Annotated in this window: 45 protein-coding genes (1 of these 45 running past the window's edge); 11 read left to right on the forward strand and 34 right to left on the reverse strand. The window is 47.6% G+C overall.

Translation table 11 applies throughout. The annotated features are described in order from the left end of the window. Nucleotides 1–115: 115 nt before the first annotated feature. From AC0J5I_RS03480 to AC0J5I_RS03490, 3 genes are all read right to left on the reverse strand, one after another. The gene (locus AC0J5I_RS03480; RefSeq protein WP_475303695.1) at nucleotides 116–1048 is read right to left on the reverse strand and encodes an alpha/beta hydrolase; all 933 of its coding nucleotides are present in this window, start codon (nucleotides 1046–1048) and stop codon (nucleotides 116–118) included. A 246-nt stretch (nucleotides 1049–1294) separates the two neighbouring features. Then, nucleotides 1295–3004, reverse strand: coding sequence for a glycoside hydrolase family 3 protein (locus tag AC0J5I_RS03485; RefSeq protein ID WP_475303698.1), 1710 nt, complete (start codon nucleotides 3002–3004; stop codon nucleotides 1295–1297). Between the two features lie 133 nt (nucleotides 3005–3137). Then, nucleotides 3138–6014, reverse strand: coding sequence for an alpha-L-rhamnosidase (locus AC0J5I_RS03490; protein ID WP_475303702.1), 2877 nt, complete (start codon nucleotides 6012–6014; stop codon nucleotides 3138–3140). A gap of 146 nt (nucleotides 6015–6160) precedes the next feature. Between AC0J5I_RS03490 and AC0J5I_RS03495 the strand changes: the two genes are divergently transcribed. Beyond that, nucleotides 6161–7276, forward strand: coding sequence for an AraC family transcriptional regulator (locus AC0J5I_RS03495; RefSeq protein ID WP_475303707.1), 1116 nt, complete (start codon nucleotides 6161–6163; stop codon nucleotides 7274–7276). 325 nt (nucleotides 7277–7601) lie between these two features. Here the strand turns inward: AC0J5I_RS03495 and AC0J5I_RS03500 are convergent, their stop codons facing one another. The 6 genes from AC0J5I_RS03500 to AC0J5I_RS03525 all read right to left on the reverse strand — a co-directional run bounded on the left by AC0J5I_RS03500 (nucleotide 7602) and on the right by AC0J5I_RS03525 (nucleotide 17515). Next, complete coding sequence (locus tag AC0J5I_RS03500; protein ID WP_475303711.1) at nucleotides 7602–9026, reverse strand: MFS transporter; 1425 nt, start codon at nucleotides 9024–9026, stop codon at nucleotides 7602–7604. Between the two features lie 227 nt (nucleotides 9027–9253). Beyond that, nucleotides 9254–11446: a glycoside hydrolase family 3 N-terminal domain-containing protein gene (locus tag AC0J5I_RS03505; RefSeq protein ID WP_475303714.1), complete on the reverse strand. Its 2193-nt coding sequence runs from the start codon at nucleotides 11444–11446 to the stop codon at nucleotides 9254–9256. Further along, complete coding sequence (locus AC0J5I_RS03510) at nucleotides 11443–13113, reverse strand: glycoside hydrolase family 43 protein (RefSeq protein WP_475303717.1); 1671 nt, start codon at nucleotides 13111–13113, stop codon at nucleotides 11443–11445. The genes AC0J5I_RS03505 and AC0J5I_RS03510 overlap by 4 nt, the downstream gene beginning before the upstream one ends. Continuing rightward, nucleotides 13110–15596: a glycoside hydrolase family 2 TIM barrel-domain containing protein gene (locus AC0J5I_RS03515; protein ID WP_475303720.1), complete on the reverse strand. Its 2487-nt coding sequence runs from the start codon at nucleotides 15594–15596 to the stop codon at nucleotides 13110–13112. The genes AC0J5I_RS03510 and AC0J5I_RS03515 overlap by 4 nt, the downstream gene beginning before the upstream one ends. Nucleotides 15597–16047: 451 nt before the next feature. Next, the gene (gene pgmB / locus AC0J5I_RS03520; RefSeq protein WP_475303724.1) at nucleotides 16048–16713 is read right to left on the reverse strand and encodes a beta-phosphoglucomutase; all 666 of its coding nucleotides are present in this window, start codon (nucleotides 16711–16713) and stop codon (nucleotides 16048–16050) included. 457 nt (nucleotides 16714–17170) lie between these two features. Beyond that, nucleotides 17171–17515, reverse strand: coding sequence for a winged helix-turn-helix transcriptional regulator (locus tag AC0J5I_RS03525; RefSeq protein ID WP_475303728.1), 345 nt, complete (start codon nucleotides 17513–17515; stop codon nucleotides 17171–17173). Nucleotides 17516–17651: 136 nt separating this feature from the next. Here AC0J5I_RS03525 and AC0J5I_RS03530 point away from each other — a divergent pair, with 136 nt between their 5' ends. Continuing rightward, nucleotides 17652–18521, forward strand: coding sequence for an SDR family oxidoreductase (locus AC0J5I_RS03530; protein ID WP_475303733.1), 870 nt, complete (start codon nucleotides 17652–17654; stop codon nucleotides 18519–18521). 186 nt (nucleotides 18522–18707) lie between these two features. Here AC0J5I_RS03530 and AC0J5I_RS03535 read toward each other — a convergent pair whose 3' ends face one another. The 14 genes from AC0J5I_RS03535 to AC0J5I_RS03600 all read right to left on the reverse strand — a co-directional run bounded on the left by AC0J5I_RS03535 (nucleotide 18708) and on the right by AC0J5I_RS03600 (nucleotide 33356). Then, entirely contained in the window at nucleotides 18708–19076 is a 369-nt protein-coding gene (locus tag AC0J5I_RS03535) for a YccF domain-containing protein (RefSeq protein ID WP_475303738.1), read from the reverse strand. A 341-nt stretch (nucleotides 19077–19417) separates the two neighbouring features. Beyond that, nucleotides 19418–20251, reverse strand: a complete 834-nt coding sequence (locus AC0J5I_RS03540) for a PTS system mannose/fructose/sorbose family transporter subunit IID (protein ID WP_107996095.1) — start codon at nucleotides 20249–20251, stop codon at nucleotides 19418–19420. 1 nt (nucleotide 20252) lies between these two features. Beyond that, on the reverse strand, nucleotides 20253–21086 hold the full coding sequence (locus AC0J5I_RS03545; protein ID WP_475303746.1) for a PTS mannose/fructose/sorbose/N-acetylgalactosamine transporter subunit IIC: 834 nt from the start codon (nucleotides 21084–21086) through the stop codon (nucleotides 20253–20255). A gap of 24 nt (nucleotides 21087–21110) precedes the next feature. After that, nucleotides 21111–21605, reverse strand: coding sequence for a PTS sugar transporter subunit IIB (locus tag AC0J5I_RS03550; protein WP_086986159.1), 495 nt, complete (start codon nucleotides 21603–21605; stop codon nucleotides 21111–21113). Nucleotides 21606–21619: 14 nt separating this feature from the next. Then, nucleotides 21620–22045 carry a PTS sugar transporter subunit IIA gene (locus AC0J5I_RS03555; RefSeq protein WP_475303750.1) on the reverse strand — a complete coding sequence of 142 codons (426 nt, stop codon included), beginning with the start codon at nucleotides 22043–22045 and terminating at the stop codon, nucleotides 21620–21622. Nucleotides 22046–22308: 263 nt separating this feature from the next. Beyond that, a complete protein-coding gene (locus AC0J5I_RS03560; RefSeq protein WP_475303752.1) occupies nucleotides 22309–23592 on the reverse strand; it encodes an ABC transporter substrate-binding protein in 1284 nt (427 codons plus the stop codon). Nucleotide 23593: 1 nt separating this feature from the next. Further along, complete coding sequence (locus AC0J5I_RS03565; protein ID WP_107996093.1) at nucleotides 23594–24274, reverse strand: response regulator transcription factor; 681 nt, start codon at nucleotides 24272–24274, stop codon at nucleotides 23594–23596. Further along, complete coding sequence (locus AC0J5I_RS03570; protein WP_475303754.1) at nucleotides 24267–25565, reverse strand: sensor histidine kinase; 1299 nt, start codon at nucleotides 25563–25565, stop codon at nucleotides 24267–24269. The genes AC0J5I_RS03565 and AC0J5I_RS03570 overlap by 8 nt, the downstream gene beginning before the upstream one ends. After that, nucleotides 25565–26503: a substrate-binding domain-containing protein gene (locus AC0J5I_RS03575; RefSeq protein ID WP_475303756.1), complete on the reverse strand. Its 939-nt coding sequence runs from the start codon at nucleotides 26501–26503 to the stop codon at nucleotides 25565–25567. The genes AC0J5I_RS03570 and AC0J5I_RS03575 overlap by 1 nt, the downstream gene beginning before the upstream one ends. 292 nt (nucleotides 26504–26795) lie before the next feature. Beyond that, complete coding sequence (gene yghU, locus AC0J5I_RS03580) at nucleotides 26796–27584, reverse strand: glutathione-dependent disulfide-bond oxidoreductase (protein ID WP_475303758.1); 789 nt, start codon at nucleotides 27582–27584, stop codon at nucleotides 26796–26798. Between the two features lie 732 nt (nucleotides 27585–28316). Then, nucleotides 28317–29333, reverse strand: a complete 1017-nt coding sequence (locus AC0J5I_RS03585; protein WP_107996088.1) for a LacI family DNA-binding transcriptional regulator — start codon at nucleotides 29331–29333, stop codon at nucleotides 28317–28319. A 36-nt stretch (nucleotides 29334–29369) separates the two neighbouring features. Then, on the reverse strand, nucleotides 29370–30389 hold the full coding sequence (locus tag AC0J5I_RS03590; protein ID WP_475303766.1) for an aldose epimerase family protein: 1020 nt from the start codon (nucleotides 30387–30389) through the stop codon (nucleotides 29370–29372). A gap of 1 nt (nucleotide 30390) precedes the next feature. After that, nucleotides 30391–31056: a beta-phosphoglucomutase gene (gene pgmB, locus AC0J5I_RS03595; protein ID WP_475303769.1), complete on the reverse strand. Its 666-nt coding sequence runs from the start codon at nucleotides 31054–31056 to the stop codon at nucleotides 30391–30393. 23 nt (nucleotides 31057–31079) lie between these two features. After that, entirely contained in the window at nucleotides 31080–33356 is a 2277-nt protein-coding gene (locus tag AC0J5I_RS03600; protein WP_475303771.1) for a glycoside hydrolase family 65 protein, read from the reverse strand. A 256-nt stretch (nucleotides 33357–33612) separates the two neighbouring features. Between AC0J5I_RS03600 and AC0J5I_RS03605 the strand changes: the two genes are divergently transcribed. Next, the gene (locus AC0J5I_RS03605) at nucleotides 33613–35283 is read left to right on the forward strand and encodes a PTS transporter subunit IIBC (RefSeq protein WP_475303774.1); all 1671 of its coding nucleotides are present in this window, start codon (nucleotides 33613–33615) and stop codon (nucleotides 35281–35283) included. 15 nt (nucleotides 35284–35298) lie between these two features. Next, nucleotides 35299–36117, forward strand: coding sequence for an endonuclease/exonuclease/phosphatase family protein (locus AC0J5I_RS03610; RefSeq protein WP_475303779.1), 819 nt, complete (start codon nucleotides 35299–35301; stop codon nucleotides 36115–36117). A gap of 163 nt (nucleotides 36118–36280) precedes the next feature. Here AC0J5I_RS03610 and AC0J5I_RS03615 read toward each other — a convergent pair whose 3' ends face one another. The 5 genes from AC0J5I_RS03615 to AC0J5I_RS03635 all read right to left on the reverse strand — a co-directional run bounded on the left by AC0J5I_RS03615 (nucleotide 36281) and on the right by AC0J5I_RS03635 (nucleotide 42694). Beyond that, nucleotides 36281–37048 carry a MurR/RpiR family transcriptional regulator gene (locus AC0J5I_RS03615; RefSeq protein WP_475303783.1) on the reverse strand — a complete coding sequence of 256 codons (768 nt, stop codon included), beginning with the start codon at nucleotides 37046–37048 and terminating at the stop codon, nucleotides 36281–36283. Nucleotides 37049–37148: 100 nt separating this feature from the next. After that, entirely contained in the window at nucleotides 37149–38492 is a 1344-nt protein-coding gene (locus AC0J5I_RS03620) for a 6-phospho-alpha-glucosidase (RefSeq protein ID WP_475303787.1), read from the reverse strand. 61 nt (nucleotides 38493–38553) lie between these two features. Further along, a complete protein-coding gene (locus AC0J5I_RS03625) occupies nucleotides 38554–40143 on the reverse strand; it encodes an alpha-glucoside-specific PTS transporter subunit IIBC (protein ID WP_475305489.1) in 1590 nt (529 codons plus the stop codon). 309 nt (nucleotides 40144–40452) lie between these two features. Then, nucleotides 40453–41763, reverse strand: a complete 1311-nt coding sequence (gene melA, locus AC0J5I_RS03630; RefSeq protein WP_475303792.1) for an alpha-galactosidase — start codon at nucleotides 41761–41763, stop codon at nucleotides 40453–40455. A gap of 97 nt (nucleotides 41764–41860) precedes the next feature. Continuing rightward, nucleotides 41861–42694, reverse strand: coding sequence for an AraC family transcriptional regulator (locus tag AC0J5I_RS03635; protein ID WP_475303796.1), 834 nt, complete (start codon nucleotides 42692–42694; stop codon nucleotides 41861–41863). Between the two features lie 213 nt (nucleotides 42695–42907). Here AC0J5I_RS03635 and AC0J5I_RS03640 point away from each other — a divergent pair, with 213 nt between their 5' ends. Beyond that, complete coding sequence (locus tag AC0J5I_RS03640; RefSeq protein ID WP_475303800.1) at nucleotides 42908–43636, forward strand: MurR/RpiR family transcriptional regulator; 729 nt, start codon at nucleotides 42908–42910, stop codon at nucleotides 43634–43636. A gap of 115 nt (nucleotides 43637–43751) precedes the next feature. Further along, nucleotides 43752–45197, forward strand: a complete 1446-nt coding sequence (locus AC0J5I_RS03645) for a glycoside hydrolase family 1 protein (RefSeq protein WP_475303804.1) — start codon at nucleotides 43752–43754, stop codon at nucleotides 45195–45197. A 119-nt stretch (nucleotides 45198–45316) separates the two neighbouring features. Here the strand turns inward: AC0J5I_RS03645 and AC0J5I_RS03650 are convergent, their stop codons facing one another. After that, nucleotides 45317–45682, reverse strand: a complete 366-nt coding sequence (locus tag AC0J5I_RS03650; RefSeq protein WP_475305493.1) for a recombinase family protein — start codon at nucleotides 45680–45682, stop codon at nucleotides 45317–45319. A 63-nt stretch (nucleotides 45683–45745) separates the two neighbouring features. Further along, nucleotides 45746–45949 (reverse strand): hypothetical protein, encoded by a 204-nt coding sequence (locus tag AC0J5I_RS03655; RefSeq protein WP_475303807.1) that lies wholly within the window; start codon nucleotides 45947–45949, stop codon nucleotides 45746–45748. A 247-nt stretch (nucleotides 45950–46196) separates the two neighbouring features. On the opposite strand from AC0J5I_RS03655, the gene AC0J5I_RS03660 reads away from it, so the two are divergent. Further along, nucleotides 46197–46340: a family 1 glycosylhydrolase gene (locus tag AC0J5I_RS03660; protein WP_407701487.1), complete on the forward strand. Its 144-nt coding sequence runs from the start codon at nucleotides 46197–46199 to the stop codon at nucleotides 46338–46340. Between the two features lie 211 nt (nucleotides 46341–46551). Further along, on the forward strand, nucleotides 46552–47424 hold the full coding sequence (locus AC0J5I_RS03665; protein ID WP_475303812.1) for an SDR family oxidoreductase: 873 nt from the start codon (nucleotides 46552–46554) through the stop codon (nucleotides 47422–47424). Nucleotides 47425–47680: 256 nt separating this feature from the next. Here AC0J5I_RS03665 and AC0J5I_RS03670 read toward each other — a convergent pair whose 3' ends face one another. From AC0J5I_RS03670 to AC0J5I_RS03680, 3 genes are all read right to left on the reverse strand, one after another. Continuing rightward, complete coding sequence (locus AC0J5I_RS03670) at nucleotides 47681–48553, reverse strand: sugar ABC transporter permease (protein ID WP_475303817.1); 873 nt, start codon at nucleotides 48551–48553, stop codon at nucleotides 47681–47683. 4 nt (nucleotides 48554–48557) lie between these two features. Continuing rightward, on the reverse strand, nucleotides 48558–49907 hold the full coding sequence (locus AC0J5I_RS03675; RefSeq protein ID WP_107996452.1) for a carbohydrate ABC transporter permease: 1350 nt from the start codon (nucleotides 49905–49907) through the stop codon (nucleotides 48558–48560). A gap of 79 nt (nucleotides 49908–49986) precedes the next feature. After that, the gene (locus AC0J5I_RS03680) at nucleotides 49987–51261 is read right to left on the reverse strand and encodes an extracellular solute-binding protein (protein WP_475303822.1); all 1275 of its coding nucleotides are present in this window, start codon (nucleotides 51259–51261) and stop codon (nucleotides 49987–49989) included. A 297-nt stretch (nucleotides 51262–51558) separates the two neighbouring features. Here AC0J5I_RS03680 and AC0J5I_RS03685 point away from each other — a divergent pair, with 297 nt between their 5' ends. The 3 genes from AC0J5I_RS03685 (at nucleotide 51559) to AC0J5I_RS03695 (ending at nucleotide 56661) form a co-directional block, all read left to right on the forward strand. After that, a complete protein-coding gene (locus AC0J5I_RS03685) occupies nucleotides 51559–53322 on the forward strand; it encodes a glycoside hydrolase family 13 protein (protein WP_475303825.1) in 1764 nt (587 codons plus the stop codon). 73 nt (nucleotides 53323–53395) lie between these two features. After that, complete coding sequence (locus AC0J5I_RS03690) at nucleotides 53396–55021, forward strand: glycoside hydrolase family 13 protein (protein ID WP_475303829.1); 1626 nt, start codon at nucleotides 53396–53398, stop codon at nucleotides 55019–55021. After that, nucleotides 55018–56661 (forward strand): glycoside hydrolase family 13 protein, encoded by a 1644-nt coding sequence (locus AC0J5I_RS03695; protein WP_475303834.1) that lies wholly within the window; start codon nucleotides 55018–55020, stop codon nucleotides 56659–56661. The genes AC0J5I_RS03690 and AC0J5I_RS03695 overlap by 4 nt, the downstream gene beginning before the upstream one ends. 279 nt (nucleotides 56662–56940) lie before the next feature. Here AC0J5I_RS03695 and chvE read toward each other — a convergent pair whose 3' ends face one another. Further along, nucleotides 56941–57671 carry the 3' portion of a multiple monosaccharide ABC transporter substrate-binding protein gene (chvE, locus tag AC0J5I_RS03700; RefSeq protein ID WP_475303839.1) on the reverse strand. Its footprint extends 358 nt past the window's final position, so the window shows 731 of its 1089 coding nt (coding positions 359–1089); its start codon lies beyond the right edge, outside the window; its stop codon occupies nucleotides 56941–56943.

Below are 57671 nucleotides of genomic sequence, written 5' to 3' on the forward strand. Positions count from 1 at the left end.
GTCCCGAAATATGAATAACTTTTTATTATTCATCTTTTTCGGCCTCCGGTGATCTGAAACCATGGATATCTCACTGTTATCCATCTTTTTTCATCGCAACCTTCATCCCCGGTTACTAATCCCATCTGGTTTGATCCTGCAAATCGAAACTGAAGCGTTTCAACAGCCAGGCGTCCGCTAAATCGATCCACTTGGCTGCATTCTGATCGACCAATGTTTTTGCGTTAGCAGTGGCTTGCGTGGCAAGACTCAATCCGTGCGGACCATCCTCGAATACATGGAGTTCAAAAGGAATTTTGTGCTCCGACAAGGCCATACCCATCCGCAGCGTATGCCCAACCGGCACAAGTGCGTCTGATGCTGTGGCCCACAAGAACATTGGCGGTGTTTTTTCTGTGACCAACAACGCCGGGCTCACTTCTTTCAACGTTTTGTCGCTAGGGGATGCTTCCCCCAGCAACGACATAGCGGATGCATCGAACAGCAAGGTGGCCATTTCATCCTTTTCTGTCTCCTTCATGAACAGGTAGTCGCTTAACGTATAGCCTAAAATAGTAGCGGCTGGGCGAAGTGTTTCTTCCGACACCTGGTAATGATCGGTCAGGATCGGTTTATCCCAATAGACCGAATACGTCGCGGCATTGTGCGCGCCTGCCGAAAATCCGCACAGTGCGATCCGATCTGTATCAACCAGCCACGTTTCGCTGTATTCGTGGATCGTCAGCATGGCTTTGCCGATGTCCCGGATCGCGGCCGGAAAGACCGTATGCTCGCGCCTTTCGACTCCGCCAAAAATGGATTCAAAAGGTTCGTGCTTATCCAGATAAACGGAATAGCGCAGCACAAAGGCATGATAACCCATCGCCGCAAACCGCATCGCCACGGGCTCGGCTTCCCGATCGGAACAGGAAAGATAGGCGCCGCCCGGACAGATCAGCACGGCCGGGCGGGTTGCGCCGTCCAACAATTCCGGTGAATCCTGAAGGACATAGGTCGTCAACGTGACGTCTTCCCGCTCCGGATATAATTTTATCGTTTCAACAATCATTTTTTTCCTCCTTAATACGTTCTGATGCATACCCCGCGTTGAATCGGTTGTCGGCGTGGGGGCCGAAAAGATGAATATCTTTCTGTTATTCATCTTTTTCAGTCCGTGTTGGCCCAGAAAGATGAATAACTTTTTATTATTCATCTTTTTCGGGCCCCGGTGCTCTGAAACCATGGATATTTCACTGTTATTCATCTTTTCGGGGCCGACCTTAGCACTTAACCTTATATTTTTCTCTGGACTCCCTTATAAGTTCGTGCCCCAGACCCCGCAGAACGGATCGACCGGGCTCTTGCCTTGGAATTTGGACTTGCCAATCAATTTTTCCACGAGGATTTCGTTGACTGTATCGTTCGCGCTGTAGCAATTGATGTAGGTCTTGATCATCGGGGCATCGAACAGATGATACGGGTTCGCCAAGGACACGAAAAGCGTCGGGACATCCTGGACAAACCAAGGCGCATCGGCCGCCATCAAGCGGATCCAATCGATCCGGCGCGTCGTCTGGTTGCTCGCGGTATCGTAATTCGCGACGTAGATGACCAGATCCACTTTCGCCTTCAGATCTTCCACGCCCTCCTCAAAGATTTCGTGGAAGTTCAGTTGTTCATAATTGAATGTTTCTACCGAAAAGCCGGCTTCACTCAGTTTTTCGATGAAGGAACCTTCGGAAGCCCCGCCGTCCTTAAAGCCGCCGCCCAATCGGTCTTCCAGCATATAGACCCGGACACGCGGCGTTTTCTCCGGTGAGATCGGCAACAGATTTTGCGTGTCTTTCACCAAGGTGATGGCTTTGTCCGCGCTCTTTCTTGCCAATTCCAGATGTTCCGGACAGCCCACGATGTCCAACGCTTCCGGGGCAGAAATCAGGCTGTTGGCTTTCTGTTTATCCACCAAGCCCATGCTTGCTTTCATCGCCAGAATGCGCGTGACCGCTTCATCCAGCCGCTCCATCGATACGTCGCCGCAGCTTACCGCATCGCGCATCGCTTGGTAATCTTCGTCGATGTTTTTGTTGAACAGGATCATGTCGCAGCCGGCGTTGATCGTTGTCGGAATCGCCTTCTTGCGGGACATCGCCGCATTGTAGCCGATCATCGGCGTCGCGTCCGTCACCGCCACTCCGTTGAAGCCTAAGCGGTCGCGCAGCAAGCCGTTCACCAATTCCGCCGACAAGGAAGCCGGTAAAATATCTCTGTCCTCCAAAGCGGGATTGAGCGCTTTGCTGTAGGCAGGCTGCAGGATATGTCCGATCATGACGGACAATGCGCCCTCTTCGATCATGGCTTTGTACACTTTGCCGTAGCTTTCATCCCATTCCGGAACGGACAGGCTGTTCACAGTACTCACCAGATGCTGATCGCGCTCGTCCACGCCGTCACCGGGGAAGTGCTTGACTGCCGTGGCGATACCGTTCTCGTGCAGGCCTTTCATTTGCTGCAGGGAAAAATCGATCACCAGATCGACGTCCGAGCCGAACGTCCGGATGTTCGTGATCGGATTTTTGAAGTTCATGTCGATGTCCACAATCGGGGAAAACGCCCAGTTGCAGCCGACAGCTTGCGCTTCACGTCCGGAAACAAAGCCCAACTGATAGGCTTCCTTCTCGTCGGCTGTCGCCGCGACACCCATCGGACGGCCATAATAGGTTCCGTCTGAGCAGATCCCGTTTCCGCCGGCTTCAAGATTGGCCGCCAACAACAGCGGGATCTTGCTTTCGTTTTGCAGAACATCGTGCGCCTGTCTGATCGCTTTTGCCGGCATCGGGCGGAACATCATCCCGCCCGGTTGGTATTTCTGCACAAATTCCGTCAATGCCTGATCTTCCGGATTCCCGGCGATTGGGCAGAAAATTTGTCCGATTTTTTCTTGCGTTGTCATCTCGCTAACTGTATTTTCTACCCAAGTAGTTTGGTCTTCCGATAAAAAAAACGGCTTTTCTGTTAAACGTACCATCAAATCACACCTTTACTGTTATTCCTTCTTGACGTCTATTATACAGCAGTTCCCGCCGCATTAACGCACGCGCATAGGGTCCGTTCTTTTCACATTCCCGACATTTTTTAAGGTGTTTGTTCAACACAATGCTTTACAGTTTTGCCAACGCTTCGTTGATTTCCCCAAGTACGCGGTCATTCACAAAATGCTGCACGATCGGAACCGAGGAAAACGTTTCGAACGGGCTGTCCAACTGGTTCAGTGCCAGATCATTCCCCTTCAGCATCGGCAGATGTTCAAAAATCACCGTGCGGGTCGCTTTGATTGCCAAGAGCTCTTTGTACGTCATCGCAATGGAATAGTTGACCTTGTAAGATTTCAGCGGCTTGTAGGTAAACTCATATGCCCCGCCGGCAACCGTAAAGGCTATGCCCTCGCCCTTTTGGATGATTTCCGTTTGGGTAATGCCAAAGCTTTGCAATTGATCGGCGATTTCAGTCGCTTGGCAGTGCGGAAGCTCGATCGTGGCCATGCTTTGGGTCGGCACCTCGAAAGCGAAATGCAGTTGTCCGTCTTCCAGGATGCGCCACGCACTCTTGATTTTGCCTGATGAGGACTCGTATTCCCCGCTTGCGGCACCCAGTTGTGCGCTTGGGACAGGTTTCAGATAAAAATGACGGTAGCCGGCATGCAGCGGATCGGCTTGAATGCCCAGCACCGAACGGTAAAGCCATTCGACGATCGATCCGTACGCGTAATGGTTCAATGAATTCATGTCGGTGCCGCTGATTTTCCCATCCGGCAAGACGGAATTCCATCGTTCCCAGATCGTGGTTGCGCCGAGATTGACCGCGTACAGCCAGCTGGGATAATCCTCGTTCAGCAAGATGCTGTAGGCCAGCTCCGTCAAGCCGCTCTTCGTCAGCGCCTCGCACAGATAAGGCGTGCCGACAAATCCGGTTTTCAGATGCACATCATCCTCCAACAGCTTCGCTTCAAAATCGGCAATGACCCGGCTCAGGCTTGCTTGCGGGACCAGATCGAAGTAGAGGAACAGGACATACGCGGTCTGCGTGTTCACTGCCAAGCGGCCTTTCGCAGTCAAAAATTCAGCCTGAAGGGCGGCCTTGATGCTTTCCGCCAACGCCGTGTACTTTTCGGCATCCGCCTGCTTGCCTAGCGCTGCGGCAGCCTTGGCCGTAAGGGTTGCCGAGTAATAATAGTAGACAGAAGCGACCAGTTTCGGATCGGTCCCGCCGATCGGTGCTTTCGGGTTTTTCCCGTCCAATGCCAGCCAATCGCCGAACTGGAAACCCGTCGTCCAAAGTCTGTTCGAACCGCTGCGCTCATCTTCGCGGTAGACATATTCCACCCAATCGACCATCGTGGCGTATTGCTCGTTCAAAAGCGAGAGGTCGCCGTGCTGTTCATACAGCACCCACGGAATCACGGTCGCCGCATCGCTCCAAGCCGCGGCTCCGGCTCCCATAAAGCCGCCTTCCGAACTTTTCGGTTTCAGCATCGGGACGACGAAAGGAATGGATCCGTCCAATTGTTCCTGCTCCAGGCGCAGGTCGTGCATAAACTTCCGGTAAAACGCCGGTGTGTACATGTTATAGCTGGCGGTGCGGGCAAAAATCTGCGCATCGCCTGTCCAGCCCATCCGTTCATCGCGTTGCGGACAATCCGTGGGCACATCCAGGAAATTCCCTTTTTGCCCCCAAAACGCATTTTTGATCAATTGATTCACTTGGGGATTGGCCGTCTCGATTTTCCCGGTCACTTCCAAGGCGCTGTGGATCACGTAGCCGATGAAATCGGCCGGATCGACATCCTGATCGAAACCGCTCAATTTTGCGTAGCGGAAGCCATAGAACGTGAAGTGCGGACGGACGGTTCTTTCGCTTCCGTCGCTGATGTAGGTGAACTTCGCTTCCGCGGTTCGCAGATTGTCGTTGTAGAAATTGCCGCCCTGCAGCTCTTCCCCCACTTCATAGCCGATTTCCGTTCCGGCTGGCGCCTGCGTTTTGAAGGCGATCCAACCGACCATGTTCTGTTTGAAATCCAGAATCGTTTCGCCTGCGGGTGACTGGATCACTTCCGGAATCAAGCTTTCGACGTATTTCAGGGCCGGGCTCAAGCGAGCGGAGAGCTGATCCGTTGCATCCAGCAACACCGCGACCCGCTGCCACCCCGCGAGGTCTTCCGTATAAACGGACCAATCGGCAACCTCTTTGCGCGCATCGTACACTTCGCCGTCGTAGATGCTGCTTTTCAGTACCGGGCCCGTTTGTGCCAGCCAGGAATCATCGCTGCCGACGATTTCCGATGTTCCGTCCGCGTAGGCAATGTGCAATTCGGCAATCAACTTCAGTTGGTCCCCGTACAGGTTGGTGTAGCCGCCGTCAAAGCCGAATCGGCCTTTGTACCAGCCATCCCCGAGCATGATTCCCAGCGCATTGCCGCCGCTTTTGAGACTGTCCGTCACATCGAACGTCTGGTATTGTTGCCAAAAGTCATAGGCATGATATCCCGGCAAGAGGTACTCGTCATGCGTCCGCTGACCGTTCACTTCAAATTCGTACAAGCCCAAGCCGCAGATGTACAAACGCGCAGCCGCGACTTCCTTCTCTATCACAAATTGTTTCTTCACGATCGGCTGTGCCTCTTGATCCTCGCCGGGTGTGATCCATTGCGCTGTCCACAAGCCTTGCTGCTTCGCTGTCTCGAACCAAGCCTGCTCGCTTTCGGCAAGCAACTCACCAGCTGCTGATTGAGCAAGAACTTTCCAGTAGTAGCGCGTTTGGGGAAGCAAGCTGATTTTCGGCTGGAAGTCCAATGCGTTGATTGCTTCTAACCACTCGCTTTCGAACAGGATTTCGGCGAAGGCAGCATCAGCCGCCATCACTACTTTCGTTTCCATTCCCGGCTCATTTTTCCCGGTAACGATCCAGGACAAGCTCAGCATATCCAATAAGTAGCCGAGTGGATTTTCCAAATGGTTGGTGCGTAATTTCTGTATGTTCATGATTTTGCCTCCGTTTTCATTTTTGCTCGTTCTTGCTTTGTTGCGAATGATTGCTGTAATCCAGGCTTCCTTGAATATCGAAAATATGTCTGCTATACTTTTCCAACAACCGCTAATCTAGTTCTGACAGGGAGGATCACATAATTATGCCCTACTATATCACGTACGGTGAATTCCAAAAACAAATGACCGCTTATTACCGTCAAGCCGGCAAACGTATGCAATTTACCGAGATGACGGACTATCTTTACCGAAAAGGTTTGTTGAAACAGACGCTTGAAATGCCCCATGTAACCGGCATTTTCGAGAACATGTCGGACGACGAGTTTGAGGAAATCATCGATTCCTTCGTCCTTTCCCTGACGCCGCAGGTTCCGTCATCGTCCTCCGTCGTCGAGGCGGATATCATTCCTCCCAAACGAGATGTTTTCATCATCCGCCATCCCCAGTTCACCCGGCCGAATCCGCATACGCATAACTTTTTTGAAATCAATTATGTCGTGCAGGGCAGCTGTCGGTTCACTTTTGAGGATGAAACATCTACCCTTGAGGAAGGCGAACTGTGCATCATCGCACCTTCCTCAATGCATGATATCTTGATTGAGGATCAATCAATTGTGTACACGATCATGCTCCGCAAAAGCTCGTTCGACACGATTTTCTTCTCGTTGCTGTCCGGAAAAGATCTGCTTTCTTACTTTTTTCGCAAAATCCTCCAGGATGATACGAGTCCCAATTTTCTTTTGTTCAAAACCGATCAGAACGACCAGCTGAAACCGATTATCCGCAACGCCATGGTCGAATGCCATCGCTACGACAACTACAGCAACAGTTGCTGCATCAATTGGATCAACTTGATGTTCTCCAACTTGCTGCGCAATTACAGCGAGAGCATGCAATTCCATAACTATCACATCGGCACCGATTTCTCCGTCATCCTGCAGTACATCCAGCACCATTACCAGGAGCTGTCGCTGTCCCGTTTGGCCGAGGAATTTCATTACAGCGAGCCGTATCTGTCGACGATGATCCGGGAAAATACTGGCTACAATTTTACCGATTTGGTCCGGCGCTTGCGCTTGGCGCATGCGATCGAATATCTGGAGAACTCCAACCTGAAAATCAGCGAAATCGCCACGCAGGTTGGCTATAAGTCAACCGACCATTTCTCGCGCGTGTTCCGTACCACCTATCAGGTCTCCCCGGTGCAATACCGCAAACAGCACGCGCACTCCGAGGATACTTTCAATCCGTTCATATAAACTTTTAAGATGAGCCGTCCAGCTTCCAAGACGGCTTATTTTTTTGCGCGGAGCTCCCGGAGCTGGTGCTTTCCTCCGGTGAGCGCCCTTCTCAACGGAGGTGCGGTGCCGGTAACTTGCCCTCCTCCGGTGAGCGAATGTTGGCCGGAGCTGGGCGCGGAATCGGAACCTGTCCTCCGACGAACGATGGCTCGTCGGAGGTGAGGGATTTATGCGCACGTCAGCTCCGGCGAGCCCGGCTCCACGCACTCCTCCCCCATCAATAAACCAACATAGGTGCTGCCCCTTTTGGAGACAGCACCCTTTTTCTAACAATTACTGTTGATTATGCATCATGATTGTCTTCGCTGTGGTCGCGGATAAGCTCTTTCATTTCCAGAATATCTGCGCGGTGTTTTTCTACCGGATTGAACTTCAAAGCGATCAACAGGATGCCGCTGATCAAGGCTGGCGCGCCGAAACGCAGGAAGTTGATGGCAAACATCGTGCTCGCTGGTTGGTTGCCGATTTCACCGGCTCTGTAACCTGCCCAAGCAAGCACTGCCAAAATACCTGAGTTTGTCACGGTATTTCCGCATTTTTGCGCAAATCCTTTGATGGATGAAATAACGCCGTTTGCTGTGATGCCGTCTTTGAATTGGACATAGTCGATGGCATCGTTCACCAATACGTTGACCAATGCATTTGACATCGATGCCACGGATGTAGCAATGAAAGTGATTACATAAAGGAGCATCATGCTTCTGCTGCCGACGAAGAACAACGTCACGTAGCAGATGATGGCCGCAATTTGTGTGACCAACAATGTTTTTTGGGCTGTCTTAAAGATGCGCATGCAGATCGGCATCAAGACAACCATCGAAACCAAGGCACCCATGGAAACGACCAGCATGTAGATGGAAATCAAGTCCGGACGGCCCAAGTAATACATAACGTAGAATACGGAACTGGCAAACATCAAGCCGTAACCCATTGAAGCCATGATCCAAACAACCACGAATGGCGACAATTCTTTGTGGCGCAATATTTTTTTCAAATCTTGAGTAAGTGGTGTGTCACTTACAGGAGCGATGTATTTTTCTTTTGCAGTTGCAAACAAGCTCCAGAATGAGATGCAGGAAATCAATCCCAGAACGATCATCAAGGGAATGTAGCCGTTCGATATTCCGAATGCGCCCTCAAAGAACGCTTTCATTTGTGGAGTGAAGGATGCGCCGATCGTGAACATGACCGCTGTCGCGCCTGCTCCCATCATGATGACTTTGTTTCTTTGATCATCTGTTTTTACGTGTGCAGGCAGGATCGCCATTTGCGGCATCGTGTACATCGTAACCGTCATGCCGTAGCCGATATACGTCAACAACACGTAGATGATTTTTCCGTTTGTCGAAAAATCGGGATTCAACCAGATCAGTGTCCCGAAAATAGTCAACAGGATCGGTGCAACCACGAAGTACGGGCGATAACGTCCCCATTTTGATTTGGTACGGTCAGCGATGACGCCCATCATCGGGTCATTGATCGCATCCCATAAAGTTGCAACAAACATGATCATGGATGCTGCCGCTGCCGGAATCATCATTGTGTCTGTCATGTAAACTGAGAAATAACTTCCGATAATAGCTGCTATCAACATAGCGGTTCCACTGACTGACGTAGCGTGCGACCAGGCAAATAAGTTACTGACTTTTTCTTTTGGTGCGTTTGTTGCCGTTTCCACCAACACTGCTGCTTCTGTCTTTTCTGCCATAACATATCACTCCTTTTTTTCTATCAAGCTTGATAATCATATTATATAAAACCGCTTACCAAACGACCATGTTATTATTTACTGATAATCCGACATTTTTTAATATACATCATTTTATTTTAGAAAGGGTTTACTTTGTTGTTTTAAAAACTTTTCCCGATTAGAAAGGTTATATTTGAAATGAAAAAAAATGGCGCAGCCGATATATCTTCAGCGCGCCTTCCACATTAACCAAACGAAAGATAAGTCGTTTCCGAAAGAGTGTCCCTGGAATTGCCGCCCACAAAAAACGCGAATGCGCCAGCCTCCAAAGTATAATCCATTTTCTGATCGTAATAGCTCAATTTTTCGAAAGGTACTGCAAATTCCACCGTAATCGATTCCCCCGGCTGAAGCAAGACCTTCTGATAGGCTTTCAACTGCTTGACCGGACGCGCCCGCTTGGCCACTTTATCCTGCACGTAGCACTGGACAATTTCATCGCCTGCACGCGCACCGCTGTTCGTGACGGTCACCGCGAGACGGACCGCATCATCCGTTGTTCCCACTTGCAGGTTACTGTAGGAAAATGTCGTATAGCTCAAGCCGTAGCCGAACGGATACACGGGTTCAAGCGGCGTGTCCAAATATTTCGATGTGAATTTGGACTTCCCGCCTGGTCGTCCGGTGGAAATGTGATCATAATACAGCGGGCATTGCCCGGTTGCGAACGGAAACGTTGTGGTTAATTTGGCGCTCGGATTCACCGCTCCGTAGAGGATATCCAATACCGCGTTCCCGGCTTCGATTCCCGGATGCCAGGCTTCAAGGATGGCAGGGACCTGTTCCGAAATGGTCGGGATCGCCAGCGGTCTCCCGTTAAACAGCACCGCAACAACGGGTTTCCCAGTCCGCAGCAACGTTTCGACAAGCTCCAACTGAATGGCCGGCAAGGAGATGTCCGCCTTGCTTGCGGCTTCCCCGCTCTCTTCTTTTTGCTCTCCAATGGCCAAAACCAACACATCGGCGGTCTCAGCTGCTTGGTTGATCTCATCCGTTGCCACGCTCCCGTCGACGATGCCGGGATGATACGCGTAGCGGATACCCTGCGCATCCATCGCCTGTACCAGGCTGACGCAATCATTTTCCTGCGCTCCGATTGCCCAAGCGCCCGTCATCTGGCCCGGATCGTTCGCAAGCGCACCGAAGACAGCGATTTTTTGCTGCGGATTAAGCGGCAAGATAGACTCATTTTTCAACAGAACCATCGCCTTGGTTGCTGCTTCGCGGGCAAGCGCCCGGTATTCCGGCCTTACCAATGTCGCCTTTTCCTTTTCTTCACTCGTCCGGTAAGGATTTTCAAACAAGCTCAATTCAGCTTTAAGCTTCAAAATGCGGTAAACGGCTTGGTCCAACAATTCTTCAGCGAGTTCACCGCCTTCGATCAGTCCGGCAAGATTCTCAGCATAGACGTTCGAAGTCATGTCCATATCAATTCCAGCCTGCAGTGCTTCTTTGGCGGCCGCTTGCCGATCCGCGACAACGCCATGGTTGACGCATTCAGCAATGGCATTCGCATCGCTTACGGTGATACCGTCGAAGCCCCATTCGTCCCTCAAAACATCACGCAACAGCCATTCGTTCACGGTGCACGGCATGCCGTTCAGATCATTGAAAGCAGGCATGACCGCACGTGCCCCGGCATCGATGCAGGCTTTGTAGGCAGGCAAATATTCTTCCCACAAACGCTGCTCGGACATGTCCACCCGATTGTAATCTTTGCCTGCTTCGCCGGCACCATACGCCGCAAAGTGCTTCAGGCAGGCTGCCATCGCGTCCGCTTGCGACAGGTCCTCGCCCTGAAAGCCTCTCACTTTGGCTGCACCATAGTCGCCGTTCAACAAGGTGTCCTCGCCGGCGCCTTCACTGACACGTCCCCAGCGGGCATCTTTCGCGACGTCCACCATCGGGGCGAATGTCATGTGAATGCCCGCCGCCGTCGCCTCTTCTGCAGCCATTCTGGCCGTTTTCTGCCACAGTTCAGAATCCCAGGCGCAACTTTCAGCCAACGGGATCGGCGTCACGGTCCGGAAACCATGGATCACATCATAGCCGAACAGCAAGGGAATCCCCAGGCGGCTTTCCTCCACCGCGATTTTTTGGAGCCGGTTCGCTGTCAGGGCATCCCCGATGCCATTGTACGAACCGATCTTTCCGGCACGGAGCTCATCCTCATGGAAATCCTTTTCAGCGGTGCTCATCAATCTGCCGAATTCTTCCTGACTGATCCGGCCATCGAACATCATATCCAACAGTTCCCCGAAGCTGACCTCGAAGGCACCGACTAAAGACGGGCCGCATTGCTGCAGCTGTCCGATTTTTTCTTCCAAAGTCATTTCGCCGATCAAGGCTTCCATTTTTTGCGTCTGCACATCCATCATCGTTGCCATTCTCCTTCCGGTTCGAAACCCTCATAAATGAAGGTATCGAAATCCGCATACTTTTCCTTCGTTTGTCCGTTTCCGGAAGCAAACATGCCGATATAGGCGCCGACAAAGCCGCCCGCTGTTTCCGAACCCAGGAAGGATCCGTCCACCTCATCTGCAACCGACTCCAGGTTGTCTACGGTTGTTCCTGCAGAGAAGCTGAAGCGCGAGCCATTTCCTTTCACTTGCAGAGTAAAGTCCGATTGATTCGGAGCCGCAACGACTTCGCCCAGCTGCGCTTCGGTGAAGTGCTGGATGCCGGCTTGATCATAATGCGAAATAACCAGGATACAACGCACGACCGGATTGCCCTCTTGACCTTTCGCGATTTCCAGACGCAATTGGTTCGCGTCGTTCTGCAGGACGACGATGCCCGCCGTTTCGTTTTCCTGCGGCGAAAAACGGACCGTGACCGTTGCCTGGAAATCCAGGTGCTGTTGGCGTCTGCCGACGAAGCTGATATTCTCTTTCGTTTTGCCGATCTTCGAAATGCGGCTGAAGACGCTCCCGTCCGTATTGTCGAATTCCCATGGGACCAGCGCATTCTTCAACAGTTTCAAGCGCAAACGGCCCGCATCAACCTTGGCGAAATCTTCCCGGGGCGTGCCCAAAAAGTTCCACTCAAAACCGAGTTCTTCTTCAAACCTCTCGACGACAGGCTCCTTGAAATCATTGACTGCGTGCCCAACCGGTTGCCAACTCGGCAGGCCCGGGGATGGATAGCTCCACTCCAATTTGCCTGTGCCTTTGCTGACTACGGGCCAGCCATCTTCCCACACGACTGGAACGAGAAAGGTTTCGCGGCCCAACAGTTTATGTTGCCCCTCACTCAAGCGTGAACCGAGGCAAACCATATACCAATCGCCATTTTGCAATTCGACCAAATCCCCATGGCCCACATTCCAGATCGGATAGCCTTTCCCGAGGTGGCGATGGGTGAGGATCGGATTCCCTTGGTGGTTCTCATATCCCCCGAAAATGGATTGGCTGCGGCTGATCGTGACGGCATGGAAATGTTCCGTCCCGCCTTCCGCGATCATCAAATAGTAATAGCCGTCTTTCTTGTACAAATGCGGGCCTTCCGGGGCTTCGGCGTTTATCTGGGCTCCGGTCCCGATGATGTGGCGTTCGCCGATCAACTCGAAAGTGGCCAGATCAATTTCGGAGCACCAGATGCCTTGCCGAGAGCCCGCTTCGTCATCGAAACGGGTCGTTCCTGTGTAGTAGCATTTTCCGTCATCATCCCAGAACAAGGAAGGATCGATGCCGTCCGCGCCCTGGATGATGTGCATCTCCGACCACGGCCCGGCAGGATTGGTGGCGGTCACGACAAAATTGACGACGCCCATGCTCATATTGGTCGTGATCATATAAAATGTGCCGTCATGGTAACGGATAGTCGGTGCAAAAATGCCGGCCGAAATCATTTCATGCGTCAGCGGCAACTGTTCAGGCCGATCCAGCACGTGCCCGATCTGTTCCCATTGCTCCAAATCCTTGCTGTGGAAAATCGGCACGCCCGGAAAATAACTGAAACTGGAAGTGACGAGATAGAAATCATCCCCGACCCGGCAAATCGAAGGATCCGGATAAAAGCCCGGCAGAATTGGATTCCGGATCATAGCTTTACACTTTCCGACATGCGCAAGGCTTGACGGTCCGATTCCAAATCAGCTAGCGACAGTTCCAGCGATTCTGCAACGCCGTTCTCGTCAGAGAGGGTCAAGACGACATTTTCTGCATCGACAGCCTTTTTGAGGATGATCATCGCACGGCCAAGGAATGTTTGCGTCACATGCTTATCAGGATGGGATTCCGGTTTCGGATTGCCGCTACCAAAGCCGACAAGTTCCGCATCACCGGAAACCGACAAGCGGATTGTCTGATCAGCATCCGCGGCCAAATTTCCTGCTGCGTCACGATAGGCAACCGGGACATAGATGAGTTCATCCATGATTTCCTCGGCGCCAAAGACAAACTTGCAGTGTTCGCCGGCTGTCGTCAAATCCATCCGGCCGATTTCTAGACCGTTTTCGTAAGCGACAGCTGTCAGGATTCCTGGTTCATAAGTGGTTTCGAACAGCGCGCGGTATCCGACCGCTTTACCGGAAGCTTGTTTGCCCAGCGTTTCCCCGTTGCGGAACAGTTCGATTTCCGTCCCCGACGCATACACTTCCACAATCACCGGGTTCCACTCGCAGCCGCTCCACGTCCAACTGGAGACGTTATCGCTCATAATCCACGGCGTTTTGATCAGATGTTCGCCGTATCGATGAGGATTTTGGACGGTGATATACGGATTTTTCTGTAGCCCAAAGACGATTTCGCGGAAATAAGAAAGCGGGCGGCGGATTCCGGTAATGTCGAAATCACCGACATAAGCCAACTGGCAAGGGAATTTGGCACCAAAGCCGCCTTCACCCCACTGATAAGCAGGCACGCCGACACCAGCTTCACCCAGATAATCCCAGCCGGTCCAAGTGAAATCGCCGATCACTTGCGGCAGTTTTTCAACCAAGTCCCAGTTACGGGCGATTTCAGGCGGATACGTTTCGCTGCCGACCATGATGCGGTTCGGATAAGCTTTGCTGTCCCCTTCATAACGGGCAGTCATGTAGTTGTAACCCGCGATATCCATCGGGCTGCAGGCCGTTTCCAAACGTTCCGAGATGGCCGGATGCACAACGATATCGTCCAGATGGCCATCCATCAGCGTCATGAAATCATTGACATTGCCTTCGATTTCGCCTGACTGTTGCAGATCGGAAACAACGTCGCTCACGATCTGATCGACTTTATCACCGGCCGCAAAAACGCCATTGATGCCCGCCAAAGTGAAACGGGTATCGTCCAATTCTTTGATCTTGGCGCACAGTTCGTGGCATACTTTCGCTCCATGCGGGGTCCCGATTTCCGGTATTTCATTGCCGACCGAATAAAGGATCACGGCCGGATGATTGAAATCCTTGCGGACCATCGCCGTCACATCTTTTTCCCACCATTCCTGGAAATAAAGGCCGTAATCGTAGTCAGATTTCATCCGGTTCCACATGTCGAATGTTTCGTCCATCACGTACATGCCCAAAAGGTCGCAAGCACGCAGCATCGCAGGCGCCATCGGGTGATGGGACATCCGGACCGCATTGAAACCAGCTTCCTTGAGCCGTTTGATTTGGCGGAATTGGGCATCCTCGTAAGTGGCTGCACCAAGCAGACCGCTGTCGTGATGGATGCAGGCGCCGCGGAGTTTCACTGTTTCACCATTCACACGCAAACCTCGCTTCGCATCCACCTGCAACGTCCGGATACCGAAAGTCGTCTCGGCTTCATCCGCCAATTCCCCATCCACGTACAGATTGCTTTCGCATGTATACAGGCTCGGATTTTCGTCCGACCAACGCTCCGGGTTATCCACTGTCACGCGCTGTTTGATGATGCGTTCCTCTTGCTCAAACAACACAAAAGGCGAGCGTTCTTTCGCCACTTCATTGCCTTCCGCATCGCGGATCACGGTTTCCAACACGACGCGGCTTGGCGCATACTTCCGTGTCTTCACTTCTGTCGCAATATCCAGCACTGCCAACGTTTCATCGGCTTCTGCCGTTTTGATCTGGACCCCTTCTGGAACCAGATGCGTCACATCCGACACAAGCAGGTAGACATCCCGATAGATTCCCCCGCCCGAATACCAGCGGCTGTTTGTCATCGCGCCATTGCGGACTTGGACACGGATTTCATTTTCTTCTCCGTAGCGGAGAAAATCATTCAGCCGCACATAAAAAGTTGAATACCCGAACATATTTTTACCGGCCAACTCGCCGTTTATGTACACCATGGCGTTCATATACACACCTTCAAACTTCAGGATGACCGTCTTTTCCTTGTAATCAACCGGAGCATGGAGCGTCTTCACATAGTTATAAAATCCGCCGTCGTAATAGCCTGTGTTACCGCCGTTCAGACTGTCCGCATGTGCCTTCTTTTCGAACATCGCATCATGCGGTACCGTGATTTCCTTGGCTGTTTCCGGCACATTCCATACCAACGCAAAGGAGTTCTTGTCCTCCCAGAATTTCCACTTGTCATTAAATTTTTTCTCTATCATTTCATCCACCCTCTCCAGTATACGCTTTCATTTGTGGGTATCCCCACTCTCACTTTACAGTTTAATCATATCCCGCAACAGATGCCATGCCATTTGATAGTGTATATCCGACATTTTTTAAGGTATCCGTGGATGGTATCAGCAAAAGAGAGCGGGTAGCGTCTGGAAGGGGAGGCAAAATATGCGGGAACTCCGGCGAAGGGCTGCCTCGCCGGAGGAGCGGAAACGCTCTGGCTCTCACTTTCGACGAGGAGCTACTCCCCGGAGGTTACCGAATGATTGGGGCCTGTCCTCCGGGGAAGCAAGCGTTCCCCGGAGGACAGGCCCACAACAAACAAACACAGTAAGCCATACCGAAAAAAGGACAAAAAAATAGACTTGCCGCCGGGCAAGTCCACTTTTATCATTCTCTGCTAGGAGCTTTTTCGATCACCGCGCATCTAGCAATCCGTTACTTTTTGCTGTTTTCCCAAGCTTCTTGCAAAACCGCGAGCGACAAGTCGGCTGTGCTCGGCAGCACACAGTCCGCCAGCGCCAGAACTTGTTCATCGCCAACCGCAACCGCCACGATACCGGCAGCTTTGATGGCTTCAACGCCTGAAGCCGCATCTTCTACACCGACACAGTCAACCGGATCGGCGCCGGCAAGTTGGGCACCCGCCAGAAAAATATCCGGAGCCGGTTTGCCTGCCGCGACAGTTGCGGGATCGACGATGCCGTCAAAATAAGCACGCACCTGCAACAGATCAAGGATTCCTGGAGCATTCTTGCTTGCGGAAGTCACAATCATTTTTATGCCGGCAGCTTTCAGTTCTTCCAACAGCGGAATGATGCCCGGCAAAATTTCATCCGGCGTCATTTCCTTTATCAATTCCAAGTAATGCGCATTCTTTTTCACGCACAATTCATCTTTTTCGGCTGAGGAATATTTATCCGCAACCCCGCCTTGCGCCAATATGCGCTCCAGCGAATCGATGCGGCTTACCCCTTTCAGCTCCTCGTTGAAAGCCTCATCCACTTCAATGTCCAGCTCCGCTCCCAAGTCGCGCCAAGCCAAAAAATGAAACTTCGCTGTATCGGTGATCACACCATCCAAATCAAATAGTACCGCTTTCATATCTCCATCCCTTTCGTCTGCATTTCTGCCTCAGTTGCCTTAAGCTTAAAATTAGTTCAAAGGATACGCAAGAAATAGCGCGTTGTCAACGGATACCTTAGACAGTCAATTATATTACAATCAGATGTCCAACTGGCCGCCAACCGTTCTTTTTCATTCATCCGTCCCACAAATGATTTCGTTATCATTTATAGATCGGATGAACCATCGGCCGCAATCTACACCCAAAAGCTGTTTCTATTAAGATCTGGCATCTATTTAAACCCAACAAAAAAAAAACGGGAACTGATTCGTCTCCAGCAAATCCAAAAACGCCAGACTCACCATCGACGATCAATCCCCGCCACAAACTGATAAATATATTTACAAAATCACAGCCGCTAAATCCTGCCTTCCGTTGTTACGCAACCCGATAGATTTCCACTCCGAACGGCACTGCCGCCATCACCGCGAAATTTTACTTACTCACCAAATTTTTCTTACTCCACTCGCCCATACTCTGCAGTATAGGAATAAAACTTTGCCCCAAAGGCGTTAAGGAATATTCTACTTTAGGCGGAACTTCTTTATAGACTTCTCTGTGAACCATCTGGTCTTCTTCCAATTCTCTCAATTGCCTTGTTAATATCCCTTTGGAAATATTCGGCAACAACCGTTGAAGTTCATTAAACCTTCTTGTCTGCGTGCTTAAATTCCATAATATGATGATTTTCCATTTCCCTGCAATGATGTCTTGCGTTTGTGTAACGGGGCAAACCTCTATTTGATCCCCTACAGGCTCACCAAACCGACTCCTTGACATAATAAATGCCTCCCGTTCTTAATGGTACTATTTTTGTGACTAGGTTATAAAAAAGTGCCTACTTCCAAAAATCTGTCTAGTACTATACTATTAGATTACATTAAATAAGTAAACAAAAGAAGTGGAGAGATGCAATATGAAATTATTAGTAACGGGAGCAACAGGAAAATTCGGCAAGAAGGTTGTAGAAACGCTGTTGAAGACTGTACCAGCCAGTCAATTGGCTGTCAGTGTTCGCAACCCAGAGAAAGCGGAAGAGTTAAAGGCTCGTGGAGTGGAGGTCCGACAAGGGGATTTTGATCACCCAGAAACATTGGATGCTGCTTTTGCAAGTGTTGATCGTTTATTGCTTGTTTCTGCGGATGGGGATAACGAAACAAGAATTCGTCAGCATGCCGATGCAGTGGCTGCAGCAGAACGCGCCGGCGTCGGTTTCATCGCATACACCAGTTTAGCGAATGCAAAAGAAAGTAAAAACTTATTCGCTCCAACGCATCAGGCCACAGAAGAAGCGATTTTGAAAACGGGGATCCCCTACTCCTTTTTACGCAATAACTGGTACTTGGAGAATGAAATTTCAAGTATTCAAGGCGTCCTGGCAGGGGCGCCATGGGTCACATCAGCAGCAAACGGCAAGGTAGGCTGGGCACTTCAACAAGATTATGCAGAGGCTGCGGCTGCTGTACTTTCCGGTGACGGGCACGAAAATACAATCTACGAGCTTTCTGGCAAGGTATTGACTCAGGAAGAAATAGCAGCAGCGCTCGGAATTGTATTAGGCAAAGAAGTAACTGTACAACAAGTTGATGACGCTACCTATGCTGATATTATGCAGAATGTTGGTGTACCGGATTTCGTTATCCCTATCCTTGTTGAAATCCAAAAAAGCATTCGAGTGGGCTCCCTGGATGTTGAGAGTAATGATTTCGAAAAACTCCTTGGTCGTCCAGCAACCCCAATCAATGAGGCTTTGAGCCAAATCGTAAATGGAATTACGCAAAATTAATTATTGTATTGAGCCGTTCAACTGATTTGTTCCCCGAAAGTTAGAGCTTTATATGAAGCATCTAATTTTTACAGAACCGTAAAAATGAGGTCCTCTGTTCCCAGTGATTGACTGGAAATAAAGGGCCTCATTGCTTTTTAAAATGGAGTCTTCGGTAGCGTACTCATCCAACAATGATATTGCACATTACGCAACCCGATAGATTTCCGCTCCGAATGGCATCAATGCCAACTTGGCATGCTTGAAGTGCTGCAACCCGAACGGAATGCCTACGATCGTCATGCAGAAGATGACGCCCATGATGACTTCTTCGGCTGCCAATGCCAATCCGCCCAACAGCATCCAGATTATATTGAACACAAACGATGTGCCGCTTTCGCTGATGCGGATTTCCCTGCCGAACGGCACTGCTGCCATCACCGCAAACTTGAAGCATTGCATACCGATAGGGATCCCGACGATGGTCAGGCACCATAGGATTCCGATAACGATCCAAGAAATAAAACTGATGAAACCACCTAACACAAACCAAATCAGATTCATTAAGAAATTCATGATCCTCAACCTCTCTTTCCCTTACATTATAGTCCCTGCTGTGCGCAAAGGCATCGGACTAAGTACTGAATTTTTCACCCTTGGCCTATGATTTGCTCACGGTCTCTCCTCCGGTGAACGTAGGCCTCGCCGGAGGTCGCCCAACATTTCGTCTTTCTTCTCCGATAAGGTTCGATTCGTCGGAGTTGCGGCCAATAATTACCGCTGTTCTCCGGGGAGCGAAGCTTAACCGGAGTTGACGCCCGTTCCAAACCGCGCTCCTCCGGCTACCGGGCACCCTCTCTTCTGCTCCGAAAAAAGAGCCGCCTCGCAAAGAGACGGCCCCACAATATTTCTTTGGATTAATAAGTCAATCCTGGGTTAAAGAATCCAACCAAAACGCCGACAAATGCAACGACTACCAAAATCAACATTACTTTGATTGGTGACATATTCTTTTTGGAAAGCAAATACCAGCAGCCTACCACAAACAGAGCAGTCAATAAGCCTGGGTATACGGAATCGAATTTATCTTGCAGTGTCAAGAGGCTATTGCCATCCGATCCAACTAACACGAACGATGTTTTGACACTTACCCAAGTAGCAGCAACGGCCCCAATGACCATTCCACCTAATAAAGTAATCGATTCACGTAATGCCAAACCTTGTGGTCCTACCAAGAAATCTACAGCTTTTCCACCTACTTCAAATCCTTTGAAGTAAAGAAATTTCATTCCCAAGTAGGCAATGATGTTCCACACGATTATGTAGAAGATTGCGCCTAACGGTGAACCATCAGTAGATAATCCCAGTGCGATACCTAATAGAATCGGAATCAACGTTCCAACTATAAGCGAATCACCGATACCTGCCAAAGGCCCCATCAAACCAGCACGTAAACCATTGATTGTTTCATCATCAACATCCGCTGCCCCATTGGCACGAGCGACTTCCAACCCAGCTGTAATACCGACTACCACTGTACCGATTTGTGGCTCAGTATTGAAGAAGGCAGTATAGGTTTTCATCGATCTTTCTTGATCTTCTTTTTTATCATAAAGTTCTTCAACGATCGGCAACATCGAACATAGATATCCAAATGTTTGCATATGTTCTTGAGAGAAACATGTCAAGTTTCCGTAATACCAATTGTGGAAAGATTTATTTAATGTTTTTTTGCTTAATTCCTTAGCCATCTTAAATGTCCTCCTCTTCGTCGCCGCTCACTGATACCATTCTTTGCAATGACAGCAGTTTGATACGATAGTTGATTAATGCAAACATAGCCGCAACCACTGTCGCTGAAACTAAGTTGATCCCTAATGACGCAGCTAAAGTAAAGCCAAAGAAGAAGGGAATAAAGTCTACTGCTTTCGTAACGATTTGTTTCAATAGAATCGCAATCCCGACGCAAGGAAGCAAGGATCCGACTGTGAACAAGGTTTTCATTGCCAAACCATCCATCGGTAAGGTTGTTTTGATTACCTCCACAACATCCGCTCCTAATTTACACATGATCAAGGTTGGGATAAATGAAAAGAAGAAATGGGAAATCCAAGGCAAGCCCATGTTGACTGTATATAACTTATGGAATTCTCCTTTTTCCACCGCTTTCCAACCGATGTGTTGCCATGCTAGGTTAGCTGTTGCCGTTCCGTAAAATAATACGGTACCCAAAGTCCCGACCATCGTACCGAATGACGTAGCTAATGCTGCACCTTCTATGCTGAAAGCCGTCAAACCATAGCTTTTTAAAGCGACCATCGCAAGCGGAATACCGATATAACTGACTGCACGAACGTCAGCTGAGACCGTTCCACCAGGTGTGACCAATGCAATATAGACGATCTGCATTGCAGCCCCTACTAAAATACCCGTTTGGATATCTCCTAAAATAATGCCTGAAACTAAACCACCGATTAAAGGACGACCTAATGTATAATTTCCGAATGATGTACCGCCTAAACCAGGCATACTTGATAAGCAAGCGAACAGCCCTAGTATAGCTGCTTGAATCCAACTAATTGTCATAATCTCTTCTCCCCTTTTGTTTTATTATTTAAAACCAAATTTGCTTCTGAAGTTTTCCCATGTTCCGATTGAAACATCAGGCAGCAAGGCAAATTTAATTTTATAACCAGCTTGATACATTGCTTCAAAGGCCTCTGCTTCTGCTTGTGTGATCGATTGGTTATTTCCCAATTTAGTAGTGCCCTCACGGTCATTGCACGGACCTACGATTATAGTGTCGATTCCGGGTTTGAATTTTTGGTCCACTAAAATCTTTTTCATGTCCAAAGGATCTTTGGTGATCAAGAAATATTGATCTTTGCTGTCCAATACTTTTTGATTTTTTTGTTGCCATTCCTCATTGGTCCAAATGAACGTTTTTAAACCACTGGCACTCTTATAGGCCGCTTTTAAAACGTCACTCTGAGCCGCTTTATCGTTAACAGCGACCAATCCATCACAAGGGAACTCTCTTGCCCAACGCGTACATGTTTGCCCGTGAATCATACGATCATCAATCCGAATAAAAGATACTGTCATTTCTCTTTCCTCCTCTAAATTTCGTCGTCTTCTTCTGGTTGTTCTAATTTGAATTCTTGCAAAGCTGCTTTCGCTTCGGATACTACGGTAGCGATAAAAGTTTCTCTGTCCGAGCTGTCTTTCATCAGAACTGAAGTTAAAGCTAACGGTAAGTTCATGCCTCCGAAAATGATTGTATTGGCGAGCTTCCCTTCATTTGCCAAAACGTTTAATGCTGTTGTCAAAGGTGAACCGCCGATAATATCAGCAAGTAAGATGATTTCATCATCCCCAGTAACAGCTTGAATACCTTCCTTAAACATTGAGGCAAACTCATCCGCTGTTTTCCCATCAGGCAATCCAACCGCGATCACATCATCCCGTGTTCCAGCCAACATATTCAATGATGATTTTAAGCCAGTCGCAAAATCACCGTGGCTTACCAGCACCACATATTTCATATTAGTTCCTCCTTCTCGTATATGATTTACCTCTATAGAATAGCACCCGTTGAAGCGCTTGCATCGTGCCAAGTGTCAACACATTCATGTGACTTTTGACACGAAATAATTAAGAAACTGTTCCCGCTGGACTACAATTGAAGCGCAAATAGCCCTGCTGCGATAGGATATTCCTATCGCAGCGGGGCTATTCATGTTGCAGTATAGACGGATTACTCGGCGCTTAACAAACCACATCCTCCGGGTGACATTTGTCATTCCGCTTATTTCAATTGATTGTCAATTTCTCTTTCGATGTCGACCAGCTCATCCTCGATCCGATTTTCATTCAATGCATTCGTGATCAAATAATCGCATCTTTCGATGACATTGTTGTACTTTTTGAATTTCGGTTCAATGACCGCATTTTCGATAATATCATCCAACACAGCTTGTTTTAAGGAATAATTGCTCATAGCATCCTGATCCAACAACGCTTTCGTGCTGTCGCTTGCCATCACACTCTTCAAAGCGGAAGCCCCTTGCGAATTTTCAAATAATTCCTGCTGAATCTCTGGATCGATCGTTAAGGTTTCCAGAAACTCAAATGCCAATTGCCGCTGTGTCGTTTTGGAACTCACGGCTATCAAAGAGGTGGCTATTTGAGAAGTTTTTTGATTAGCCGTTGTCCCTGGCATCGCTAAGCAACTCCATTTAAAGGTAGAATATTTGCTGACGCGGTAAGGGTAAGGCTGATACGTCCGATATTGGGCAAACGTCAACGGGTAAAAAGCGACATTGCCTTTATCGAAATCCTCCGACGATACTTGATAGCCTTTATTCAGATCCTTCAGTTTTTGAACATAGGATAAGGCTTCCCTTACATCGCTTTGATTCAGATTACTTGATGCACCCTCCTTATCAAACAGACTGATGCCATAACTGTTGACCGCATCTTGCCATTTGAAACCATAAGACCCATATTGATCAATCGTGCCATCATTATCAGTATCCTTCGTCACTTGTGCGCAGATTTGATAAAATTGTTCAATCGTCCAATCGCCCTCAGGTATGGTAATGCCTTCCTTTTCCAATAAATCGCGATTGACAAACATCATGGTCGGGTTGATTTCATAGGGTAAAGCATATTGCGTGTTCTGGTAACCGCCCGAATTAAGAGCGCTTTCATAGAAAATATCAGTGCTTACATTGTTGGCTTTGATCACATCATCCAAAGGCATCAAAGCCCCTAAGGAAGATAACCTATTGAAGTCTTCAGATAAAACCATAAAGACATCCGGTTGATCCCCGCTGGCGATATTGGAAGCTAACCAGGCTGAATAATCTTGTTTCAAAATGCCGCTCTTATATTCGATGGTCACATTAGGATGTTCCTTTTCGAATTTTTCAATGGCATCATCGATCACTTTATAACTTTCCGCATTGTAGACATCCCAATTGCTGCCTGTGAACATCCCCAACGTAATTGTGATTTCCTTGCGAGAACTGACAAACAGATAGATCATCAATAGACTGCAACCTATCAAAGCGAGGAATAGCTTTTTCATCTTAGTCATGCTCATTACCGAAATCTTTTGTTGTTTGACCCGTTTGGACTGCCCAAATAGCCAGTTGTGTCCGATCCCTTAAATCCAATTTTGACAAAATGGTACTGAGATAATTACGGACCGTCCCCTCTGATAAGAATAACTTTTGCGATATTTCTTTATTGGACAGGCCGAATCCCACTTGTTGGATGACCTTCATTTCACGGTTTGAGATATCCGCAACATTTTTATCGTCCACTTGGATCGCATAATTGCTGGTTGCCATTTGAGAGAATTTTTTGAAAACTTTAGTGGCGATATCCGGGTTGATCATGGCGCCCCCATTGACGACGGTCAGAATGGCTTGGTGCAGGCCGTCCATGCTGACCCCTTTCAACAGATAACCGCTGGCCCCATATTTCAAAGCACTGAAGACAAATTCATTGTCATCAAAAGTAGTCAGAATAATGATTTTGATGTCAGGATATTGTTCCTTGACCATCTTTGTGCAGTATACGCCATCCATCTTGGGCATCCTGATGTCCATCAAAATAAGGTCCGGATGGCATTTTTTGATGCTTTCCAACACTTCAAAACCATCAGCTACGGTTGAGACAACTTCAATACCCGGTTTGGTCGATAAGACAATTTCCAGGGATTGTCTTATCAACTCTTGATCATCGGCAATCATTACTTTAATCATAATTTATTCCCCTTTCGATCGGTATTTCTATGGCAGTTCTGAACCCGTTCTCGCCAGAAAATCTGACCGTCCCATTTAAAATAGCTACGCGTTCACACATCTGTTTTAACCCATAACCACATTTGATATTTTCACAACCCGTGCCATTGTCCTGAATGATGATGACATATTCATCATCGTAGACGAACATATTTATCTCGATCTCCGTGGCATGCCCGTGCCGCAAAGAATTGGTAATGGATTCCTGGATCATCCTGAAAATGATATCTTCTTTTGTATTATCAATATCAACATTATCCCATTTGTAATGTAAATCTATTTTCAGATTCGACACACCTGCATATTCGGCGATCATTTTGGTTAACCCATCTTTTAGCGTGCTGTCTTCCAAAACGCCCGGGCGCAATTTATATAAGGAACGCCGCACATCTTTGATGCCCATTCTGACAACATCACTGACCAGCAGCAATTGCTGTTTCGTTTTTTCTGGATCGATATCAATGATGGCAATACAGGCATCCACGCCAGCCGATATCCCTGTTAAAGCATGGCCCAGCGTATCGTGTATTTCTCTGGAAATCCGTTTCCGTTCATTGTCTTCGCCGATTTTCTCAGTCAAATTGGCATAGTTCTTCAATTCGACATTTACGCGTGAGACCATCGCTAGTTGTTCTCCGAACCGCTGTTTTTCTCTTTGTTGGACAAATAAGGAAGCCGCCAGAAAAGAAATGAACCCGACGATATTCAGCGAGGTAAGGATATTTCTGAAAAGCAATATCAACGTTCTGGCTCCGCTGGGATAAAAATTGATATAGGTTTCAATGGATGGCATTCTGACAATGAGCGAAAGAATGGCATAATCAGAGATTATCAATAGGCCAAAGCTGATGATCAGCAGTGCCGGCCAATATTTGATGTTTTTTGTATTGTACAGAATATCAGCGAATACCAACAACACGATGCCATTGTAACTGCCGTTCAAAACGATTATCAACATTATCATTACGATAACTTCCAGATAGATCAACCAGTAAACAATATAACTGTCTTTCGTGCGGAAATACATGCTCGCCAGCAATATCAAAAACAACAGTATCGCCCCAAAAAAAGTCTTTTCCGGCGCCGGAGGCACATAAGACAGGTTTTCCAAAAAAGCAGAGGCATACCCGTTGGCTTGCAAATATTTGGTCGAAAGCAAAAAGATGGAAGCATTGAACAAAACAATAATGAAATTCAGCAGCAATAAGGAATTATGAATATAAGCTATATGCTTCGTCCCTAAATTGATCATTATTGCCACCCCGAAATATCATATTCGCTGATGTTGTCCTTGGTTATCAAGGAAACCGGCACAACAATCGACTTTTCATATTGCTCATTATTCACAATTTTATAGGCTGCTTCAATCGCTTTTGCCCCCATCGTAGATGGCGATTGTGCTGCAGTCCCTTGAACTTCATCACTATCAATCAATAGTTTTTTCATATCCGGTGAACCATCCACGCCATAGACCAGTACTTCATGATTGATTTGTTTATCTTTTATTGCCGCCAAAGCGCCTAATGCGCTGGGGTCATTCAAAGCCATGACAACGTCGAAATCGATTTTTTTATCAATGATTTCCATCATTACGGGCATCGCGACTTCCGTTTGGCCCAAACACTCTTCACTTGCAACAACTTTATAATTAGCATTATCTTTGATAGTATCCAGAAAACCGTTGATCCGATCAACAGACGATAAAGCAGCGCTATGCTTCAAAAGGACAATCTTTGCTGAATCCAGATTACGCATCATATCCTGGGCACTTTGCACGCCGGCATCATAATTATTGGATAAAACAGTGGCATCAGCAATGGTGTCATCATCCAGCTGCGCATCAATGACAATTATCTTGATTCCTTTTGCTTTCGCTTTTTTCAAAGACTCATTCACTTTAGAATAATCAACCGGGTTGATGATCAATACATCAATTCCGATATCGATCAAGTCATTGATTTGTTCGTTTTGTTTATCGACATCCAAAGCAGGATCACGGGTATATAGTATATCGCCACGATCATTGATTTGTTTTTCTATTTCATCCGTTATAGCCTTATAAAAGCTATTGTTCATGGTCATATAAGTAGCCCCGAAAACAATTTTTTCACTGTCATATCTGACAAATTTATAATTATAATAGATCAACGAAACCGTGATAACACAAATAGAGACAATTACAACCATCATTTTGTTAACATTCCGCATCCCATCACTCTCCCACCTCACAGTCTATATACTTTTGTCACGTATGTAAATTGACAAAAGTAATTAATTTATGCAGACGCTTTCTGAAATTGCTGACCGGATCATTCTCGGAATACAAAAACCATCAACTCTCATAGGAAAGTTGATGGTTTATTTTTTGAGTATTTTCTCCTCCCGCTCTTCCCTACTCAACATCTTGATCGGTTCTCCGCACTATGTCTAAATGAGGTTTAGTTCTACATAAGGAGAAAACTCAATGATTTGTTTTCTTGAACTACTTCTCAAGCGGTTGAGACTCCGCTGCCAGACCTTTTTGAACGCCTGGTCGTTCTGCAATGCGCTGAGACCATTCCAAGAGATGAGGGTATTCATCCAGATTTAAAAATTCGTATGATCCTTCATATAATTTTCCTAAAGCTAAACGACCGTACCAAGACCAGATGGCAATATCTGCTATGGTATAGGCATCACCAGCGATGTAAGGTCGTTGCGCTAAGGTTTTATCGAGTAAATCCAGCTGACGTTTCGTTTCCATCGTGAAGCGATCAATCGGGTATTGCATAGGTTCTGGAGCATAAGCAAAAAAGTGGCCAAATCCTCCACCAACATAAGGACCTGCCCCTGTTTGCCAGAATAACCAATTAAGGGTTTCGGTCCGGCCATGGATATCAGTTGGAATCAGTTGATTAAATTTCTCCGCTAAATAAAGCAGAATGGAACCTGATTCAAAAATTTCCAAACGCGGACTTTGACTTTGGTCAACAAGGGCTGGAATTTTAGAATTAGGATTAATCTCGACGAAATCCGAACCAAACTGGTCGCCTTCCCCAATGTTAATAGTGTATAAGTCATAATCTGCACCCTCTACACCCAATTCTTTCAGCTCTTCGAACATGATCGTAACTTTAATGCCATTCGGTGTTCCTAATGAATAGAGTTGGAACGGAGCATCTCCGACTGGTAATTTTTGTTCGAAACGACTGCCGGCTGTTGGACGGTTTCCAACTTTATTTGAATTCTCTTCTTTCCACTGCCATACTTTTGGTAATTCATATGCTGTCATCCTACCACTCCTCATAATACTAATTATTAGTAACTTCATCATACTACTCATGCACCAAAATGCCCAAATTTTAGCTTATTGACTTATTATACGGTTACAGCGCTATATCCAACTGCCTCATTATAATTGCTGATATCTTTTTACAAGTCGCTTATTCGCTGTTTATTTCATTTAGTTTTCAACTACCTTTTATGGAAAACAAAAAATGGCTAGTTTAAGTCCAGTTAAATACCGAACTCCCACTAAGCTTTAAAGGTAAGCACCCTCACTTAAACTAACATAAGGGAGCTTAAAGCCTTCCCGGTCATCCGAAAACCGGATGATTATTATTCCAACTTGAGCCACTACCCGGAAATAGACGGTGTGAAATTGACCGAGTTCGAAAAGGTTTTCTTTGTGAACGAAACTTCCACCATCCTGACGATGCTGAAGAATACGGATGTTTTCCGGTTTGGCCCCGGAATCAGCCAGCAGATTTTCTGGAACACGGCATCAGAACCATCCCTATCGAAAATTACGACGTCCTCATCAAAATGGGCTGGATCAAAAGAACAAGAGAAAACATCACCCCGGAAGCCCAGCAATTCCTGAAGTTCCTGACCAAATCATTCTTGGATTATACATGAGGCACTCTTGGCTTTAGCCCAAAAATAAAAGCAGCAAGTCCTTAGTCTCCGATAGGATATCGGAAATTAAGAGCTTGCTGTTTTAAAGAATTTATCTATTGAGGACTTACTCTCCCCGCACCCGCATAACCGTTTCTCTTTCGATCACTTCATGCGGCACGATCATTTTCGGCAGCAAGGCGCTCGGTTCGTTGAGTTGGCGGATCAGAAGGGCGGCGGCTTGTCTCGCCAGTTCCTGGACATGGATGTCGATTGTCGTCAGGAATGGATGGGACAGGGTCGCAAAGACGGAATTGTTGAAGCTGACGAGGGAAATGTCATCCGGCACTTTGTACTTGTCCAGCTGCAGATACTGCAGGACCCGCAAGGCCAAACGGTCATCGCCGACGACAAGTCCGGTCGGTTTGGTCTCTTCTAGGAACTCTTGGAAAGCCATGAAATTGTCCGGTGTTTCGAAATAGAGTTCCGGATGGACGGCCAATTCGGCGTCGCGTAAGGCATCGGAATAGCCTTTATAGCGCTCCTTATCGACCATTTGGGAAGGCGTCAAACCGACATAGCCGATCCGTTGGTGCCCATGCCGGATCAAGCAGTCAGTCGCAGTCTTGCCGGACAGGCGATTATCGTTATCGATATAGATCGTTTCGTTCTCGTAGACATCGGGTTTCCCCAGCAAAGCATATGGGATCTTTTCCTCATGCAAGAACTTGCGGATTGGGTCCTTCGCCTCCGAATACAATAGGATGAAGCCGTCGACCAGTTTGCGTTGGTGCATCAGGCGCACGCTTTCCTTCAGTTCTGCCATCGTTTTCCCGGTAGCCAAAGAAATCATGTATTTCTGTTCATTGCAGACGACGCCGATTTCCTGAATCATCTCCAGGAAGAGCGGGTTTTGCGCAGGATTTCCCATCGTCGCCACCGGCAGGATCACGCCGATCGTCTGCGTGGACTTATTGGCCAGGTTCTGGGCAGCGAAGTTGGGCGTGTAGCCCAGTTTCTGCATCGCTTGGCGCACTTTCACTTTTGTGTTTTCGCTGATCAGCGGACTGTCCTTCAACGTGCGTGAAACGGTTGAAGTCGCGACGCCCGCTTCTCTGGCGACATCTTTTATCGTAACTGTCATAGGCATTTTCCTCAGAGTTCATTTTGTATCCTAAGATTACCATTTAAAAGTGTAATTTTGAACCCTTATCGCCAAAGTATTTGGCGCCAGGACGATATTGTCCCAGCCCAGATGGTGGATGGCATCCGGCACTTCCTGCGCCTCGATCGCCAAGCCCAGCTGGCTCCGCATCGGACGGCCGTTCACAAGGTACGGTTCGTTCATGTCCGTCGTCGAAAAAAGCACAATGCTGCTGCGGTTGCTGGACAATGTCATTTCCCGGCCACTCTCCTCATCATGGAGAATCAGCTGCGGCTGTCGATCCGGCTGCATCAGGAAAACATCATCGAAACCTTCTGGACGCTTGCGGATGGCTTCGCCGATGACAGTCGGTTCGCGGAAATCGAAAGCCGTCCCCACCACCGCTTGTTTCGCCCCGGTCGGAAGCTTGTCGGCATCCAACTCCAGCACTTCCTCACAGGCCAGCTGCAAAGTATGGTCGGTTATTGAACGTTTGGCGTCGCCACTCAAGTTGAAATAAATATGACTGGTCGGATTGAACAGCGTTTCTTCAGGGTCACAGCTGACCCCTTCCATCGTGATCGTCAGGCATCCTTCTGCATCCAAAGAATAGCTGACTTTCGCCTGCAGTCGGCCGGGATAGCCGACCACTTCCCGAGTTGATTCCAACGAGAAAGTGACGGTTATGGCTTCTGCCGTCTCTTCGGTCGTAAAGTCCCAGAACTGTTGGCCCCAGCCACTATTGCCTCCGTGGATATGGTGTTCGCCGGCATTCTGCTCGAGTTGCACTGCACCCCATCTACCTTCAGCGATCCGGCCGGCAACCGGTCCGACGGTGGCACCGAAAGAAGCCCGGTCGTTTCCGTAGGCTTCAGCATCAGCCAAGCCCAGGACAACATTTTCGCTCTGACCTTCCCGGTCCGGGACAAGCAAACGGATCAGCCGGGCGCCGTAGTTGATGCAACTGACAGACATCCCGTTCGGCTGGCTCAAGGTGATGCGCATGACTTTTTCCGTTCCGATGCTGCCCCATTCGCGGATCGTTATGCTGCCCATTTTAAATCGCCTGCTCCCAGGTATCGCGCAAGACGGCAAGCGACAATTCACTCGTGCCCGCCAAGACGCGGTCGGCATGACCCAGCACAGCTGCATCGCCGATCGCAACCGCGGTGATATTCGCAGCTTTGATGGCGTCCACGCCTGAAGCGGCATCTTCCACACCGATGCACTCGGCTGGTTGCACGCCTGCAAGCTCCGCACCGGCCAAGAAGATGTCCGGAGCCGGTTTGCCTGCAGCTACTGAAGCCGGATCGACGATGCCGTCGAAGTAGTCCTTCACCTGCAGCAACGCCAGGATGCCGGGTGCGTTCTTGCTGGCTGAGGTAATGATCGTCTTCAGACCCGCTTCGCGCAATTCTTCCAAAAGCGGCAGGATCCCTGGCAGGATGTCCGCAGGTGTCATTTCCTGGATCAATTCCAGATAATGGTCATTTTTCTTTGTGCAGAGGGCTTCTTTTTCAGCCAAAGAATACTTATCAGCCAAGCCACCGTATGCGAGGATGCGCTCCAAAGAATCCATCCGGCTGACGCCCTTCAGTTCTTCATTGAAGGCTTCGTCGACGGTGATCCCCAACTCCGCTCCGAGGTCACGCCAGGCCAAAAAATGGAACTTGGCGGTGTCGGTGATCACGCCGTCCAAATCAAACAATACTGCTTTCAACATTTCTTTTTCTCCTTTGGTGTCGCTCATACGGACACGGTCTTTTTCAGTGCGACTTTGATTTCATCTTTCAGCTGCAACTCTTCATCATAGATGCGGACAGGTAACGCTTCGCCCTTCACCAAGGTCAGGCTGACGATCTCTTCGTTCACTGCAATCAGGATCAAGCGGCCGCGGTAGTTGATGTGGAATTGGTAGTGCGTCCAGTCTTTCGGCAAGAATGGCGCAAAACGCAGACCGTCTTTGGCGCGCATGCCGGCGAAGCCTTCCGCGATCGTCAACCAGCTGCCGGTCATCGATGTGATGTGCAAGCCGTCTTCGGTATCGTTGTTATAGTTGTCCAGATCCAAGCGAGCGGTGCGGCGGTAAAGATCCACAGCTTTTTCTTCCTTGTTCAGTTCTGCCGCAAGGATGGCGTGGATGCATGGCGACAAGCTTGATTCATGCACGGTCATCGGCTCGTAGAAGTCGAAGTTGCGTTCTTTTTCTTCCATCGTGAATTCGTCACCGAACAGGTAGATCCCTTGCAGGACGTCGGCTTGCTTGATGAAGCAAGAACGCAAAATCTTGTCCCATGACCAGTGTTGGTTCAACGGCAAATCTGCTTTGTCCAGCGCGCTGACCGGTTTCAGATCCTTGTCCAGGAAGGTATCATGCTGCACGAAAACTTGGCGCTCTTCATCGTACGGGAAGTACATGTTGTCGATGATATCCTGCCATTGTTCTTTTTCGGTTGCGGTGATGCCCAACGCTTCTGCGCGTTCCGGATATTTCTCCAGGCTTTCCAAAGTATAACGCAGCACCCAGACGGCCAAGCGGTTTGTGTACCAGTTGTTGTTGATGTTGTTTTCGTATTCGTTTGGCCCGGTCACGCCGTGGATCATGTAGCGTTGCTTGTTCTGCGAGAAGTGTACGCGGTCCGCCCAGAAACGGCTGACGGCGCTGAGCACTTCCAGCCCTTCTTCAGCCAAGTAGCTTTCATCACCTGTATAAGCTGTGTAATTGTAGATTGCGTAAGGGATCGCACCGTTACGGTGGATTTCCTCAAAAGTGATTTCCCATTCATTGTGGCACTCCACGCCGGTGAAGGTCACCATCGGATACAACGCGCCCTTCAATCCTTGTTGCGCGGCATTGTGGAAAGCTCCCGGCAATTGGTTGTGGCGGTATTTCAAGAGATTGCGGGTGACTTCCGGTTCAGTGACCGCCAAGTAGAACGGCACGCCGTAAGCTTCCGTATCCCAGTAAGTAGCGCCGCCGTATTTTTCACCGGTGAAGCCTTTCGGTCCGATGTTCAGGCGTTCATCTTCCCCATAATAGGTTGAGAACAGTTGGAACAGGTTGAAACGGATGCCTTGTTGCGCTTCGTCATCGCCGCCGATTTCGACATCCGCCAGTTCCCAGCGGTTTGTCCACAGATTTGCTTGTTTTGCTTCCAATTCCTCAAAACTTTGACCAGCGACTTTTGTGGCGTAGATTTCTTCGGCAATTGCTGCAAGTTGGTCCTTCGCATGATCGCGGCTCGTTGTCAGCGTCACGTATTTCTCTAATGAAAGGACTTGGCCGTTTCCGGTTTCCCCTTCGAATACTTGGGAGACGAACAACTCTTTGCTGTTGTTGCCTTTTTGCGCGAAACCTGTCGCTTTATGGTGCATCGTGGCGGCCACGCTGAAGCGTTCGATGCCGAAGTTGTTCGGGATCGTTTCTACGACCAACGTATCGTCAGTCTGTTCAACCCATTCCCAGAACATTTCATCATAGTTGGCATCCTCGTTTTGTACATTCCCGTCCAGAGCGCTTTCGATGCGGATAGCAGCATTTTCTGAAGCTGTGATTTCCACTTTGATGGCGCAAAGCTCTTTGATGTCGATGCTCAGGAAGCGTGTGAAATGGACCGTGACTTCTTTACCGTTCTTCACTACCGTAAAGAAACGTTCCAAGCGGCCTTTTTCCATATCCAACGTCAAGGAAAAGTCTTTCGTTTCATCCTTATGCAGATCGATTTCTTCCCCGTCCACAAAGATGTGCATGTACAGGAAATTCATCGCATTAATCACTTTTCCGAAATATTCCGGATAACCGTTTTTCCACCAACCAACGCGTGTTTTGTCGGGATACCAGACGCCCGCCACATAGGTGCCTTGATGGTGATCGCCCGAGTAGGCTTCCTCGAAGTTTCCGCGCATGCCCATATAGCCGTTGCCGAGGCTGGTCAAACTTTCCTGCAGGCGGCGGTTTTCTTTATCTAATTGTTTGGTTGTCACTTTCCATGGATCGATCTCAAAAATTTGTTGTGTCATCATTTGTTCCCCCTTATTTGTTCTTCCCCCTTAGTTTAAGTGCAATCGGTTGCATTGTCAATGCAAAAGTTGCATTATTATTTTTGTCGTGTTATTTACCGCGCTGTGAACCTTTCCCTTCATCTATTCGCTGAATATCCGTTAGAAAAACCGAATTATTCTCAAATAGAACGCTTGCATAATTTTTGAATATGCTCTATACTTCGAATCGTAAGTGTTGCAATCGATTGCACTAATAATTTTTGAGAGGAGTTTTAAAATGAAAAAAATATTTACGTTCGATTTTTGGCAAAAATTTGGTAAAGCTTTGATGGTCGTTATCGCGGTCATGCCGGCAGCTGGTTTGATGATCAGTATCGGTAAAATGATCGCTATGTTCTCGGGGGATGTCCAATTGTTGCTGACAACGGCTGGGGTTATCGAAGACCTGGGCTGGGCTGTCATCGTCAACCTGCATATCCTGTTCGCTGTCGCCATCGGGGGATCTTGGGCGAAAGAGCGTGCTGGCGGAGCCTTCGCAGCACTGCTTGCATTCATCCTGATCAACCGCACGACCGGTAAACTTTTCGGAGTGACCGCGGATATGTTGGCTACTGACGGCGCAACAACCAAAACATTGTTCGGCCAAGATATCTTGGTGAACGGCTACTTCACTAACGTTTTGGGCGCACCCGCTTTGAATATGGGCGTTTTCGTCGGCATCATCGCCGGTTTTGTCGGTGCGGTTATCTTCAATAAATACTACAACTACCGCAAACTGCCGGAAGCATTGTCCTTCTTTAACGGCAAACGCTTCGTGCCTTTCGTCGTCATCGGTGGATCCGTTGTTATTTCCCTTGTCTTGGCAATCATCTGGCCAGTCGTTCAGACCGGCATCAATAATTTTGGGATTTGGATCGCAGACTCCGCGGATACAGCACCGATCTTAGCGCCGTTCGTATACGGTACGCTGGAGCGTCTGTTGTTGCCGTTCGGTCTGCACCATATGCTGACGATTCCGATGAACTACACTTCTTTGGGCGGAACCTACACAATTTTGACGGGCGCCGCTGCAGGTTCGCAAGTGTTCGGACAAGATCCTCTATGGTTGGCTTGGGCCAGCGATTTGGTGAATTTGAACAATACTGGCGATACCGCAGGCTACAACGAGTTGCTTAGCGCATTCACTCCGGCCCGCTTTAAAGTCGGCCAAATGATCGGCGCTGCCGGCAGTTTGATGGGATTGGCATATGCAATGTACCGCAATGTCGATGCCGACAAACGTCCAAAATACAAATCTATGTTCTTCTCGGCAGCCATCGCTGTTTTCCTGACGGGCGTAACTGAACCGCTTGAGTACATGTTCATGTTCGCTGCACCGCTACTTTACGGCGTTTACGCAGTCCTGCAAGGAGTCGCTTTTGCAATGGCCGACATCATCAGCCTGCGCGTCCACTCCTTCGGTACACTGGAATTCCTGACGCGCATCCCGATGTCCTTGAAAGCCGGCTTATGGTTGGATGTTGTCAACTACATCTGGGTGACGCTCGCTTTTGCTGTCATTATGTACTTCGTTGCCAACTTCATGATCAAACGCTTCAAATTCGCAACACCAGGCCGTTTGGGTAACTATACCGACTTCGATGGTGAAGGCGAAGAAGCTGCTCCTTCACCTGCAACAACGGCAGGCAACGCTGATGCATCCGATAACGACAAACTTGTTTGGAACATCATCGGCGCATTCGGCGGACAAGACAACATTTCTGAAGTCGATGCGTGTATGACACGTTTGCGCGTAACGGTGAAAGATGAAACACAAGTCGCGGAAGATAAAAAATGGTCCACATTGGGCGCACGCGGTGTCATCCGCAAAGGAAAAGGCATCCAAGTCGTGTACGGCCCTCAAGCAGATGTCCTGAAATCTGATATAATAGATTTATTAGGAAAATAGAAAGGTGAGGACCACATGAAACTACTGACTTTGAATACTTACAGCTGGGTTCAAACAGCCGACCCTAGCCTGTTTGCCCCGCTTGTTGCCGACATCCTGGAAAACCAATATGACGCAATCGCCCTGCAGGAAGTGAATCAACTCTCTTCCGGGCCGGTCATCAGTGAACCGGAAGGCTATCTGCCCACTCAGAATGAAATCCCGATCAAATCGGATAACTTCGCCTATTTCTTGGTAAAGGCTCTGGCGGAGAAAGGCCTTTCCTACCATTGGTCCTGGGTGCCGTGCCACCAAGGCTACTTCCGTTTCGATGAAGGAGTCGCCATCCTCAGCAAAGCGCCGATTCAGTCAGTCGATCAGGTCCAACTTTCTATAGTCAATGATTTCGAAAGCATCCACACCCGCCGCGCTTTGGTCCTCGAGACCGAAGCCGCAGCTTTCGTCTCCGTCCACCTGTCCTGGTGGAAAGAGGAAGAAGAAAATCCGTTCTTGCGAGAGTGGAATTCAGTTGAGGCAGCCGTCAAAAAGCTGCGCGGCATCAAGCCCATTTATGTCATGGGTGACGTCAACAACCCAGCCGATGTCCGCAACGAAGGTTACGACCTGATCACGAATGCCGGCTGGCAGGATGCCTACGCCGGCGCAGCAACGCGAGAAGGATCCGCAACCGTTCCACCGGCGATCGACGGCTGGGAAGGAAACGAATTGCCTTTGCGCATCGACTACATCTTCTCGGATCAACCGCAAGCGGTCGAAACCTACGAAGTTAAGTTTGATGGTAAGAAGTTGCCTGGCGTGTCCGACCATTATGGGGTTGCGGTAACGTACGCTTGAGCTTGATACATTTGAAAGAAAGAAGATCTACCTCGCGCGAGGTAGATCTTCTTTTTCTATTTAGTCTTGTTGGGCACGAAGGCGGGGGCGCCCTGAAATGCGGACCGAAAAGCCCGCCAAATCAAGTTTGGCGGGCTAAGTCACAGCGTTACCCGCTCTGGCGTCACTGCTTGAGCAGGAGGTTTGTGTAGTCCACATATTTCCTGTACAGGCTGTCCAAAGTCAGGTGGATGGGTAGGAAGGAAACAATTTCGGTGTCACCCTGCATGACCGGGGTGCTTTGGAAATACAGATTATACTTTCCTAAAGACGCTAAGCTGTTATTGCTCAAGCTAGTAATCGAGACAATCGGAATGCCTTTTAGTTTCAAAATGCCCATTTCTTTTTCGACTTCGCGGATATCGCCGCTCAGAGAGACAACTATCAATAAATCCGTCGGCTGGATATCGCTTTTGGATGCCATTTCTAGTTCCCTTTTGGCTTCAAGAACAACAGGATATTTACCGACAGCAATCATAGAGCGTAAGAAGTCGGCCAAAACGTTGCGCTGTCCCCAGCCTGTCCCATAACAATAAATCCGATTTGCTTCATGCAATTGCTTCAGAATGGGTGTCAATTCAGTTTGTTCAAAAATTTTCTTTGTCGCTTCAATGTCTTTGATCTGCAGACTGTAAAGATCTTGTTTTTCTCCGGTGACGTTTTTCTTGGAAATATCTTTTCGGATGCTGTATTTGAACTCACTGTACCCGCTGAATCCCATCTTTTGCGTCAAGCGCAGGATGGATGATTTCGACGTCAGCGTCTCTTTCGCCAATTCAATGATGGTCATCTCTTGGCAATTCGCCTTATTCCTGATGATATATTCAATAATGGCTTTTTCATTTTCATTAAGTTCGTTGAAGTGCTCGTTGATGATGCCTTCTAATTCCATCCCTATCCCTCCGAAAACAAAGAGTCGCCTACCAAGAGCAACTCTCTTTGGTTTGCGACTCTATTGTATCATATGAAGTGTCTGTTTCAGGAAGGAACTCTTAGTTTAGAGTTGGCCAAAACTCTGTGTTGACGGCAATGAAATCATCCAGAATGTTTTTGGCTACCCGCGCATTTGGTACGATGCGGGAAACAGTCAGTGCCTGCCATAATTTTTGGTAGGAGCCTTCTTCCCAGGCTTCCACTACCAGTTTTTCTACAGCGACTTGCTGTTCCATCAAGCCTTTTTGGAAACGAGGGATTTCACCTTGAACAAGTGGTTCCGGACCGTTCGAACCAACGATACACGGAATTTCCACCATCGCTGTCGGATCAAAATTGGAGATTGCCCCATTATTTGGCACAATCAGCAGCATGCGCTCTTTTGTATTGTACGCAATCGCCCGAGCCAAGTCGACAATGTAAGAAGCGTGATCGTCCATTTCCAGTTCGGAATTTACCGCAGTCCCTAGTTGCGCAATGCGGTTGCATTCCCCAAAGACCATCTTCTCGCGGTGATCCATCACCTCGTTTGCGCGGGTATATTCAGGGTTGGCTTTTTCGACTTCATCTTGTGGGAATAAGTAGTACTTCAAATAAGTGTTCGGCAAGGTTTTTGGATCCAGTGGATAAACTTCTTTAGCTTTTCCGAATGTGTGCACCCAGCTTGCTTCGACTTCCTCGCTGCCCTTTCCTTCCAGCTCGGCAGGCGTGAGATAGCCATGCTCTTTGACATGCTTTTGGATTGCAGGCATCAGATCATTGCCGTCTTTATCACGGATATCTGTCCACCATCCGAAGTGGTTCAATCCATAGTAGCGGATGGAAAGTTCTTTGCGGGACTTCATTCCAAGAATTTCCGCCATGCGATGTTCGATACCTACCGGCATGTCGCATATGTTGATGATTTTGCTGTTCGGACGCAGTTTACGCGTCGCTTCCGCTACAATCGCTGCTGGATTGGAGTAGTTCAGCATCCATGCGTTCGGAGAATATTGCTCCATGTAATCCACCAATTCCAACACGCCCCCGATCGAACGCATGCCGTACGCAATCCCGCCCGGTCCACAAGTCTCTTGGCCGATGACGCCGTATTTCAAAGGAATTTTTTCATCTTTCTCACGCATCGCATATTTTCCGACGCGGATATGGGCCATTACGAAATCGACATCTGTAAAAGCAGTTTCGGGATCAGTAGTTGCAACAAAAGTGATTTCAGGTGCACGTTCTTTCAGGATAATTTCGCATGCATCCGCGATTTGCTTTTGTCGCTCCGGGTCATTGTCATAGAACTTGATTTGTCTGATCGGAAAAATCTCCAGATTCTCCAATAACATCATGATGATCCCTGGTGTAAACGTGCTGCCTCCGCCTGCGATAGCGATCGATTGTTTTTTTAATTCCATGTTTATTCTCCCTTTCTCCTGTTAACTTAAATGTATGATGATAAATCTATTGGATATGTTGTTAAATCGGCCTTTGTTCGACCAGCTGATCGAATGCTTCCCTGACTTGCGGAACATCCAGCCCCACAATCACTTGGAACGCCTTTCCATTTCTGACGAGTCCATGGGCGCCGCCTTGCTTGAATTCCGCATCCGTTGCCACCAGTGCTTCATCTGCCACTGTCACACGTAGCCTTGTCGCACAGTTGTTCACCTCGACAATGTTATCCACGCCGCCTAACGCTTCCATATAATGCGCAGCTCTCACAGAGTACGGATTGCCTGCCAGCTCGCCAGCATTTTTCTTGGCTTGCTTTTCCCGATACTCTTGTTTGCTGTACATCTTGACTTCTTCCGCATCTTCACGCCCAGGTGTTTTCAGGTCATATTTCAGAATGGCGAATCGGAACACAAAGAAGTAGATGACACTGAAAGTAAAGCCGACTGCGAATAGGGTTAGGACTGATCCCATATGATTGATCGACATCGGAATGATGAACTGCGACAGGTTTGTGATCAACCCACCACCGATATCTCCGACAACTCCGAAAGCATATACAGTCGCGCCTAAAGTTGCCGCCAATAAAGCATGAACCAAGAACAACTGCGGTGCGATGAAAAGGAACGTGAATTCGAACGGTTCCGTGATCCCGGAAAGAATGGCGGTCAACGCCGTCGGAATCAACAGTGCCAATGTTTTTTTACGCTTCTCAGGACTGGCTGTCGTATAGAAGGCAGCTGCAATCCCCAGCGGTGCGAACAGTTTGGAAACATTATGCAAAGCGAACCCACCTTCAGGGAATAACTCTTTCAAAGGCTGAGTCGACTGCGCGAATGTATTCAGGTTTTCCAACCAAGCAGCGGTCAACCCACCTTCGACTACCGCTGGCCCAAAAATGAACGGTTGGTAAATGAAGTGATGCAAGCCCGTCGGAATCAAAATCCTTTCGAGGAACACGTACAACCAAACGCCGAATGTACCGGAACTGGCCATGAATCCTTGTGCTGATCCGATACCGCTTTGGATGATTGGCCAAATCCAAGCCGTCAAAAATGCTATAGGCAGCATCAGGAAGAACCCGATAATCACGACTAGCGAAGAACCTTGGAAAATACCGATCCAATCAGGCAATTTCTTTTCAAAGTAACGATTGTGGATCCAAACAACAATAGCTGCAATCAAGATTGCGCCGATTAAATTGGTATCCAGCGTCTTAGTCCCGGCAATCATTTTCAGGCCACTGTTGCCGCCGACTTCTTGGGTGAAGTCAACATTGAACGTCGGTCCCATCAGCTGAAGAATTTTGCTTAAGAAGTTGTTGAATGTGGTATAAACAACGAACGACTCCAAAGCTGCGCGAGCATTTGCTTTTTGCGCCAATCCCATAGGCAAACCAATAACGAATAATAACTCAATCTGATTAAAAACTGTCCACCCACCGGATTCAACTACCGCCCAGAAGTTTTTCCATATTGTCCCTTCCGCTGCGATTCCACCAACCAACATTTCATTTTGGAACATGATCGAAAGCGACAAGATAATCCCTGCAAAAGCGAATAATAAAACAGGTGTAAACATGGCGCCACCAAAGCGTTGCAATTTCTGCATCATCATTTTTCATCTCCTTTTGTTTTTTGAAATCCTTTTCATGTGACTACTATAGCACGGGTAAAAGGGCCCCACAATAAGATGAACCCCTTTAGGGAAAGCGTTCTCACACTGGCCTTTTTACCATTTCCCGGGAAATTTCTCAGGCCAACCACGAGCATCCGAAACATGCGAAACCTAGTTCCAAATAAATAAAAAAACGAAATAGAGAGCACCAACAGGCTGCTCCTTATTTCGTTTTTTTGTATTTCAAGATATCAAGTACGCTCTATGATGCGACAAAACCGATTGACTGGGCGCACTTGTTTGTTCTCATTTATATGTCGGCAGATAATCGCCATGGGCAGCGATCAATTCGTCCACCATTGCTTTTATTTCTGAAATGGACAGTTCTGAACTCGCATGAGGATCCAACAAGGCTGCTTGATAGATTTTGTCTTTTTCAAGTGTCATTGCGGCCTCAACCGCCAACTCCTGGACATTGATATTTGTGCGATTCAATGCTGCCAGTTGCGTAGGAAGGTTGCCTACATAGGTAGGTTGAACGCCATTTTTGTCCACCAAACACGGAACTTCCACACAGCAATCTTCAGGCAAGTTCGTGATCAGACCTTTATTGAGAACATTTCCGGCAATCACAGTCGGATTCCCTGTTGTAATCGCATCCATGATGTAAGAGGCATATTCGCGGCTTCTTGTGTGTTCCAGCGAGCCGTTATTGACGATCTCTTCTCTTTGAAGTTCCCAGCCTTCGATTTGGGTAACGCATCTTCGCAAATATTCATCAATCGGGATTTGCAGTTGATCAATCAGCTGCGGATAATTCTTTTTGATGAAATAAGGATGGTACTCCGCGTTATGCTCGCTGGATTCCGTGATATAGTAGCCAAAATGTTTCATCAATTCAAAGCGCACAGAATCCTTGTGGGGATCAGCGATTGTTGAAGCCAGTCGGTGAATTTCAGGGTAGAAATCTTTCCCGTTCCGATTGATTTCCAACAGCCAAGCCATATGGTTGATGCCGGCGATTTTCCATTGGAATTCATCCAGATTGTATTGATCTTTTATCCCCAGATGTTCAAATAATTCCGGCACACAAACTTGAACACTGTGGCACAAGCCGACCGTTTTGATCTTCGTCCCTTTCAGCATCCCCATCGTCAAAATGGCCATCGGATTGGTGTAGTTCAGTAACCAGGCATCCGGACAAACCTCCTCCATGTCTTTAGCAAATTCAAACATTACTGGAAGTGTGCGCAATCCTCTGAAAATACCGCCGATACCGCCAGTATCCCCGATTGTCTGCTGCAAGCCGTATTTTTTGGGAATCTCGAAATCAATCACAGTGCTCGGTTTGTATCCCCCAACTTGAATAGCATTGATGACGAAATTCGCATCTCTCAAAGCTTCTTTCCTGTCGCTGAAAGACTGTATGTTGGCGCGGTTTTGGTTCGAGTTTTTGTTGATAGCCTTAAGCATCAATTCAGATTCGTTTAATCTTTTTTCATCAATATCGTATAATGCAATCTCTGCATCTTGAAGACTCGGCGTCAACATCGCGTCCCCTAAAACATTTTTCGCAAAAATCGTGCTGCCTGCACCGATAAAACAAATTTTAACCATATCCATGCTCCTTTTTCCATTTGATGTCTCCAGTATAGTTTATTCTCACTGAAACAAAAGTGCATGATTTTAGCTGCAGGGTACAATTTTGTAGGTCTTATTTTTCAGCCTTATATTCGGTCGGCGAACTGTGAAATCTGCTCTTGAAGGCCCTCGAAAAAGAGTGCCGGTTCTCATATCCTACCGCGTTTGAGATTTCCTCAATCGACAATTCCGTCGTTTTCAACAGTTGGCTGGCTTTGTTCATGCGGTACAGGTTCAAATATTTGAGGGCGTTCAAACCCAACTCCTCTTTGATCACCTGGCTGAAATAGGAAGGATGCAGGTACATCGATTTCGCAATTTCTTCGATCGTCAAATCCTCGCGATAATAATTATTTTCCACGTACAACAAAAAAGCTTCGCTGTATTTCGTTCTTTGGCTGACTCGGACCTCCATTTCCACACCTTCATTATGGATTTTGAAGAACGAAAAAATGTCATAGAAGAGCGCCTGATTTACTAGTTTTTTAGAATCATCAAAGAAATCGGATTGCATAAAACTCTCGAATTTTTCCCGCAACGCTTCTTTCGTATCAACTTGCCCAATATAGTCTTTAACGCCGATGCCATTTGTCTGCAGGATTTCTTTCACCTTGTTGCCCGAAAATCCTATCCAATAGTATTCCCAGGGATTTTCCGCATCCGCTTCATAATCGACCAGTTCATTCGGCCGGATCAGAAAAAAATCCCCCGCACCCAAGTGATGCGTTGTATCGTTCACGGTATACCGCCCTTTTCCGCCGATCACAAAGTGCACGATATAGTTATCCCGTAATGAAGGCCCAAATCGATGCCTGCTCTGACACTTCTCGTATCCCACATTAAAAAAATAAAAATCCGAGAAATAATATTCTTTGAAAAATAGATCCTTCAATAGTTTTTCGTTCATAGCGCATCCTCTGTTATCTGTTTATTTATCATGCGGACTTCATAACGCTGGTCAGGACCCTCCTTGCATAGGATCTGGCTTCGAGGGTGCCATTCATCAGTACATTTGTACAGGTAGATTTTAGCACTAATCACGAATAAAAAAAGGGAATTAATGTTAAAATAATGAAGTGATTGTCCAATTAACATGAATTATTCACTTGAGGTGGGAAACGTGGAAACATTGATTTATAATCTTTTAGCATACATAAACAATTCTCTTGATAAGGATATTAACTACCATATAGCGAAAACGTTGCTCGAAAATTTTCATAAGATTGAGGGGTTTTCATTAGAAACAGCAGCAGAGGTATGTAATGTAGCCCCTTCTACAATTAATCGTTTCTGCAAAAGAATTGGTTTTAGAAATTTTTCAAACTTAAGAAATTCTGTAATTAAGCATGGGGCACCTCTTGAAAAGAACGATATTCACCTAAGTGGAGATAGGTTTATAGAGCAATTAAAGGAAAACGTGGAAATAATTGAAAATATCCCAAGGGAACAGATTGAGCGGATTGTAAAACAAATCAGCAAATCCCGTCGAGTTGTAATACTAGGTTTTGAAAAGCATCAAATCCAAGCTTTGGAGTTACAAAAAAAAATACTTCTTGCAGGGAAATTTTGTGAATGTAATACAAATATTTTTAAACAAATGAATGTTCTGGACATATTGACAGAGGAAGATATGATTATCACTATTTCTATACAGGGATACTTACTATCAGAGGAATTTCTCTTATTTGAAAAACTCAAAAGGACTGAGGGAAAGAAATTACTGATTACCTTCTCGGAACCACATCAACATCTAGCACTATTTGATGAAATTTTACAGTGTGGAAAAATTGAAAATAGTGCTGTCAGTAGTCAAACCTTATTAAGATTGTTTGATGTATTGTTTCATTGATTCCAATAGCAACATTCTTCGCAGCCTTAAACTGGTCTCTTTTAGACCAGTTTTTTTAGCATCACTAAATTATAATAAAATCAGAAACAAAAAAAGTCGAGAGAAGGAATATACTATGACATTTCCAAAAGGTTTTTTATGGGGTGGAGCTACGGCTGCAAACCAATTAGAAGGAGCTTACAACGAGGGGGGCAAAGGCCTTTCCATTTTTGATATGGTCCAATTTGTACCAAAAGAAGAGCGTGCAAACGAAATCGAAATGGATATCAGAAGCAAAAAGGAACTTGAGGATCTTTTAGCAGGAACCGTTGGAGATAACTTCCCGAAACGTCGTGGTATCGACTTCTACCACCGTTATAAAGAAGATATTGCACTGTTTGCAGAAATGGGCTTTAAAACATTCCGTATGTCCATCTCTTGGCCTCGTATTTTTCCAAATGGTGATGAGACAGAGCCAAATGAAGAAGGACTAGCTTTCTATGACAAAGTATTCGATGAATTATTGAAATATGGAATCGAGCCACTTGTGACGTTATCACACTATGAAATTCCACTTGCTTTAGTTCAAAAATATAATGGTTGGGCAGATCGACGCGTAGTTGAATTCTTTGTTCATTATGCAGAAACGGTATTTAATCGTTATAAAGGAAAAGTGAAATACTGGTTAACGTTCAATGAAATTAATATTTCAACGCTGTCTCCATATATCGGTAGTGGTGTTCTTATAGATGAAGTAGAACACAAGGAAGAAACGGTTTATCAAGCATTACATCATCAGTTTGTAGCAAGCGCTAGAGCGGTCAAGGCGTGTCATGAAATGATCCCTGATGCCATGATTGGTTGTATGCTGGCTCGTATGGAAGTATATCCAGAAACTTGCAGTCCAGATGATGTATTAGAAGCACTGAAAGAAGACCAAATGAACCTTTTCTTCACTGACGTCCAAGTTCGTGGCTATTATCCAAGTTACATGTTAAGTTATTTTGAAGAAAATGATATTAAGCTTGACATGCTTCCTGGCGATGAAGAAATATTACTGCAACATACAGTGGATTACTTATCCTTTAGTTACTACATGTCAATGGTTGCCAGCGGAGCACCTGGTAAGCAGAAGGAAAAAGGGAACTTCTTTAGTGGTGTGAAAAACCCTTATTTAGAGTCATCTGATTGGGGATGGCAAATTGATCCGAAAGGATTGCGTATTACCTTAAAGAAAATGTATGATCGCTACCAAGTACCGTTGTTTATCGTGGAAAATGGACTTGGCGCCTATGATAAAGTAGAGGAAGACGGCTCAATCAACGACGATTATCGTATTGATTATATGCGTGCACATATTGAGCAAATGAAAGAAGCGATCAAAGAGGGTGTAGATCTTATTGGGTACACAAGCTGGGGTTGTATCGATTTAATTAGTGCAAGTACCTCTGAAATGTCTAAACGTTACGGTTTCATCTACGTTGATCAAGACGATTATGGCAATGGTACTTTAGAGAGAAGCAAGAAAAAATCATTTGATTGGTATAAGCAGGTAATTACTACAAATGGAGAAGAACTATAGATAGAACTTAAAGGGGGGTGTCTCAAAATGAGACACCCCCCTTTGCTTATAGATACAATAGCACCTTATGTTATTCAATTAAAGCAAGTAGTACCCTTAGGAATGGTCCTTCAATAGGTTCATGGCAAGATTGATTTGTTACTGATTGAATTTCTTTGGTCGCCCTTCCCGAATAGGAGCTTAATCGTGTTCAATGCATCTTGTGTGCTCCAAGCGAAGCGATCCAACTTCGTCACAACCAGCGTGTCCCCTGTCTGGATTTCCTGAAGAAGTTTTTGAAATTCGGGACGATCACTTTTCGTTCCAGTGATTTTCTCGAAGTAGACCCAATCGCAGCGTTCCTCTTCGAGTTGACGCTGCTGTCCTTCCAGATCCTGTTGACGGATATCACGGTAGAGATGAATTCGCTTTTCTGAAAGGACACACCTATGGAACGAACCTCCGTAGCAGGATAAAAAAATAGGCGATAACTTACCCCAACTCAGGTAATTTAGCGCCTATTTTTATTATTCAGTTGGGTTTTGTCCAGCCTCTATCTGTGTATTTTTTTAAGCGTCATCATCCGAATTGAATTTCCCAATCTCTTCTGCTTCGGCATCCAATTCTGGGTCCGGATGTTGGGATTTTGGTATTTGATAGTCCCTTTCAGATTCTGCTTCTCCGGAAAGTGGATCTGGATGGGAATGGGCAGCATTTGCTGCGGCCACTTCATTTTCGTGTAATTCTTTTTCAAATTCAGGATTCTTATCCATTACGGTTCCTCCTTATGATTCATAACGTATAAAAGAATTGAGAGCGCTTGCATTATCCTTCACCCATTCTATAACAAGCAAAACGAAATAACAAATGATACGCACAGGCCCAATATCAGAAATCACTATTATTTTCGGGATTGAAATGGAAGTCTGCCTTTTTTAAACTGAATTTTTAGTAAACATTGCTCATTTTAATGTACCGATTCATCTGATCTAGGAGTATGGCAGTTGAAAAAATCGTAAACTGATAGATTGCTATTCTCGTTATGCAAGGACAGTCCTGAAAAGCTGCAAAGGTTGGGTGAAATACTGGCTGACCACCAATAAAACCAGTATCCTGCTGTATCAATCATTTGTGGGTGGCGAACCTAGTCGTTCAACATTTTAGGAAGATTGTCGGAGGATCTCACCACTCTTCGCGAACTGCCGAGAATACAAGATAAATGTCGGAGGTTCTCTACATATTCATCCCCCATTCCCTTTCTTCCTTGCCAATTTTTCATCCACACACAACTCTAAGTGTAACGGCTTTCCAAATGAAGCCGGATGCTATATCATTAGATTACAATAAATAAGTGAAGAAATCGGAGGGATTCAGCATGAAATTATTAGTAACGGGAGCAACAGGAAAGTTCGGCACAAAAGTTGTAGAGACGCTTTTGCAGACAGTACCGGCCAACCAATTGGCGGTCAGTGTCCGCGATCCAAAGAAAGCGGAAGCATTGAGCGCTCGCGGGGTGGATGTCCGCCAAGGGGACTTTGATCATCCGGAAACGTTGGACGCCGCTTTCGCAGGCGTCGATCGCATCTTGCTTGTCTCTGCGGACGGAGATAACGAAACCCGGATCCGCCAGCATGCCAACGCTGTAGCTGCGGCAGAGCGGGCCGGCGTTGGCTTCATTGCGTACACCAGCCTAGCTAAAGCTCAGGACAGCACCAACTTGTTCGCTCCGACGCATCAGGCTACGGAAAACGCCATCCTGAAAACCGGCATCCCCTATTCTTTCCTACGCAACAACTGGTACTTGGAGAATGAGGCTTCCAGCATCCAAGGCGTCCTGGCAGGCGCTCCGTGGGTGACATCCGCAGGCGACGGCAAGGTCGGATGGGCGCTGCAACAGGATTATGCGGAAGCAGCCGCTGCCGTGTTGGCCGGCAGCGGACACGAAAACACAATCTATGAGCTCTCCGGCAAGCCCTTGACTCAGGAAGAAATTGCCGCGGCTCTCGGAACCGTTTTGGAGAAAGAAGTCACCGTACTGCAGCTTGATGATGCCGCTTATGCCGAAGCGATGAGCGGTGCCGGTGTACCGGATTTCGTCATCCCTATCCTGCTCGCTATCCAAAAGAGCATCCGCGAAGGTTCATTGGATGTCGAAAGCGATGATTTCGAAAAATTGCTCGGCCGTCCAGCCACTCCGATCAATGAAGCTTTGGCCCAAATCGCTAAGGGCTTGGCCCACGTTGGCTGATTGAACGCGCGGTGGAATGTCGATTGAAACCATGGATAAATGCGAAGTATTCATCTTTTTGCGCGCGCATGCCGTGCTAAAGATGAATTGTTCCAAAGTATTCATCTTTTCGAGCGCGAATGCCGTCCTAAACATGAATTACTCCAAAGTATCCATGTTCACACGACAAAATTGCCTACCCCCACAAAAACAAAACCCAAAAAGCCCAAAAGGCGCTCCGGCAAGAGCGCCTTTTGGGCTTTTTCACTTTACAATACTATCCTTTGACTGATCCGGAAGTCACGCCTTCCACATAGAAGCGTTGCATGAAGATAAACAGGATCGTGATTGGGATGGCGATCAGCACGCAGCCTGCAGTGAACGCCATGAACAGCGAGTTCGCGGTTGTGCGGGTCATCATCGTGAACAACCCGATCGCTATCGTGTAGTTCGGGATGTTGTCGCCCATGATGATTTTTGCGAAGATGAAGTCCATCCACGGTCCCATGAAAGCCAGCAATGACGTGTACACGATGATCGGTTTGGACAACGGCAGCGTGATTTTCGTGAAAATCTGCCACTTGTTCGCGCCGTCGATCATGGCCGATTCGTCCAGCGCCATCGGAATCGTATCAAAGAATCCTTTGGCGATATAGAAGCCCAGCGCGGAACCCGCGGAGTAGACCAAAATCAAAGCAAGCAGGCTTTCCGTCAGGTTGAGGGCTTTCAGGATGTAGTACACGGCAATCATGCTCATGAATCCGGGGAACATGTTCAGGACAAGCGCCACTTTCAGGAACGGTTTCCGCATCTTGAAGCGCAAGCGCGACAGTGCGTACGCCATTGCGATCGTAATGAAAGTCGACAGGAGGCAGCTGATCACGGAAACAAACAGCGTATTCAGGAACCAACGCACAAACGGATAATTTCCGGTTGTGTTCTGCAGCAGAATTTTGTAGTTTTCCAAAGTAAATGATTTTGGAATGATGTACGGAACGAACGCCCCGCCCTCTGCCCGGAAGCTGGTCAAAACGATCCATACGATAGGGAACATCCAAATGACCGACAGGACAGCCAGGGCGGCGTAGACTGCAGCCAGCGAATATCGCCGCTGCGCTTTGTATCCTGTTGTTTTCTTTTCTTTTGCCATTTTTTTAGCCCTCCTTGAATGAATTCGTTCTTGTGTAGGCCAGCAGACTGAAAGCTGCGGACAGGATGAAAATCAGAATACCAATGACGGATGCCAAGTTGTAGTCCATTGTGTTGACGGTCAAGTTGTATAGCCATGTAACCAACAAGTCCGTCGAACCCGCTCCGTAGAAATCGGAATTCGAAGGGCCACCGCCGGTCAACAGGAAAATGACGTTGAAATTGTTGATGTTTCCGATAAATTGTTGGATCAACGCTGGCATCATGACGAACAAAATTTGCGGGAAAGTGATGTTCCTGAAAATCTGCAACTTGTTGGCGCCATCGATCCGTGCAGCCTCAATCTGGTCAGTCGGCAGATTTTGGATGATCCCCGTCGAAACCAGCATCGTTGCCGGAATACCGATCCACATATTAACGACAATGACCGTAATTTTTGCCCAAATCGGATCCGTCAAAAATGGAATGGCCGAATCGATCAGCCCCAAATTCAGAAGCGTGGCGTTGATGGGTCCCGCGCCATTCAACAGATTGCGCATCACCAATAGCGAGATGAACTGCGGTACTGCCATCGTGACGACGAAAATCGTGCGCCAAACGCCTTTGAATTTCAGGCCTTTGGTGTTGATCAAAAGCGCGAGCAGGATGCCGAAGAAAAAGCAAGTGACCGTCGCCAGCGTAGCCCAGATCAGCGTCCAGCCCAAGACCGGGAAGAAGGTGTCTGCCATATTTCCGGAAATGACGTTACCGAAGTTCACCAAGCCGACCCAGGTAAAGAGGTTTTTCGGCGGCAAGTGCGTATGATCATAGTTAGTGAAGGCGATCGAGATCATGTAAAGCAACGGCAGGACCGTGAACAGCAGTACGCCCAACAACGGAATCGTCATTAGGGTAAGGTAGAACCGTTCGTTCAGCAGACTCGCCAAATCATCCATCGTGCTCGGAATCTTTTCATCCGCTACTTTTAGCCCATGGAGATGCCGTGCGCTTTTCAAATTGATGATGTACAAACCCACAAGGAGCACACAAATCACAATGGCAGCAATGCCGAATAATAGCAGTAACATCGAGTTGTCGCCTTCTTGCAGCACTTCAATCCCTATGCGTTCATCAAAAACGAGCCCTTGCCCCTGAGTACCCAACGTCGCCAACATAGACAGCGCGTGGAGTCCGTTGCGGATCAGCCAATAGAAGAAGGCGATCTGCGAAAACAGAAAAATCAAACCCTTTAAGTATTGTTTATTGGCAAGATTGGCAGCTCCCATGACAACAAAGGAAAGTTTTGTTGCGACGTCCCCTTCTTTGAACACTTCCCGAAAGGTCATCTGCTGGCTGTAACTTTTTTTCTTGAACATGGCTTCCCCACTCACTTTCGTCATTTAAATAGGAGGGACGAAAGATGCGTGATCTTTCGCCCTCCCTTTTTAATTTTTGTTATTCTTTTTCTTCCTCAGGTTCTGTTACTTTGGAAGTGTCGCTGACCAATTTGTCCAATTTTTCCATGTACTCGGATTCTGTGATGTTGCCTTTGTATGCATCATTGATGATGGCATCCATTGCTGGCCAGAACGAAACGATTTCCGGAACTTTAGGCATTACGACTGAATGAGTGGGTTGGGACATTTCCATGACCGCTTTTGCAACAACGTCTTCTTGCACTTCCGCTGTTTCCTGAACGACTTTGTTAGATGGGATGACGCCCATTTCCTGGAATTCAGTCAATTGGGAAGTTTCATTGGACAGGTAGTTAGCCAAAGCCATGGATGCTAAAGGAGCATCTGTCTGTTGGTTTACGGCAAACAATTTGACGCCCAAGAAAGCTTTCATTTGAACTTCGCCGCTGCCGAAATCGACTGTCGGATAAGCCGCAACGCCCATGTTCTCGCCCAATGCTTTAATTACGTCATTTTTGGACCAAGGACCGGAAAGAAAAGCATCCGAAACGCCTGCTTCCAAGTTGGCCAAAGCTTCAGCTCCGGATTGGATCACGCCTGGATTGTTCTTTTGAGCTGCGACCCATGCAAGTACTTCAGCACCTTTTTCGTTATTGAAATTGGTTCCGCTTGGATCTTCACCGTTTTCACCGTACAAGTAAAGACCGTTACTCATGAACAGCGGTCCAAAGATATAGTTGGCTCCAGCTTCAGCAAAGTTTGTGCCGATTTTGCCTTTTTCAGACAACGTCGTCCAGCTCTTCACATCGTCTTCAGTAAGTTTCGCTTTGTTATAGTAGAGAACTTGCGATTCAACGCCGTATGGGTAGCCGTAAAGCTCATCGTTCCACGTTACGCCTTCCACAGCCGATTCCACGTTGTTTGCTTTTACTTCATCCGCGTATTTTGTGTTCGGGTACAACAGACCTGCTTCAGCCATTTGACCGACCTGGTCATGCGGCATCATGAAAACATCGGCAGCCGCTTTTGGATCTTTCGAGACATCTTTTTTTGCATCCGCTGAGCTTCCTGCTGCCACTTCAACGGTAACTTCAGGGAATTCTTTTTCGAAGTCTGCCACGATTCCTTTGAAGACTTCCACGTGATCCGTGTCCACCCACAATTTGACATCGCCTTCTACTACGACTTCCCCGGATGTGTTCTCAGCCGAGCCTGTGCCGCTTGTATCAGTTGTGCCGCCGCATGCGCCCAAGATTAAAGCAGATGCCCCCAAGATTAAACCGCTTCCAAAATATTTTTTCCAATTCGTCTTCACTTACTTGTCCCCCTTGAAATGAATTTCCTTTACACTTTAGATTATGCAACCGATTGCTTAAATAGTCAAGCGTTATTTCTCATAAAAAGAAAACGATTTATTTTTTTGATGAATCGGATTGATTGTGAAAAGCTTAATTACATATGTATATCAAGGGTTTCTAACACTATGCAAGCCAATGGATATGATTCTCCACTCCAAAAATAAAATGCAACCGATTGCTAAAAGTTCTTGCAACCGATTATCTGATGTGCCACAATGTGGGAAAACAAAGAGTGAAAAGGAGCCGATACTACTATGAACACTTCAGCGCTTTACCATCGTCCCGAAAGCGAGTTTGCCTATCTATATGACCAAGAAACGATGCACGTCCGCCTGCGGACTGCCCGCGGAGACGTTAGAGAGATGGGATTGCTTTACGGGGACCCTTATTTTTTGGACAAAGAGGAGTGGTTCCGCAAACCGCTTCAGATGATCAAAACACTTTCCACCGATCTTTACGACTACTGGTTTGTGCAAGTGAACGCACCTTTAAAGCGCTTATCCTATGCATTTTCTTTAAAGGGTCATGACGGAATTTCCGTCTTTTATGGCGATCACGGCGTCTATCCATTAGAAGAAGAGTATTTGCTGATGCCAAATAATTACTTCCGGATGCCCTTCTTCCATGAAGTCGATCGCTACAAAACACCTGAATGGGTCAAAGAAACCATTTGGTATCAGATTTTCCCGGAGCGTTTTGCCAACGGGGATCCGAGCAACGATCCGGAAGGCACACTTGCTTGGGGTTCGGAAGATCCTAACAGGCAGAATTTCTTCGGCGGCGACCTGCAGGGGGTCATAGACAAGCTTGACTATTTGGAGGACCTGGGAATCAACGGTATATATTTCTGTCCGATTTTTGAAGCTTCTTCCAACCATAAGTACGACACGATTGATTACCTGAAAATCGATCCGGCTTTCGGCGATGCCGAAATCTTCAAGAAACTCGTGGATGAATGCCACAGGCGCGGTATGAAAGTCATGCTGGATGCCGTCTTTAACCATATCGGCGACTCTTCTCCGCAATGGCAAGATGTGCTTAAAAACGGCAAAGACTCGAAATATGTCGATTGGTTCCACATCAATGAGTTCCCGGCTTCGTACAAACGGGGCGAAAATTTCGAGGATGCTTATGATATCACCTACGATGTTTTTGCTGCCAATCCGCATATGCCGAAATTGAATACGGCCAATCCGGCAGTGCAGGATTATCTGTTGAACATCGCCCGTTATTGGATTGAGGCCTTCGATATCGACGCTTGGCGTTTGGATGTCGCGAACGAAGTCGATCACGCCTTTTGGAAAAAATTCCGGATTGTCTGCGATGAAGCCAAAAAAGATTTCTACATTCTCGGCGAAATTTGGCATTCCTCCCAAAATTGGCTGCAGGGCGACGAATTCCATGCGGTCATGAACTACGCCTTCACTGACGCAATCATGGGCTATTTCGTGAAGAATGAACTATCATTGAGTAAAATGGTGTCGGAAATGAACAACCAGCTGATGCTCTACCGTGATCAGACGAACCAGATGCAGTTTAACATTTTGGATTCCCATGATACGCCGCGCCTGTTGACCGAAGCCAATGAAGACAAAGACATCATGAAGCAAGCGATGGCATTTACTTATATCCAACCTGGAGTCCCATGCCTGTACTACGGAGATGAAATCGGTTTGACCGGCGGGATGGACCCGGATTGCCGCAAGTGCATGGTCTGGGAAGAGGGAAAACAGGACCGCAATCTGCACCAATTCGTGAAACAATTGAATGGCCTCCGCAAAGAGCAGCAAAAAATCCTTTCGGAAGGCACCGTTTATTGGCGGCAAGTATCTGAAGAATCCGGCGTGATCATTTTGGAGCGCATGCTAGGCGGAGAGGTCATCCGCGGCGCCTTCAACACCGGTGAACACACGGCACGGGTGGAACTGATCGGGAACGCTTTGTTTGCGAACCTTGCTGACGTGTCGGACGGCTCGGTCGAATTGGAACGCAAAGGCTTTGTGTTGATGAAAGAATAGTCACTGCACGTTGCGGCGGGCAATTAGGCAATAGATTTTCTCAAATGAAATGAATAAGGAATGAGGATGCAGCATGGAAAAACATTGGTGGCAAGAGGTTGTCGTTTATCAGATTTATCCGCGGAGCTTCAGGGACAGCAACGGCGACGGCATCGGCGATATCGCCGGCATGACCGAAAAATTGGACTATCTGGAAAAATTGGGGATCGGGGCGATTTGGCTTTCGCCTGTCTACGAGTCGCCGAACGACGACAACGGTTATGACATTTCCGACTATGAAGCCATTCTCGAAGAATTCGGCACAATGGCAGAAATGGAACATTTCATCGCGGAAGCCGATAAGCGGCACATCAAAGTGGTGATGGATCTGGTGGTCAACCATACTTCGGACGAACACGCTTGGTTCGTCGAAGCCAAAAAAGGCAAAGATAATCCGTACCGCGACTATTACGTCTGGGAAGACCCTGCCGCAGATGGCGGCGTGCCGAACGGATTGGGTTCAGCTTTCTCCGGACCGGCCTGGGAATGGGATGCCGCAAGCGGACAGTATTACTTACATCTCTTCAGCAAAAAACAGCCGGACCTGAACTGGCAGAACCAAAAGATGCGCCAGGAAATCTACGCTATGATGAACAGCTGGATCGCTAAAGGCATCGGCGGCTTCCGCATGGACGTCATCGACCTGATCGGAAAAATCCCCGAAAAGGGAATCACCGGCAACGGCCCGCAGCTGCATGAATTCCTGCAGGAAATGCATCATGCGACTTTCGGCGCCCATGACCTGCTGACCGTCGGCGAAACCTGGGGCGCCACTCCGGAAATCGCCAAATTATATTCCGCTCCCGAACGCGAGGAGCTCTCGATGGTTTTCCAATTCGAACACATCGGCCTGGACCAAAAACCGGACGGCAAGAAATGGGATCTACAGCCGATGCGGGTGGCCGAACTGAAGCGGATTCTGACGAAATGGCAAACGGAACTCGGACAGGACGGCTGGAACTCTTTGTTCTGGAATAATCACGATTTGCCACGGATGCTGTCGCGTTGGGGGAACGATCAGACTTACCGCTCGCAAAGCGCCAAAATGCTGGCGATCCTCTTGCACATGATGAAGGGCACCCCTTACATCTATCAAGGCGAAGAAATCGGCATGACCAACACGCCGATTACAACCATTTCAGAAGCAAGGGACATCGAAACGATCAATATGTACCACGAGCGCTTGGCGAAAGGCTATTCAGAGGCAGAGATCCTGGCTTCGATCAACGCCAAAGGCCGCGACAATGCCCGCCGCCCGATGCAGTGGGACGCTTCCTTGAACGGTGGCTTCACGACCGACACCCCTTGGATCGGCATGAATGAAAATTATCCGGTCATCAATGCGGAGGCTGTTTTGGAGGACCCGGATTCGATTTTTTATACGTACCAAAAGCTGATTCGTCTGCGCAAAGAGCAGCCGATCATGGTTTGGGGCGAATTCAAGTTGGTGGATACGGTCGATGAAGTCATCAGCTATTACCGGGAATACGAGGTCGAGCGTTGGCTGATTGTGGCCAATTTTTCAGATGACGCGCAGCTCTTCTCGGTCGAGGACGAAATAGCCGAAGTGATCATCCAGAATTATGAGTTGGAGCTTACAGATTTGAAGGACATGACATTGAAGCCTTGGCAAGCTTTTGTGGTGAAGGTGACCGCATGAACGGCTGGTGGAAAAATGCGGTAGGCTATCAGATCTACCCCCGGAGTTTCCGGGACGCCAACCACGATGGCATCGGTGACCTGCAGGGAATCATCGAAAAACTGCCCTATCTGCAGTCATTGGGCGTGGATTTCATTTGGTTGAATCCGGTCTACGCTTCGCCGAATGTCGATAACGGCTACGACATTTCCGATTACCAGGATATCCATCCCGATTTCGGGACAATGGCCGACTTCGAGGAACTGTTGGATACGGCCCATGCTGCAGGCATCAAAATCATCATGGATCTGGTCGTGAACCATACTAGCGATCAGCATCCTTGGTTTCTGGAAGCGAAAAAAGGCCGCGAAAACCCGTATCGCGATTATTATTTGTGGGCGGATGCGACGGAAAACAAAATGCCGAATGATTGGCAAAGTTTCTTCGGCGGATCGACCTGGACTTACGACGGCTCGGGCCAGTCCTACTTTCATGTCTTTGCGCCGGAACAGCCGGATCTGAATTGGAAAAACCCCAAAGTACGGGAAGAAATCTACCAGATGATCCGCTGGTGGCTGGACTTGGGGATCGACGGCTTCCGTCTGGATGCGATCAGCCATATCCAGAAAGAACCTTGGGATTTCAAGATCACCGAAAATCCTTGGGCACCCTTCATGAACGTCTCGGGAATCGAAGTCTATATGCAAGAACTGAAGGAAATTTTTGATGCATACCCCATCATGACGGTCGGCGAAGCCAGCGGCGTTTCCAGCAAAAAAGCCGCGCATTGGACCAAAGAAGACGGCTATTTGAATATGATCTTTGAGTTGGAGCATAACGTGCGCGAAGGCCAGCCTGGTTCGGAACGGCTCAATCTGTTGGGGTTCAAAAAGGTGCTTTCCCGTTGGCAAAAAGACTTGGGATCGAACGGATGGAACGCCTTATACGTGGAGAATCATGATAATCCGAGGATCGCTTCGATTCTGGGGGATGAATCACCCAAATCCGCCAAAGCGATTGCCACGATGTATATGTTGCTGAAAGGGACGCCCTTCATCTATCAAGGCCAGGAAATCGGCATGACCAACTTTGCTTTTCAGTCGATGGAACAAGTCGACGCCCAAGATTCGCACAATCTTTACCGGATTCTCTTGGAGAGCGGCTCTTCTCCGGAAGAAGCGTTAAGGAACGTCACGCATTGGACGCGGGACCATTCGCGCACGCCGCTGCAATGGGAAGGCGGGATGTTCGGCGGATTTTCCGAGTTGCTGCCCTGGATGGCTGTGAACAGTAACGCTGAACATTTGAATATCGCCGAGCAGGAAAAAGATGAACAATCCGTTTTGAGTCATTACAAACAATTGATCCGATTGAGAAAGAATCAGTCCGTATTTTCCGATAGTACCTTCGAACTGATTCTGAAAAATCATCCGCAGGTTTTTGCTTATTTGCGCAAGTCGGACACCAAACAGGTGCTCGTTCTAACGAATCTTAGCCGGAATCCTTGCCAAATCGATCTGCCGACAAGAGTGTCCAACAAAAACTGGCACTTGCTGCTGACGAATTCGGAACAGCTGGCTATCGAAAAACGCGTACAGCTGCAGCCTTATGATGCTTGGGTGTTTGAGGAAGTTGCTGCGGCGCCCGCAGCTGCCCGCTGACCGGAGTTGAGCGACGGTATCTGTGCCCTCCTCCGGTGAGGCTCCTCTGGCCGGAATTAAGCGGTATCTTGAGGGCTCTTCTCCTGCGAGACTATCCTCGTCGGAACACAAACTTATAATGTGGGGCGTCCTCCGGCGTAGCCTCCGTTCACCGGAGGAGAACAATCGCGTTCCCTTCCTCTCACCTATTACTCCAAATAAAGTTTTACAAAACGCTAAAATGAATGCACGAAGAAGAGGCTGTCCCTAATGAGACAACCCCTTCTTCGTGCATTCTGCTTATTGCGCTAAATCTTCTTCTGTGTAATATTCGGTATCAATCAGTTCAGCTTTATAGTTTTCTTTATCGACCGAGATTGGGTTTGCCAAATAGGTCGGCACCACTTTAACGCTGTTGTCGTAGGTTTCGGTGTCATTGACAGGCACTTCTTCACCCTTGAAGATGGCTTCGATCATCTCGATTGTATTTTTAGCCAAGATACGTGTATCTTTGAATACTGTCTGCGTTTGTTCGCCGGCAATGATCGATTTCACACCTGCTTGATCTGCATCTTGTCCTGTGATGACCGGCATCGGTTTGTCTGCGGAGCCATAGCCTACCCCTTTCAATGAAGAGATAACTCCTAGACTGATCGTATCATTAGGAGACAAGACGGCATCCAATGTTTCATCTGAATAGTTTGCGCTCAACAGATTATCCATCCGTCCTTGGGCAGTCGACCCGTCCCAGCGCAGCGTAGCGATTTGACTAAATTTTGTTTGACCGGAACGAACAACCAGTTGACCGCTGTCAAGGTACTGTTGGAACACGGACATCACACCATCGTAATTGATCAAAGCATTATTGTCGTCTGGAGATCCACTAAATAATTCAATATTATAAGGGCCTTCACCTTCACTCAAGTTCAATGCATCTTCGATATAGGAAGCCTGTAGAACCCCAACGCCGAAGTTGTCGAATGTTGCATAGTAATCTACATGCTCGGAATTCATCAACAGACGGTCGTAAG

The organism is Trichococcus sp. TS_SC_9, assembly GCF_056156325.1.

Bases quoted from the DNA above. Each gene is read 5' to 3' on its own strand.
- AC0J5I_RS03480 (WP_475303695.1), bottom strand. From the start codon at position 1,048: ATGATTGTTGAAACGATAAAATTATATCCGGAGCGGGAAGACGTCACG.
- AC0J5I_RS03485 (WP_475303698.1), bottom strand. From the start codon at position 3,004: ATGGTACGTTTAACAGAAAAGCCGTTTTTTTTATCGGAAGACCAAACT.
- AC0J5I_RS03490 (WP_475303702.1), bottom strand. From the start codon at position 6,014: ATGAACATACAGAAATTACGCACCAACCATTTGGAAAATCCACTCGGC.
- AC0J5I_RS03495 (WP_475303707.1), top strand. From the start codon at position 6,161: ATGCCCTACTATATCACGTACGGTGAATTCCAAAAACAAATGACCGCT.
- AC0J5I_RS03500 (WP_475303711.1), bottom strand. From the start codon at position 9,026: ATGGCAGAAAAGACAGAAGCAGCAGTGTTGGTGGAAACGGCAACAAAC.
- AC0J5I_RS03505 (WP_475303714.1), bottom strand. From the start codon at position 11,446: ATGATGGATGTGCAGACGCAAAAAATGGAAGCCTTGATCGGCGAAATG.
- AC0J5I_RS03510 (WP_475303717.1), bottom strand. From the start codon at position 13,113: ATGATCCGGAATCCAATTCTGCCGGGCTTTTATCCGGATCCTTCGATT.
- AC0J5I_RS03515 (WP_475303720.1), bottom strand. From the start codon at position 15,596: ATGATAGAGAAAAAATTTAATGACAAGTGGAAATTCTGGGAGGACAAG.
- pgmB (WP_475303724.1), bottom strand. From the start codon at position 16,713: ATGAAAGCGGTACTATTTGATTTGGATGGTGTGATCACCGATACAGCG.
- AC0J5I_RS03525 (WP_475303728.1), bottom strand. From the start codon at position 17,515: ATGTCAAGGAGTCGGTTTGGTGAGCCTGTAGGGGATCAAATAGAGGTT.
- AC0J5I_RS03530 (WP_475303733.1), top strand. From the start codon at position 17,652: ATGAAATTATTAGTAACGGGAGCAACAGGAAAATTCGGCAAGAAGGTT.
- AC0J5I_RS03535 (WP_475303738.1), bottom strand. From the start codon at position 19,076: ATGAATTTCTTAATGAATCTGATTTGGTTTGTGTTAGGTGGTTTCATC.
- AC0J5I_RS03540 (WP_107996095.1), bottom strand. From the start codon at position 20,251: ATGGCTAAGGAATTAAGCAAAAAAACATTAAATAAATCTTTCCACAAT.
- AC0J5I_RS03545 (WP_475303746.1), bottom strand. From the start codon at position 21,086: ATGACAATTAGTTGGATTCAAGCAGCTATACTAGGGCTGTTCGCTTGC.
- AC0J5I_RS03550 (WP_086986159.1), bottom strand. From the start codon at position 21,605: ATGACAGTATCTTTTATTCGGATTGATGATCGTATGATTCACGGGCAA.
- AC0J5I_RS03555 (WP_475303750.1), bottom strand. From the start codon at position 22,045: ATGAAATATGTGGTGCTGGTAAGCCACGGTGATTTTGCGACTGGCTTA.
- AC0J5I_RS03560 (WP_475303752.1), bottom strand. From the start codon at position 23,592: ATGAAAAAGCTATTCCTCGCTTTGATAGGTTGCAGTCTATTGATGATC.
- AC0J5I_RS03565 (WP_107996093.1), bottom strand. From the start codon at position 24,274: ATGATTAAAGTAATGATTGCCGATGATCAAGAGTTGATAAGACAATCC.
- AC0J5I_RS03570 (WP_475303754.1), bottom strand. From the start codon at position 25,565: ATGATCAATTTAGGGACGAAGCATATAGCTTATATTCATAATTCCTTA.
- AC0J5I_RS03575 (WP_475303756.1), bottom strand. From the start codon at position 26,503: ATGATGGTTGTAATTGTCTCTATTTGTGTTATCACGGTTTCGTTGATC.
- yghU (WP_475303758.1), bottom strand. From the start codon at position 27,584: ATGACAGCATATGAATTACCAAAAGTATGGCAGTGGAAAGAAGAGAAT.
- AC0J5I_RS03585 (WP_107996088.1), bottom strand. From the start codon at position 29,333: ATGACAGTTACGATAAAAGATGTCGCCAGAGAAGCGGGCGTCGCGACT.
- AC0J5I_RS03590 (WP_475303766.1), bottom strand. From the start codon at position 30,389: ATGGGCAGCATAACGATCCGCGAATGGGGCAGCATCGGAACGGAAAAA.
- pgmB (WP_475303769.1), bottom strand. From the start codon at position 31,056: ATGTTGAAAGCAGTATTGTTTGATTTGGACGGCGTGATCACCGACACC.
- AC0J5I_RS03600 (WP_475303771.1), bottom strand. From the start codon at position 33,356: ATGATGACACAACAAATTTTTGAGATCGATCCATGGAAAGTGACAACC.
- AC0J5I_RS03605 (WP_475303774.1), top strand. From the start codon at position 33,613: ATGAAAAAAATATTTACGTTCGATTTTTGGCAAAAATTTGGTAAAGCT.
- AC0J5I_RS03610 (WP_475303779.1), top strand. From the start codon at position 35,299: ATGAAACTACTGACTTTGAATACTTACAGCTGGGTTCAAACAGCCGAC.
- AC0J5I_RS03615 (WP_475303783.1), bottom strand. From the start codon at position 37,048: ATGGAATTAGAAGGCATCATCAACGAGCACTTCAACGAACTTAATGAA.
- AC0J5I_RS03620 (WP_475303787.1), bottom strand. From the start codon at position 38,492: ATGGAATTAAAAAAACAATCGATCGCTATCGCAGGCGGAGGCAGCACG.
- AC0J5I_RS03625 (WP_475305489.1), bottom strand. From the start codon at position 40,143: ATGATGCAGAAATTGCAACGCTTTGGTGGCGCCATGTTTACACCTGTT.
- melA (WP_475303792.1), bottom strand. From the start codon at position 41,763: ATGGTTAAAATTTGTTTTATCGGTGCAGGCAGCACGATTTTTGCGAAA.
- AC0J5I_RS03635 (WP_475303796.1), bottom strand. From the start codon at position 42,694: ATGAACGAAAAACTATTGAAGGATCTATTTTTCAAAGAATATTATTTC.
- AC0J5I_RS03645 (WP_475303804.1), top strand. From the start codon at position 43,752: ATGACATTTCCAAAAGGTTTTTTATGGGGTGGAGCTACGGCTGCAAAC.
- AC0J5I_RS03655 (WP_475303807.1), bottom strand. From the start codon at position 45,949: ATGGATAAGAATCCTGAATTTGAAAAAGAATTACACGAAAATGAAGTG.
- AC0J5I_RS03665 (WP_475303812.1), top strand. From the start codon at position 46,552: ATGAAATTATTAGTAACGGGAGCAACAGGAAAGTTCGGCACAAAAGTT.
- AC0J5I_RS03670 (WP_475303817.1), bottom strand. From the start codon at position 48,553: ATGGCAAAAGAAAAGAAAACAACAGGATACAAAGCGCAGCGGCGATAT.
- AC0J5I_RS03675 (WP_107996452.1), bottom strand. From the start codon at position 49,907: ATGTTCAAGAAAAAAAGTTACAGCCAGCAGATGACCTTTCGGGAAGTG.
- AC0J5I_RS03685 (WP_475303825.1), top strand. From the start codon at position 51,559: ATGAACACTTCAGCGCTTTACCATCGTCCCGAAAGCGAGTTTGCCTAT.
- AC0J5I_RS03690 (WP_475303829.1), top strand. From the start codon at position 53,396: ATGGAAAAACATTGGTGGCAAGAGGTTGTCGTTTATCAGATTTATCCG.
- AC0J5I_RS03695 (WP_475303834.1), top strand. From the start codon at position 55,018: ATGAACGGCTGGTGGAAAAATGCGGTAGGCTATCAGATCTACCCCCGG.